General features: G+C 34.9%; 50 protein-coding genes and 1 other RNA gene (2 of these 51 cut by a window edge). 41 read left to right on the top strand and 10 right to left on the bottom strand.

Features of this window, described 5'->3' with window-relative positions:
* The 3 genes in view from HMPREF1495_RS00815 to HMPREF1495_RS00825 are tightly spaced (at most 21 nt apart) and all read left to right on the top strand, a layout consistent with a single transcriptional unit that may run on beyond the window.
* Positions 1-73 carry the final stretch of a carbohydrate ABC transporter permease gene (locus tag HMPREF1495_RS00815; RefSeq protein ID WP_007594962.1) on the top strand. Its footprint begins 782 nt before the window's first position, so 73 of the gene's 855 nt are visible here — the last part of the coding sequence; its start codon lies beyond the left edge, outside the window; its stop codon occupies positions 71-73.
* A 21-nt stretch (positions 74-94) separates the two neighbouring features.
* Positions 95-1,201, top strand: a complete 1,107-nt coding sequence (locus tag HMPREF1495_RS00820) for a glycoside hydrolase family 172 protein (protein WP_007594963.1) — start codon at positions 95-97, stop codon at positions 1,199-1,201.
* Positions 1,202-1,209: 8 nt separating this feature from the next.
* Positions 1,210-2,442 (top strand): extracellular solute-binding protein, encoded by a 1,233-nt coding sequence (locus HMPREF1495_RS00825; RefSeq protein WP_007594969.1) that lies wholly within the window; start codon positions 1,210-1,212, stop codon positions 2,440-2,442.
* A gap of 59 nt (positions 2,443-2,501) precedes the next feature.
* Here the strand turns inward: HMPREF1495_RS00825 and HMPREF1495_RS00830 are convergent, their stop codons facing one another.
* From HMPREF1495_RS00830 to HMPREF1495_RS00845, 4 genes are all read right to left on the bottom strand, one after another.
* The gene (locus tag HMPREF1495_RS00830) at positions 2,502-3,338 is read right to left on the bottom strand and encodes a cell wall-binding protein (RefSeq protein WP_034211244.1); all 837 of its coding nucleotides are present in this window, start codon (positions 3,336-3,338) and stop codon (positions 2,502-2,504) included.
* Positions 3,339-3,522: 184 nt separating this feature from the next.
* Positions 3,523-4,230 carry a PAQR family membrane homeostasis protein TrhA gene (trhA, locus tag HMPREF1495_RS00835; RefSeq protein WP_007594973.1) on the bottom strand — a complete coding sequence of 236 codons (708 nt, stop codon included), beginning with the start codon at positions 4,228-4,230 and terminating at the stop codon, positions 3,523-3,525.
* An 89-nt stretch (positions 4,231-4,319) separates the two neighbouring features.
* Complete coding sequence (locus HMPREF1495_RS00840; RefSeq protein ID WP_034211247.1) at positions 4,320-5,441, bottom strand: VanZ family protein; 1,122 nt, start codon at positions 5,439-5,441, stop codon at positions 4,320-4,322.
* Between the two features lie 165 nt (positions 5,442-5,606).
* Positions 5,607-6,341, bottom strand: coding sequence for a MerR family transcriptional regulator (locus HMPREF1495_RS00845; protein WP_034211249.1), 735 nt, complete (start codon positions 6,339-6,341; stop codon positions 5,607-5,609).
* A 353-nt stretch (positions 6,342-6,694) separates the two neighbouring features.
* Here HMPREF1495_RS00845 and HMPREF1495_RS00850 point away from each other — a divergent pair, with 353 nt between their 5' ends.
* The 17 genes from HMPREF1495_RS00850 to HMPREF1495_RS00940 all read left to right on the top strand — a co-directional run bounded on the left by HMPREF1495_RS00850 (position 6,695) and on the right by HMPREF1495_RS00940 (position 28,189).
* Complete coding sequence (locus HMPREF1495_RS00850; protein WP_034211251.1) at positions 6,695-8,065, top strand: sodium-dependent transporter; 1,371 nt, start codon at positions 6,695-6,697, stop codon at positions 8,063-8,065.
* A gap of 147 nt (positions 8,066-8,212) precedes the next feature.
* Entirely contained in the window at positions 8,213-8,497 is a 285-nt protein-coding gene (locus HMPREF1495_RS00855) for a co-chaperone GroES (protein ID WP_009220291.1), read from the top strand.
* A 30-nt stretch (positions 8,498-8,527) separates the two neighbouring features.
* Complete coding sequence (gene groL, locus HMPREF1495_RS00860) at positions 8,528-10,147, top strand: chaperonin GroEL (protein ID WP_034211258.1); 1,620 nt, start codon at positions 8,528-8,530, stop codon at positions 10,145-10,147.
* Positions 10,148-10,401: 254 nt separating this feature from the next.
* Complete coding sequence (locus HMPREF1495_RS00865; RefSeq protein WP_034211260.1) at positions 10,402-11,688, top strand: hypothetical protein; 1,287 nt, start codon at positions 10,402-10,404, stop codon at positions 11,686-11,688.
* A 94-nt stretch (positions 11,689-11,782) separates the two neighbouring features.
* Positions 11,783-13,519 (top strand): hypothetical protein, encoded by a 1,737-nt coding sequence (locus tag HMPREF1495_RS13415; RefSeq protein ID WP_242832823.1) that lies wholly within the window; start codon positions 11,783-11,785, stop codon positions 13,517-13,519.
* A gap of 113 nt (positions 13,520-13,632) precedes the next feature.
* Entirely contained in the window at positions 13,633-14,991 is a 1,359-nt protein-coding gene (locus HMPREF1495_RS00885) for a hypothetical protein (RefSeq protein ID WP_034211262.1), read from the top strand.
* A gap of 112 nt (positions 14,992-15,103) precedes the next feature.
* The gene (locus tag HMPREF1495_RS00890; RefSeq protein ID WP_034211264.1) at positions 15,104-15,790 is read left to right on the top strand and encodes a hypothetical protein; all 687 of its coding nucleotides are present in this window, start codon (positions 15,104-15,106) and stop codon (positions 15,788-15,790) included.
* A gap of 124 nt (positions 15,791-15,914) precedes the next feature.
* A complete protein-coding gene (locus HMPREF1495_RS00895; protein WP_034211266.1) occupies positions 15,915-16,550 on the top strand; it encodes a hypothetical protein in 636 nt (211 codons plus the stop codon).
* A gap of 12 nt (positions 16,551-16,562) precedes the next feature.
* Positions 16,563-17,723, top strand: coding sequence for an SseB family protein (locus HMPREF1495_RS00900; RefSeq protein ID WP_034211268.1), 1,161 nt, complete (start codon positions 16,563-16,565; stop codon positions 17,721-17,723).
* Positions 17,724-17,861: 138 nt separating this feature from the next.
* On the top strand, positions 17,862-18,590 hold the full coding sequence (locus tag HMPREF1495_RS00905; RefSeq protein ID WP_007595013.1) for a hypothetical protein: 729 nt from the start codon (positions 17,862-17,864) through the stop codon (positions 18,588-18,590).
* Between the two features lie 113 nt (positions 18,591-18,703).
* A complete protein-coding gene (locus tag HMPREF1495_RS00910; RefSeq protein ID WP_007595014.1) occupies positions 18,704-19,363 on the top strand; it encodes a YoaK family protein in 660 nt (219 codons plus the stop codon).
* Between the two features lie 18 nt (positions 19,364-19,381).
* Positions 19,382-20,380: an L-glyceraldehyde 3-phosphate reductase gene (gene mgrA, locus HMPREF1495_RS00915; protein ID WP_007595016.1), complete on the top strand. Its 999-nt coding sequence runs from the start codon at positions 19,382-19,384 to the stop codon at positions 20,378-20,380.
* Positions 20,373-20,933, top strand: a complete 561-nt coding sequence (locus HMPREF1495_RS00920; RefSeq protein ID WP_007595018.1) for a chromate transporter — start codon at positions 20,373-20,375, stop codon at positions 20,931-20,933. Before mgrA ends, HMPREF1495_RS00920 begins: the two co-directional genes overlap by 8 nt.
* Positions 20,930-21,487: a chromate transporter gene (locus HMPREF1495_RS00925; RefSeq protein ID WP_007595020.1), complete on the top strand. Its 558-nt coding sequence runs from the start codon at positions 20,930-20,932 to the stop codon at positions 21,485-21,487. The genes HMPREF1495_RS00920 and HMPREF1495_RS00925 overlap by 4 nt, the downstream gene beginning before the upstream one ends.
* Positions 21,488-21,662: 175 nt before the next feature.
* On the top strand, positions 21,663-23,150 hold the full coding sequence (locus HMPREF1495_RS00930) for a UDP-glucose--hexose-1-phosphate uridylyltransferase (protein ID WP_007595022.1): 1,488 nt from the start codon (positions 21,663-21,665) through the stop codon (positions 23,148-23,150).
* Positions 23,151-23,279: 129 nt separating this feature from the next.
* Positions 23,280-25,139: a hypothetical protein gene (locus tag HMPREF1495_RS00935; protein WP_034211271.1), complete on the top strand. Its 1,860-nt coding sequence runs from the start codon at positions 23,280-23,282 to the stop codon at positions 25,137-25,139.
* 2 nt (positions 25,140-25,141) lie between these two features.
* Positions 25,142-28,189: a toll/interleukin-1 receptor domain-containing protein gene (locus HMPREF1495_RS00940; RefSeq protein ID WP_034211273.1), complete on the top strand. Its 3,048-nt coding sequence runs from the start codon at positions 25,142-25,144 to the stop codon at positions 28,187-28,189.
* A gap of 46 nt (positions 28,190-28,235) precedes the next feature.
* Here the strand turns inward: HMPREF1495_RS00940 and HMPREF1495_RS00945 are convergent, their stop codons facing one another.
* Complete coding sequence (locus HMPREF1495_RS00945; RefSeq protein ID WP_007595028.1) at positions 28,236-28,682, bottom strand: hypothetical protein; 447 nt, start codon at positions 28,680-28,682, stop codon at positions 28,236-28,238.
* Positions 28,683-28,895: 213 nt separating this feature from the next.
* On the opposite strand from HMPREF1495_RS00945, the gene HMPREF1495_RS00950 reads away from it, so the two are divergent.
* The 6 genes from HMPREF1495_RS00950 to HMPREF1495_RS00975 all read left to right on the top strand — a co-directional run bounded on the left by HMPREF1495_RS00950 (position 28,896) and on the right by HMPREF1495_RS00975 (position 35,099).
* On the top strand, positions 28,896-29,417 hold the full coding sequence (locus tag HMPREF1495_RS00950; protein WP_034211275.1) for a cysteine hydrolase family protein: 522 nt from the start codon (positions 28,896-28,898) through the stop codon (positions 29,415-29,417).
* Between the two features lie 186 nt (positions 29,418-29,603).
* Positions 29,604-31,637 carry a carbohydrate-binding domain-containing protein gene (locus HMPREF1495_RS00955; protein ID WP_034211277.1) on the top strand — a complete coding sequence of 678 codons (2,034 nt, stop codon included), beginning with the start codon at positions 29,604-29,606 and terminating at the stop codon, positions 31,635-31,637.
* Positions 31,637-32,707: a bifunctional glycosyltransferase family 2/GtrA family protein gene (locus HMPREF1495_RS00960; protein WP_034211279.1), complete on the top strand. Its 1,071-nt coding sequence runs from the start codon at positions 31,637-31,639 to the stop codon at positions 32,705-32,707. The genes HMPREF1495_RS00955 and HMPREF1495_RS00960 overlap by 1 nt, the downstream gene beginning before the upstream one ends.
* A gap of 24 nt (positions 32,708-32,731) precedes the next feature.
* On the top strand, positions 32,732-33,781 hold the full coding sequence (locus tag HMPREF1495_RS00965; RefSeq protein WP_034211281.1) for a phosphodiester glycosidase family protein: 1,050 nt from the start codon (positions 32,732-32,734) through the stop codon (positions 33,779-33,781).
* Complete coding sequence (locus HMPREF1495_RS00970; protein ID WP_034211283.1) at positions 33,781-34,152, top strand: hypothetical protein; 372 nt, start codon at positions 33,781-33,783, stop codon at positions 34,150-34,152. The genes HMPREF1495_RS00965 and HMPREF1495_RS00970 overlap by 1 nt, the downstream gene beginning before the upstream one ends.
* A 134-nt stretch (positions 34,153-34,286) precedes the next feature.
* Complete coding sequence (locus HMPREF1495_RS00975) at positions 34,287-35,099, top strand: Rpn family recombination-promoting nuclease/putative transposase (RefSeq protein ID WP_034211285.1); 813 nt, start codon at positions 34,287-34,289, stop codon at positions 35,097-35,099.
* Between the two features lie 80 nt (positions 35,100-35,179).
* On the opposite strand, the gene HMPREF1495_RS00980 is transcribed toward HMPREF1495_RS00975, so the two are convergent.
* The 5 genes from HMPREF1495_RS00980 to HMPREF1495_RS01000 all read right to left on the bottom strand — a co-directional run bounded on the left by HMPREF1495_RS00980 (position 35,180) and on the right by HMPREF1495_RS01000 (position 41,685).
* Positions 35,180-36,445, bottom strand: a complete 1,266-nt coding sequence (locus tag HMPREF1495_RS00980) for a sensor histidine kinase (protein ID WP_034211287.1) — start codon at positions 36,443-36,445, stop codon at positions 35,180-35,182.
* Entirely contained in the window at positions 36,445-37,119 is a 675-nt protein-coding gene (locus tag HMPREF1495_RS00985; RefSeq protein ID WP_034211289.1) for a response regulator transcription factor, read from the bottom strand. The genes HMPREF1495_RS00980 and HMPREF1495_RS00985 overlap by 1 nt, the downstream gene beginning before the upstream one ends.
* Positions 37,120-37,224: 105 nt before the next feature.
* Entirely contained in the window at positions 37,225-38,556 is a 1,332-nt protein-coding gene (locus HMPREF1495_RS00990; protein ID WP_034211291.1) for an MATE family efflux transporter, read from the bottom strand.
* 1 nt (position 38,557) lies between these two features.
* Complete coding sequence (locus tag HMPREF1495_RS00995; RefSeq protein ID WP_034211293.1) at positions 38,558-41,020, bottom strand: PEP/pyruvate-binding domain-containing protein; 2,463 nt, start codon at positions 41,018-41,020, stop codon at positions 38,558-38,560.
* 68 nt (positions 41,021-41,088) lie between these two features.
* On the bottom strand, positions 41,089-41,685 hold the full coding sequence (locus HMPREF1495_RS01000; protein WP_034211294.1) for a TetR/AcrR family transcriptional regulator: 597 nt from the start codon (positions 41,683-41,685) through the stop codon (positions 41,089-41,091).
* Between the two features lie 252 nt (positions 41,686-41,937).
* Between HMPREF1495_RS01000 and HMPREF1495_RS01005 the strand changes: the two genes are divergently transcribed.
* From HMPREF1495_RS01005 to HMPREF1495_RS01070, 15 genes are all read left to right on the top strand, one after another.
* On the top strand, positions 41,938-43,056 hold the full coding sequence (locus HMPREF1495_RS01005) for a 5-bromo-4-chloroindolyl phosphate hydrolysis family protein (protein WP_034211295.1): 1,119 nt from the start codon (positions 41,938-41,940) through the stop codon (positions 43,054-43,056).
* Between the two features lie 4 nt (positions 43,057-43,060).
* Positions 43,061-44,254, top strand: a complete 1,194-nt coding sequence (locus HMPREF1495_RS01010) for a toxic anion resistance protein (protein ID WP_007595051.1) — start codon at positions 43,061-43,063, stop codon at positions 44,252-44,254.
* Between the two features lie 12 nt (positions 44,255-44,266).
* Entirely contained in the window at positions 44,267-45,598 is a 1,332-nt protein-coding gene (locus tag HMPREF1495_RS01015) for a glycoside hydrolase family 32 protein (RefSeq protein ID WP_034211296.1), read from the top strand.
* A 55-nt stretch (positions 45,599-45,653) separates the two neighbouring features.
* Positions 45,654-45,983: a hypothetical protein gene (locus HMPREF1495_RS01020; RefSeq protein WP_034211297.1), complete on the top strand. Its 330-nt coding sequence runs from the start codon at positions 45,654-45,656 to the stop codon at positions 45,981-45,983.
* 73 nt (positions 45,984-46,056) lie between these two features.
* Positions 46,057-46,692, top strand: coding sequence for an aminoacyl-tRNA hydrolase (pth, locus tag HMPREF1495_RS01025; RefSeq protein WP_034211298.1), 636 nt, complete (start codon positions 46,057-46,059; stop codon positions 46,690-46,692).
* Between the two features lie 8 nt (positions 46,693-46,700).
* Positions 46,701-50,039, top strand: a complete 3,339-nt coding sequence (gene mfd / locus HMPREF1495_RS01030) for a transcription-repair coupling factor (RefSeq protein ID WP_034211300.1) — start codon at positions 46,701-46,703, stop codon at positions 50,037-50,039.
* 50 nt (positions 50,040-50,089) lie between these two features.
* An RNA gene (gene ffs, locus HMPREF1495_RS13505) (signal recognition particle sRNA large type) lies at positions 50,090-50,352 on the top strand.
* Between the two features lie 220 nt (positions 50,353-50,572).
* Positions 50,573-51,541, top strand: a complete 969-nt coding sequence (pfkA, locus tag HMPREF1495_RS01035) for a 6-phosphofructokinase (RefSeq protein ID WP_007595061.1) — start codon at positions 50,573-50,575, stop codon at positions 51,539-51,541.
* A gap of 1 nt (position 51,542) precedes the next feature.
* Positions 51,543-51,911, top strand: coding sequence for a DUF6145 family protein (locus HMPREF1495_RS01040; protein WP_034211302.1), 369 nt, complete (start codon positions 51,543-51,545; stop codon positions 51,909-51,911).
* A gap of 2 nt (positions 51,912-51,913) precedes the next feature.
* Positions 51,914-52,336, top strand: a complete 423-nt coding sequence (locus HMPREF1495_RS01045; RefSeq protein WP_009662208.1) for a GtrA family protein — start codon at positions 51,914-51,916, stop codon at positions 52,334-52,336.
* Entirely contained in the window at positions 52,336-53,295 is a 960-nt protein-coding gene (gene dusB, locus HMPREF1495_RS01050; protein ID WP_034211308.1) for a tRNA dihydrouridine synthase DusB, read from the top strand. The genes HMPREF1495_RS01045 and dusB overlap by 1 nt, the downstream gene beginning before the upstream one ends.
* An 87-nt stretch (positions 53,296-53,382) precedes the next feature.
* Positions 53,383-54,747, top strand: a complete 1,365-nt coding sequence (locus HMPREF1495_RS01055; RefSeq protein WP_034211311.1) for an exopolysaccharide biosynthesis polyprenyl glycosylphosphotransferase — start codon at positions 53,383-53,385, stop codon at positions 54,745-54,747.
* A 213-nt stretch (positions 54,748-54,960) separates the two neighbouring features.
* Entirely contained in the window at positions 54,961-56,127 is a 1,167-nt protein-coding gene (recA, locus tag HMPREF1495_RS01060) for a recombinase RecA (RefSeq protein ID WP_009662148.1), read from the top strand.
* Complete coding sequence (locus tag HMPREF1495_RS01065; protein ID WP_034211313.1) at positions 56,124-56,726, top strand: regulatory protein RecX; 603 nt, start codon at positions 56,124-56,126, stop codon at positions 56,724-56,726. The genes recA and HMPREF1495_RS01065 overlap by 4 nt, the downstream gene beginning before the upstream one ends.
* A gap of 273 nt (positions 56,727-56,999) precedes the next feature.
* Positions 57,000-57,671 carry the 5' portion of an NAD(P)-binding protein gene (locus tag HMPREF1495_RS01070; RefSeq protein WP_034211315.1) on the top strand. Its footprint extends 1,161 nt past the window's final position, so 672 of the gene's 1,833 nt are visible here — the first part of the coding sequence; the start codon lies at positions 57,000-57,002; its stop codon lies off the right edge, out of view.

Here is a 57,671-nt window from a genome sequence, read left to right on the forward strand (position 1 = left end):
TATAATATTATTTGTTGCTGTTTTTGAAAAGCAGATAATGGATGGAATTATGGCAGGTGGTGTTAAATCTTAATTTAGATAGGGAGTTAAGTTTATGTATGATTTATACGGAAGTTTAGGAAATTTAGCAATTTTAAAAAACAGAAAAAGTAGAGCTGTAAATGCAGAAAATCCTACAGGAGAAAAAGGTAAAGGCGGGATGGCATCAAGCAATCTGGGGCCTTCAAGAAAAGGAAGTCCTTGTTTAAAAGATATACCGAGTGGAGAAAATGTAACACTTGCCGATATAGAGGGACCGGGTATAATAAATCACATATGGATTACGGTTACAAATAAAACAACAGAAGCAGATTGTTTTGTTTTAAGTGATCTGATTATAAGGATATATTGGGACGATGAGGAAACTCCTTCTGTAGAGAGTCCACTTGGAGATTTCTTTTGTTGTGGATTTGCAAGGGAATGTGTAGTGAATTCAATGCCGATTGTTGTAGTACCAAATAGAGGAATGAACAGTTATTTTCAAATGCCTTTTAATAAAAGAGCAAGAATAACTTTGGAAAACCAGCATCCAAATCCGATACCGGCATTTTTCTATCAGATTGATTATTGTGTTGTAGATAATCTTCCTAACGATATAGCTTATTTTCATGCTCAGTGGAGAAGAGAAAGAGTTACAACTTTAGGTAAAGATTATGTAATATTGGACAATGTAAAAGGAAAGGGACATTATATCGGGACATATATTGCATTGACCACATTGGAAAGGTACTGGTGGGGAGAAGGAGAAGTAAAATTTTACATAGACGGAGATATAGAATATCCTACAATTTGCGGTACAGGAACTGAAGATTATTTTGGAGGTTCATGGAGTTTTGCAAAACAGATAAATGGAAAAACAGTTGAGCAAAATTATAGTACATCATATTTGGGATATCCGTACTATTCATCACATGATGAATTGATTCATAATGATTATCACAATGATGATTGCTTACCGATGAGAGGGTTCTATAGGTGGCATATACAGGATCCTATATGCTTTGATGAAGATTTAAAGGTTACTATACAGCAAATCGGTGTTGGACATGGAGGTCTTTTTGAAAGACAGGATGATGTTGCAAGTGTAGCATATTGGTATCAGACAGAGCCTCATTCATCATTCTTACCTCTTGTAGGAAGAGAAGGTAGGCGTCCAAGATAGGAGCTGATTTGTATAAAAAAATTTTTTGTATTTTATTATGTATCGGTTTAATTCTATCTTCTTGTAATAATTATAAGAAGAATGAAGAAATAGAAATAAGCAACTATTATGAAGCTGAATTAAATATCATGCATATAGAAGCTGATAATCCTGATTTTAAAAATTATATTAACGATGTATCAAGAAAATTAAATATGAAAATAAATATAATTCCTTGTCCGGCTGATGCAAATAATAGACAGGCGGAAATTTCAACATTACTTTTATCAGGAAATTCAGATATTGATTTGATTTCAGTTAATGATGAGATGGTAAGTGAGTTTAAAGTAAAAGGATATATTGAAAACTTAGATGATATAATGAGTAAAAACATTGTGGAATCATATCCTAAAGATTATGTAGAATCGGTGGCTATGTATAAAAATCATTTTTATTCTGTTCCATACCTTATGGATATTATGATGTTTTGGGTAAATGAAAAATATATAAAATATTCAGAACTCGAAGGAGTTAAAAATTTGGATGATTTTTCATTATTTGTCGGTAATGATTATGGTACAAACATGTATGGATATGGAAGTGCATGGGATGAAACATATATATATAATGATTTATCACAATTTATAAATATGTTTGATGGAGACTATTATAATTGGAATAATGATAATACAAAGGAAGCTGTTAAGTTTTTGCATGATATGCTGAAACATGGTTATACACCTCAAAATCAAATGATAGACAGATACGAACAAATGGAACAAAAATTTATTGACGGCAAGTATGGATGTGTATTTATGTATAGCGGTGCTATAAATATCTTTTTGAATTCAGGAAAGTATGGAGAAGATGGAATACATGTGGCAGAACTTCCTATGTTCAAAAAAAATGCAACTAATATAGCAACGTGGCAGTATGTACTTAATAAAGCTTCAAAAAATAAAAATGCTGCAAAGAAATTTTTAAGTTATATTTCAAGTAGAGAAGGGAGCATTGAATATAGTAACGCAATGAAGCAGATACCTGCAAGAATTGATGTTATCTTAGAGGAAGATATAGATGTTCCTGATATTGATATTATAAGAAAGTATGTTGAGAATACAAACTTTAAAGTCAGGCCGCTGTCACCTAATCCAATGAATGATATCTCGGAAATGGGAAGAATATTTCAAAAGTATTTATTAGATGAGATTACATTGGATGATTTTTGTAAATTAGCTCAAGCAATAGCTGATAGAAAATAATTTCAGTATTTAGAGAAAAACGGTCGGCACTTTAAGTGCCGGCCGTTTTTAATACAGTCTTAATATACACCATTAGCAATATCTTTATTAACAGAACTCATATCTTCAGAAATATAAGGATGAATACCAAATCCGCAACCATATCCCATAGCATCGGCATATCCTGCCTGATTGTCCATATTTACGATACACCATTGATGAGTTTTTGTATTAGGATTGGCATGTTCCCAATCATACCCCATAAAATCAAGAACTCTTCCAAGTGCTCTGGTACCGCCTGCACTTGTACTTATTCCTGCTATAAAAACACCATAAGGACTTCTGTAGTACTTATTTTCATCATTTTTACGTGAACTTTCTATAATATACTCTTTGTAAATAATAGATGAAGCCTTCTTTATTTTTGCAAGATCTGTTATAAGCGAGGTGTCTGATAAAACTCTTGTAGCAATACTTCTTGCAACAGCATCCGCCTGTTCGGCCTGTTCCTTAGTACAGTATTTATAATAGGCATGTTTTTCAAGTGTAGAGGCTGCCCTTGCCTCATCAAGCACAACTTTTTCAGAAATTCTTTTACCGTCATTTCCGACTTTATAACCGTCAGGAGTAGTGGTATCGGTTAACATCATCCCGTTAGGACCGATATAATATTCACCAACCCATTGATTAGTCACCATTCTTCCCTCATTATCAAAGTAGAATCGATGATTTAAAATATCTTTCCATCCTGTAGAAATAATTCCTTCGGAATCAACATAACACCATGCATCATTATGAATCATCCAGGTATCTTTTAATGCATACCTTTGTTTTTTATATCCTTGACTTGCAAAAACAGTTGAAGTTAAATATAATGTAGCAAATATCATCATAGTACAAAAAAGCGGCTTTTTCATATATACCTCCTATAAAATACAGACATACATTAAAATACAAAATTAACTCTATATTAATTATATATAATAATACCGGTATATTCAATAGCATATGTAATGTTTGTGGCTTTATTTTTATAAATATAGTGAATAAATAAAATAAAAACAGTAATTTATAGACATATGCCTTTTATTGAAAGAATATTTAATAAAAGGACAATGTATTAAAAAGCAACATATAATGGCAAAATGTTCCAATCATAATAAAAACATGAAAAATCTCATGTGAACCGAAATAAATATGTTTTTCATTAAAAGCTTTCAATTTAAAGGCATAGATTACAGCTCCGAGTGTGTAGGAGACACCTCCAAACAAAAGCCATAAAAATCCGGTTAGAGGTAGTGCTTTGAATATAGGTTTTAATGCAAATACACAAAGCCATCCCATAATAAGATAAATTAAAGATGACAGCCACTTAGGACAGTGTACAAAGAAAATTTTCAGTATAATTCCGCCTATAGCGAGTGTCCATATGGTAGCCAGTAATATATATCCGACTTTTCCTTTAAGAGCGGTAAGGCATACAGGTGTATATGTTCCGGCAATCAAAACAGAAATCATTATATGGTCTATTTTACGAAAAATCATTGTCTTTTTAAGGTCTAAAACTACGGAATGATAGATTGTACTTGCCGCATACAATAATGTTGTTGATATAATAAATACAAGCATAGATAATGAAGTTAAAAAGCTTCCATGCTCTATAGTTCTTTGAATAAGCGGGCCTGCTCCTATCCATAAAAGAATAAGGCCACAAAAGTGAGTAAGTGCCGAACCGGGTTCCCTTATTTTTATGGATATAGTTCCCGGAAGTACACCGAATCTTGTCTTTTCTTTATATTTTGAGTTCATATGTATCCCTCCTTGATGTAGTTTTCAAAACTAGATGTTATATATTTAAATACTACATCAACATTTGGGAGATTTCAAGCATAAAATAATTATGATACTTTGACAGTGCTTTGAATTTTTGTCTTTGATAATTTTTCGTATAAAAGTCTGCGATGTCTTGCAGATTTTATAAGAGCTGTAAGTAATATCATAAAGTATAAAATAGCTGCTAATAGCTCAATAGTTGCATATGCCATATCTTTATAAGGATCTGTATTTGTAAGTATTAAACTTTCAAGAAGTCTTCTTATATTTAAAGGAATAAAAAAATAAAATCCGTAAAAAAGTATATACCTTAAAAAATAAGAATAGAATGCAGGAAGTTCTTCATTTAAAGATACAATGGCTGTACTCGTGATAAATTTTCCTAAAGTTCTTCCTTTAAATAATATCGGAAAAACAGAAAAATAAAATAAGATACTTGCTTCAAATGAGAATAATAAGGCAAATTCAGGTATTAAAATTTCACAAATAAAAGTCAAAAAAGCAATAAATGCCATATCAAAAAAGAATGATATAAAGCGTCTTGTTAATGATACTTCCATCCCTTTTTTATAGCTTATTTCATCCAGCTCATCTCTTGAAGGCAAAAATTTCATAAACGGTCCCATTAAAAGAAATCCGAGTACACCGCCTAAAGTATTTACTATAAGATCATCCACATCAAAGAGTCTGTAACTGCCGGAATATAGGAAGTACAGTCCTGTAAGTTGAGTTATTTCAAAAAATAAGGACAACAGAAATGATAAAACAATAGTTTCTATAAATGATCTTTTAAAATAGTAACGTAAATACATTCCAAAAGGTAGAGCTAAAAACAGGTTTAAAATATTTACAAGAAAGGCCTTGTTCAGTACTACACTTAACCATGTTTTTGGCTGATCTTTAATAATGTCGGACCTTTGTAAAATATCTTTTATAAATAAAAAAGGTTCAAGCTGCATTTTATGACTGTGCAATGTGGCAGCCTTTTCCGGAGACGGAAGAGGAAGTATCACCAGGCAGTACATACACAGAATATAAAAAATAAAAGAATAAACGATCACAACCTTCAGACTTATAACAGATCCGTATTTGTGGTAGTTATAAGCAATATAAGGCAATGTAAATATAGCGACCACAAAGGGAAACAGTATAACAGCCTGTAAAGATACTTCTATATATTGATTCATATTTGCTCCTAAAAAATATAACAGCTTAAAATTATATGGCGATGCATAAATTTTATATCAAAATTGATATAAAGACAAATTAAATAAAGCTAAATGCTTGATTTTCACCTCTAAGTACAATAAAACGATACTTAGAGGTGAAAATATATTAAAAAGATTTATCAATTAAATCTCTTTTACATACTGTTGAATCGCATCACACAGATACTGTGCCATACCTTCTCCGAATTTGTCCATATTATTTTTAAATTCCGGATTTTTAACATATCCATAGCCTATGCTTGAAAATACATTCGCACTACAGTCAAAAGAGTATTCACAAATATGTTTATGAAGCTTTTTTGCCAGTTCGGTATTTTCTTTTGATGTAGACTTAAGTCCCTTTGACATATTATCCGATATGGCAAAAAAGATATTATTAAAACCGTCGGCAATTTCCTGTTCTCTTCCTTTTTGTTTTTTAACGGCTTCCTCAATAACTTCCTTTCCATAAAGGTCTATTGCTTTTTGTTTATACTTTTCATTATCCTGATATGTAAAACCTTTGAATTTTTCTTTTATTGACATAGTAATTTTCCTTTCTCTTGATTCAATAGTCTTTTCCAATGTATCAATAAGTGTTAAGAGTTTTTGCTTTTCTTTCTGCATCAAAACGAGTTGTTTCTTTAGATGATTGAGTATTTCCGGATCTTCCTGTTTTAATAAATCCTTTATCTGTTTTAAAGGAAATCCCAGATATTTATAAAACAATATCATTTGCAAAAAAGACATATCATCCTCGGAATAATATCTGTACCCGTTTTCATTTTTTTTAGGTGAAAGCAAACCTATTTCATCATAATGGTGTAAAGTGCGCACCGATACACCGCTTATTTCACTAACCTTTTTAATTAAAAACATTTGAAAACCTCCTAACAAGGATAAGTATAAACTATGACGCAATGTAATAGTCAATACCTTAAGTTAAAGATTATTTATAAATTTAATATAAGATTAAATATCAAAATAGAAATAATTCTTGGGTTATGATTTGTCAAAATATGATTAATTAATTTTTGAATAATACAATAATATAAGGGATATACTTAAGGTATAAGATAGAAATTTTTAATTAATTGTGTTATAATGTTTTGCATTTGATTGACTACAGTTTATCAAGTCATTTAGGTAAAGTGTTTTACCTTTATGTCGGATTGCTTTACACAATGTTCTCGCAATCCTCAAAAATATCAAAGGTTTATTAGGAGGATATTTTGGAAAGAGAAAGGTTAAAGTCCAGGCTCGGGTTTATACTCATTTCAGCCGGATGTGCGATAGGTATCGGTAATGTATGGAAGTTTCCATATATGACAGGAAAAGGTGGTGGCGGTGCTTTTGTACTGTTGTACTTGTTATTTTTGGTTATGCTGGGATTGCCTATAATGACTATGGAGTTTTCAATAGGGAGAGCTGCAAGAAAGAGTCCGGTGCTTGCATACCAAAAGTTGGAACCTGCCGGAAGTAAATGGCATATACACGGAATAGTGGCATTTATAGGTAATTATCTTTTGATGATGTTTTATACCACTGTAACAGGATGGATGCTTCATTATTTTTACCTGACTATAACAGGCAGATTTGAAGGTCTGGATTCGGACGGAGTTTTAAATGTATTTAATACAATGCTTTCACAGCCTTCCATCATGATCTTTTGGATGGTGGTGGTAGTAGTTGCAGGTATGTTTATAGTATCAAGAGGACTTGAAGCCGGACTTGAGAATATTACAAAAATAGTTATGGTTACACTGCTTGTGGTAATGATTATACTTGCAGTAAATTCATTTTTCTTAAAAGGTGCTGTAGAAGGACTTAAATATTATCTTGTACCGAACATAAGCAGAATAGAAGAAACAGGTATAGGTAATGTTATAACCGGTGCTATGAATCAGGCATTCTTTACATTAAGCCTTGGAATAGGTGCAATGCTTATATTCGGAAGTTATATAAGTAATGACAGAAGTATGCTTGGAGAGTCTGTGACAATAGTTATACTGGATACTTTTGTAGCTATAGTTTCAGGACTTATTATTTTCCCGGCTACATTTACATATGGTGTGGATCAGACATCAGGTCCTGCACTTATATTTATCACCTTGCCTAATATCTTTAATAAGATGCCTCTTGGAAGACTATGGGGAAGTTTCTTCTTTATATTTATGTCATTTGCCGCATTCTCTACAGTACTTGCGGTGTTTGAAAATATAGTTTCATGCGGTATGGACCTTACAAAGAAGTCAAGAAAACAGGTAAGTCTTTTTAATTTGATAGTTATAATAGTACTTTCATTACCATGTGTATTAGGTTTTGGTGCATGGGCATTTGATTGGCTAAAGCCTTTTGGAGGAACAATACTTGATCTTGAGGATTTCCTTGTAAGTAATATTATTTTGCCGCTCGGTTCCTTGGTATATCTACTGTTTTGTGTAAGCAGATACGGATGGGGATGGGATAATTATCTCAAGGAATGTAATAAGGGTGAAGGTCTTAAGATGAAGAACTGGATGAGATTCTACCTTACATTTATATTGCCGATAATAGTATTATTTATATTCGTATTTGGAATATATGATAAGTTTTTTAAATAAGAAATAAAAGAAATCAGCCATAAACTGTTAAAGTTGAGGCTGATTTTTAATTTATTAAGAATATTAGCACTCAAACCTTGACACTGCTAATAAAAAGTGGTATAAAACTTCATAGTTAAGTTTATAAACATTTAGGAGGAATACAAAATGAAGTTAGTACCTTTATTCGATAGAGTAGTTTTAAAGCAATTGGTTGCTGAAGAGACAACAGCATCAGGTATTGTACTTCCGGGACAGGCAAAGGAGAAGCCTTCACAGGCAGAGGTTGTTGCAGTAGGTCCGGGCGGAGTTGTAGACGGAAAAGAAATAAAGATGCAGGTCAAGGTTGGCGACAAGGTTATTTATTCCAAGTATGCAGGTACAGAGGTGGAGCTTGACAAGGTTGAATATATCGTTGTAAAGCAGAATGATATTTTGGCAGTAATTGAATAATAATTTTATATAGATTAGACGGAGGTAAATATGGCTAAGGATATTAAATATGGCGTTGAAGCAAGAAAAGCATTGGAAGCCGGTGTAAATAAGCTGGCTGATACAGTTAGAGTTACATTGGGACCTAAGGGAAGAAATGTTGTACTTGATAAATCATTCGGTACACCTCTTATCACAAATGACGGTGTAACTATTGCAAAGGAAGTAGAGCTTGAAGATGCTTTTGAGAACATGGGTGCACAGCTTGTAAAGGAAGTTGCTACAAAGACAAATGATGTGGCAGGTGACGGTACAACAACAGCTACAGTTCTTGCACAGGCAATGATAAATGAAGGAATGAAAAACCTTGCGGCAGGTGCAAATCCTATAATTTTACGTAAGGGAATGAAGAAGGCTACAGATGTGGCAGTAGAGGCTATTGCAAAGATGAGTGAGCCTATAAAGGGAAAAGACCAGATTGCAAGAGTTGCAGCTATCTCTGCAAGTGATGATGAGGTTGGAAGCCTTGTAGCCGATGCTATGGAGAAGGTAACAAACGAGGGTGTTATCACTATTGAAGAGTCAAAGACTATGAAGACAGAGCTTGACTTGGTAGAGGGTATGCAGTTTGACAGAGGTTATGTTTCTGCATATATGTGTACAGATATGGAGAAGATGGAAGCAAATCTTGATGATCCATATATACTTATTACAGATAAGAAGATTTCAAATATTCAGGACATCTTACCTGTACTTGAGGAGCTTGTTAAATCGGGACAGAAGCTTCTTATTATAGCTGAGGATGTAGAGGGTGAGGCTCTTACAACTCTTATAGTAAATAAGCTTAGAGGTACATTCAATGTTGTAGCTGTAAAGGCTCCGGGATATGGTGACAGAAGAAAAGATATGTTAAAGGATATCGCTGTTCTTACAGGCGGTACAGTAATCAGTGAGGAACTTGGACTTGATCTTAAGGATGCTACACTTGCAAGCCTTGGACGTGCAAAGAGTGTTAAGGTTCAAAAAGAGAATACCGTTATCGTTGACGGACAGGGTTCAAAGGCTGATATTGAAAAGAGAGTTGCTCAAATTAAAGCACAACTGTCAGAAACTACATCCGAGTTTGATAAAGAGAAATTACAGGAAAGACTTGCTAAGCTTTCAGGTGGTGTAGCGGTTATCAGAGTCGGTGCGGCTACAGAGACTGAGATGAAGGAAGCAAAGCTTCGTATGGAAGATGCACTCAACGCTACAAGAGCGGCTGTTGAGGAAGGTATCATTGCAGGAGGCGGTTCAGCTTATATCCATGCAAGCAAGGAAGTTGAGAAGCTTGTAGCTACCCTTGAAGGTGATGAGAGAACAGGTGCAAAGATTATACTTAAAGCACTTGAGGCACCGCTTTTCAGAATAGTAGAGAACGCAGGACTTGAGGGAAGCGTTGTTGTAAACAAGGTAAGAGAGTCAAGTGAAGGTGTAGGATTTGATGCTTTCAGAGAAGAGTATGTTGATATGGTTAAGGCAGGTATCTTGGACCCTGCAAAGGTTACAAGATCTGCACTTCAGAATGCAAACTCGGTTGCATCTACACTTCTTACAACAGAGTCGGCAGTAGCCAATATAAAAGAAGACGCACCTGCAATGCCTGCAGGCGGCGGAATGGGAATGATGTAATTAAAACTTTATAAAAAAGTTTATAGGGCATACCTTGGAAACAGGGTGTGCTCTTTTTGTGTTTAAAGTTTTAAAAATTATGCAATAAGCTGTACTTAGAAATTGTTAAAGTAATATTGTATAAAATAAAGGACATAATTTCGTTATTGTGCATAATATATTTTTGGCTGAATGAAGAATATAATTTTATTAAAATGTATTTGAGCAATAGAGAACTTTTGTTGGAGTTTGTATTTTGCACATGAGGAGGAAAAATGAAGAGAATATTTAAAATTTCTGTTATTGGTTTGATGGCTGTATCTATGTTATCTATGAATGCCTGCGGTAAGAAAAACAGTGAAGATTTTGAACAAAAAGTGGAAACTACAAAAAAAGTTGAATCAAATTATGTGGTAGATTCAGATACTTATAAAGATTTTTCAGTTGGAAAGATAGAAAATGGTGTATACACCAATAAGATGTTTAATATAAAGGTTAACGGAATAGAAAACAATTATAATTTTGAGAGTGATGATTCAATTAAAAAGCAGTTCGGATATAATGATTCGGACAGAACAAATATTGATTCAATAAAAGCAGTTTTAGATAAAGGTGATACATTTGTAGATATGTATGCAACTACAAGAAAAAATAAAAGAGCTGTTGCAATGATGCTTTTTAAGTCTGATTCCGACCTTGATACTTTTTTGGAGAAACAGTTGACAAAATTGGATTCTGATTTGGGTGCAAGTAAAACAACCATAAATGTGCTTGGAAAAGAAGTTAAAGGTATAAGATACACAATAAATGGAAAAGATTCAAAAGTATATCAGAAACTGGCTTTTATAAGAAGGGGAGAATATATAATGGTTATTCTTTCAGGCGGGACTTATGCAGCTGCTCCACAAACAGGTTTTGATTCAATTGAAATATTGGACGATAAGGAAGAAATAGAAAGTGCAGAGACAAAGGCTAATTCAAATGAAACAAAAAGCACCGCTGAAAGTGTGGAAACTTCCGGTGAAGATGTTGAACTCCAAATAGGTGAGATAGACAGTGATGTATATACAAATAAGATGTTCGGATTAAAGTTTGACGCAAAGTCAAATAATATGACATTTGTAAGTAAAGAAGAGGCAAATAAAAACTTTTATGATACAGGAAAAGAAGAATCGGATATTAAAGCAGTAAAAGAATATCTTGATACGGGTAAAAAATTTTCTGATATGTATGCTAAAGGTGAAAAAGGATCTGTAAGTGTAATGATAAAAAAGGAAGAAAATATAAAAGATACCGACACTTACGCAAACAGAGCTGTAGTAGGAATAAAAGAAGGTATTGAGAGAATGGGTATGGAAGTTGAAACACAAAAAGGCAGTGGTGAGTTCATAGGTGAAACTATGCCTTATGTAACTGTAAGAGCAACCGATAATGGAAATACAGCATATCAAAAAATAGTATTTCTTAAAGTAGGAAATTATGTTGCGGAGATAACATCATATGCGGACAGTGAAGAAGGTGCAAGTAAATATATAGATATGTTTACAAAACTTGAAAAATAATATTTAATAAACTAAATTATCTTAAATAAAAATTAATACAAATCCTAAAGCTTTTATATGTTCCGGTTTGTATTTTGCACATGAGGTGGAGTCTATGAAACGAACCTTAAAATTAGTAATTATATGGTTTATTGCAGTAATTATATTACTGATTTCAGGTTGTAGAAATAATTTAAAAAATGTAGAAAATTTGGATTCAGAATATCAGGATTTAAAATACTCAGATACGGAATATTCAGATGATTATATTGGAGAAGTCCGTAAAGATGTATATATAAATGAAATGTTTCAGTTAAAACTTAATGGTAAAATACATAATATGTATGTGCTCGGCAGAGAAGAATTAGAAGGTATGAAAGAATACTCGGATACTGACTCTACAAAGGCCGGTAAAGACAAAAGAAATTATATAAATGATATGGAAGCCTTGGATAGGTCAGGTGCATCCAGATATGTCAGCATAAAGATATATAGAGAAACCGAAGAAAAAGGCATGGAAAAACATATTGAAGCTGAGCTCCAAAAACAAAAAAAAGAATATGAAGGAGAATATGATAATGCTGATGTGAAATTGTCAACCGGAATACTATTAGATAAAGAAGTACAGAGCATAGATATTCGCTTAAACGGAGAAAGAATAGAATATGCTGAAAGTATTTTATATATGAAAGTTGATGATTATTTTATTGAGATAAAAGTTGAGGGCAAAGACAGCAAGGATATTCAGGAAGTTTTGAGTATGTTTGTAGCTCCGGATTATGAAGAGCATGTAGAACCAAAATATATTTTTGATGTAGATGCAAATGTAAAATTATCTGTCGGTGAAGTAGAAAACGGCATATATACAAATAAGATGCTTAACTTAAAAGTTGATGGTAAAGCTAATGATTTAAGGTTTAGAAATGATGAGGAAATTAAAGATAAGTTCGGATATAATGATTCGAACAGAGCAGATATAGAGTCTGTAAAAGAAGTTTTAAATAAAGGTGATTATTTTGTAGATATGCATGCGACTACACCTGATAATAAATTAGCTATTGCGATATTTGTCTATAAGTCCGAGTATGATTTGAATACATTTCTTGAAAAAGAACTTAATAAACTAAAAAAGGACTTCAATGCAAGTAAAAAAACAATAGAGTTATTTGGAGAAGAGATTCCGGGTATAGAATTTGAAAAAATTTATTATTACGAAACATCAACCATAGAGTTGGCATTTATAAAAAGAGGAGAATATATAACAGTTATTTCTTCAGGTGGAGAATATTCATCGGCACCAAAAGACGGATTTAAATTATTTGAAGTATTGGATAATCAAGTTGAGTTTGATAGTGATGAAACAACAGATTCTTCAGAGAGTATAAATGAGTGGGAGGAAGTTGATAATAATTTTGAGTTTTCTATCGGTGAGATAAATAACGGTATCTATACAAACAAGATGTTCGGAATCAGATTTGATGAAAAATCACTTGGCATGAAGATAAAAAGTAGGGAAGAAGAAAATAATAGATTTTATAGTACCGATGAAAAAAAGTGGGATATTGATGAGGTATTGGAACTTCTCGAAAGTGGTGATAGATTTGTAGATATGCGTGCAGATATTGAAAATGGAGGTATATTAGTTGTTATGATAAAAAAGGAGGATATGCTAAAGGATCTTGACAGCTATATAAACAGGCAAGTGGTTGTATTAAAAGATAAATACAATATGGATGGCATATACGCGGAGGCAAAAAAAGGTGAAGCTGAATTTTTGGGAGAAACCGGACCATACATAATTATACACATAAAAAATATGGGCAGGACTTATATAAAAGAGTTGTATATTTAAAAGTTGGAAATTATATTGCTGAGATAAATGCATTTGCCGGTGATGAATTATCAGCAAAACAAATGATTGATACAATCAGTAAAATTGAGGAATAAATATATTTGGAGGAGACTATGAAGAGAGTTTTAAAATTAGGTATGATAGCGATTGCTTTATCACTTTGTTTTTCAGGATGTACTTCAAAATCCGATAAGAAATCCGATGAGACTGTAAGTGAGTTCAAAGATGACGACATTGTATTGGGTGAAGTGGTTGACGGAGTATATACAAGCAAAATGCTTGACTTAAAGTTTGACGGAAATGCAAATGATATGGATGTAATTGCGGAAGAGGAATTTACAAACAGGCTTGACGGCAAGGTGGTAAAAAGGTCGGATATGGAAGCCGTACATGACAGACTGGATAAGGGCTATTATATAAGTGATATGGAGGCTTATGATAATAAGAACAAGGGAAATTATGTGGAGGTGGAGATATATAAGGATATACACCATGAAATGAAAAAAGGCTTGGAAAATTATATTGATAAAGAGGTAAAAAAGCAAAGAAGTGAGCAAAAAGAGAGATTTAAAAACCCTAAAGTAGAAAAGACAACAAGAGATTTTCTGGGAGACAAGTTACTTAGTGTAGATGTTATCATAGATGAGGACGGTATAGAATCTGCCGACACCACATTATATAAGAAACTGGGTGAATACTTTATGGAAATTCGTGTAAGAGGTGATAATGCCGAGGATATTGACAGGTATTTGGGAATGTTTGAAAAGTATTCGGACTCAGGTAACAATGCAAAAAGCAGTAAATCGGATAAGTCAGATAATGCAGATACAAAATCCGATACAGATACAAAGGCCGATACAGATACAAAAGCCGATACGGATACAGAATCCGTTGAGGATACCACTGAGGTTAACGACTCTGAAGGTACTCTTGTGCTTGGAAGCATAAGTGATAAAGTTTATTCAAATAAGATGCTCAATATAAAGTTTGATATAAGCAAAACAGGTCTTGATTTTGTAAGCGATGAAGGACTTAAAAATATGGGAAATGACGGCATAGAAAGATCGGATGTAGCTGCCGTAAAGAAGCATATCGAAGACGGCAAATCATTTATAGATATGTTTGCAGTTGACAATGCTGATACTACAAAGAGAATCAGTGTTTCATTGGCAAAAAATGATATATTAATGCCTATGGATGAATATTTGGATGCACAAAAAGAGATAATGGAAAGCCAACTTAGTAAAGTCCCTAAAGATCAGCTAAAAAGTTCAGAGGTAAAGAAATCGGATGCATATTTTCTCGGTAAGGAATTATCATGTTTGGATATTTATGTGGATACAACAGTTGCAAAACAGTGTCAGAAATATCTCTTTGTAGTAAAGGATGATTACATGATGATTATAGTATCAAGTGGAAAGGATGAAAAAGAGGCACAGGCCGGACTTGATTTATTTCAGAAATACGAATAAATCATATTAAACCTAAATTATCTTAAATAAAAATTAATACAAATCCTAAAGCTTTTATATGTTCTGTCTTGTATAATCAGTACGAAAAAAGTTATATAAAACGGAGGACATTATGAGAAGAAGTTTTAAATTGGCGGTATTGGCTATAGCATCGGTATTGGCTGTAACCGCATGTGGAGGTAACAAAAAGGCTGAAGCAACAGTGGGAAGTGAAAGTGTTTCTGAAGCACAAAGTAAAGAAACAAGCGCAGAAGCAGCTACTGAAGAAAAGAAAGAAGAAAGCAGCGCAGAAGCTTCAAGTGAAGCCGATATCCCTGCAGAGGATTTTGCAGGAGTTACTGCAGATAATGTTTATACAAATAAGGCTTTGAATTTGAAGTTTGATGCCACAGCCAATGATATGAGAATAGCAGATCAAGCTGAGCTTGAAGCTATGGGAATCCAGTCTGAAGGAAAATTGGAACTTTATGCTTACAACAATAATTATACTAAAATAGCTATGATAGGCATATTGGATGAAGGTACAGATTTAAAGACCTATATGGATGAGTATATTGAGACAACAAAGAAAAATAATGAGTCCTTAGGAGAGGATGCTTTAAAGATTGAAAGCATAACAACAAAATTAATGGACAAGGATGTACCTGCTATAGTTGCAGATTTAACTATGGGTGGAGTAACTCAGTATACAACTCAGGCTTTTGTTGAGGTTGGAGGAAGAATATATACAATTGCGACAATAACAACAAATGCTGAAGAAAGCTCTAAAGGACTTGATATGTTTACAAAGGCAGAGTAAACATTATTTATAATAAAAGGCATACCTTGATAAAAAAGGTGTGCTTTTTTGGTTGAACAATTTATTTTTATTTTAATAGGTGATATACTCAAATAAAAAGTATATTTTGTACTATGGAGGAAAAATGAAGAAGAATATTAAACTTATAATGGCGGGTATTGTAGTTTTGTCTGCTCTTTCCATAACTGCTTGTGGAGGTAACAAGGCCGATAACAAAGCTGAAAGTAAGACAGAGAGTCCTGTTGCAAGTACTGTAGAAAGCACTGCTGAGCGCGCAAACAATGAAGATATGAACGGTACATATGACGGCAGTATATATACCAATAAAGTGTTTAATATAAAGTTTGATGCTAAGTCTGTAAATATGGAGATGGTAAGTACCGAGGATCTTAGTGATATGCAAAAAAAGACACATGATGATACATTAAAAATGTATGCACATGACACTGCAAACAGCAGCTCTGTATTATTCGGACTTGTAAATATAACCTCGGATTTAAAGGCATATATAGACGGAAATATAGCGAAAATCAATAAGGATAATGAGGGTGCGGGAGATATTAAGGCGGAAAGTACAACTATAAAATTTTTGGGTCAGGATGCTCCTTGTATAAATGCAAAGTTAACCGCAAACGGTGTTACACAGTATCATACACAGGTGTTTTTAGAGTCGGGAAAGGATGTATCAGTTATAGTTATAAATGCTAAAGACGAAAAGGTTGTTAAAGACTGTTTGAACGCCTTTACAAAAGCGCAGTAACTTGGAGTATATATGTTTTGGGATAAGATAAAAGATGCTTTTTCACCTAAAAAAAGTGTTGATAATAAAGAAAATAAATCGGTTGAAACAGTTAAAAACAGATTTACCATGTTGGTAAAGAGCTGTAAAGATACGGGAAGTATAGTACTTGAAGGATATGTGCAAGGTACGGTAAGTAAAGAGGAAGTAACCGTACTTTTTAAAAGCGGTAAAGTATCTCATCTTAAAATTGCAAAGATTACAGACGGTGTAGGAAATGATTTGGAAGTAATAAAAGATTCATATGCAAATATATGGTTTGAACATATAGACGAGTCGGATGATTTTAAATACGCTTTACTTACAAATATAGAATTTCAGATAGAATCCGATGTGAATAAGGCGGTGGAAAATCCATATATACTAGGACTTCTATATGAATATGATAATTACTATAAGGATGAAGATTTTGTAAATCTATTTTTCCGTGAAATGGTAAGTGCACATTATCTGTTGCCCATACATATGTCGGGAGATTTTAAGGGCAGCGGAGAGACTGTTTTAAAAAAAGGTACAAAAATAAATATTTACGGTACAAATCTTGAAGGTGGAGTAACTGCACTTCCTGTATTTACAGACTGGACTGCTTTGAAAAATTGGGCGGATAAAGGACCTGCAAATTGGAAACAGGAAACAATCATTGTAAGATTCCCGGATATTTTGGGATGTTTAAAGAATGACGGTGGATTTATTATTAATCCTTACGGTCCTAAGTCTTTTTATATGAATCAGGAAAATATCAACAGTATAGTTAATTCACCCGGATACCAAAGCCAATTTGGAGAGGCAGTTATAGAAAAAAAGGTTACAAAAGGCGGTGAGGAAAATCTCTTGGTATATCCTTCAGATAATGAAGAAGTATCAGCTATAAAAAAGAGATTGATTGCCTTTGGAAATGCTCATAGTGAGATAAAATTAATAGACATGATGCTTAGGGTGGATGAGACAGGTACAAAATCATATCTTATAATAATGGATATAGATGATGAAGATGTCAGAAAATACTATAAGAGTGTTTATGAGAGCTGCAGAGATCTTCTTAGAGAAGTGGTATATCTGGATTTTGCCACTTTAAAACAGGCAGATTTTGCAAGTAATATGATGAAACAAGAGCCTTTATATAAAAAGAATTAGGCTAATTATTAATGATTACAGAAGAGAGTTTAAAAAAATATTTACATTTTAATCACATTGTTGTAATATCTTATCAGAATTTAGTCACAGATGGATTCTAGAATACTCGGGAATTATTTATTACACGGAGTGATGACAATGAAGAAAAATATTTTTATACCTATATTGTTTTTATCGGTTGTGATGACTGCATGTAGCGGCAAAACTAATGCCGAGACAACTGCCTCTCAGGCGGAAACAACTGTAGCCAATACTACTACCGAAGTACCTACTACAGAGGAAACCACAACACAGGCCGAAGTTATACAGGAAGAGACACATGCCGAAGATGATATACAATATTACAGAGGCAGAAAAGAAGATTCAGTATATACAAATGAAGTTTTTAATATCAGGTTTGATGCGCCTGCAAATAATTACAAGATGGAAAGCAGAGATAATATCGCTCAGATGAGAGATATTTTTATAAAGCAAGCCGGTATGACACAGGAAGAAGCGGATGAAAGTATATATATGGATTTATACGCTACCAGTGAGAACGGTACAGGGGTCAGCAATGTAAATGTTGTCATAGAAAAGATGGGTACACCTTTTGAGACTGAAACCGAATTGGAAAATGTTGTAGCCAAACTCCAGGAGCAGTACAAAGCTTCAGGTATGGTAAATGTCAGTGTGGAGAGTGCCAAGGCAATGTTTAACGGTAGAGAAACCATAGCAATGAGTGCTACGGATACAAGCGGTGATTATACCGTGTACAGAAAGCAGATCTATATAAAGTCCGGAAACTTCATGGCAATTATTACAGCGAGCAGTACTTCTGAAGAAAAAGCACAAAAGGCTTTGGATGCATTTACATCATTGAAGTAAATTTTAAGAGTATAGTTTATATAAAAATATAGGCTATACTTTTTTTATTGCTTTAATTTATCGATGTAATGGTTTAAAATAAAAAGGTATTCTTTTAGATTAAGAGGGATAAAATGAAAAGATGGCAGACTTCAGAGTCCATAACGGTCGGGTTGTTCTTGGCACTTTCCGGAGGATTTATGGATGCTTATTCATATATAAACCGTGGAAAGGTTTTTGCCAATGCCGAGACAGGTAATATTATACTGATGACATTAAAGATATGTGAAGGAAAGTTTTTAGAATCGGTAAATTATATTATACCTATAACATCCTTTGCCATAGGAGTGGCTATATCTGAAATAATAAAGCGTAGAAAAGAAAAAATTGATATGATACATTGGAGGCAGATTCCTTTACTGCTTGAAATAGCAGCATTTATAGTTGTGGCATTTTTGCCGCAGGATATGAACCAAATTGCCAATTCCATAATATCTTTGGTATCGGGAGTGCAGTTTGCCACATTCCCTAAAATAAGAGATGTTGTAATAGCAACTACAATGTGTACCGGAAATTTAAAGAGCGGAACGCAGAATCTTTATCGTGGAATCAGTACCGGTGACAAATTGTCTTTAGAGAAGGGTTTATATTATTATATATGTATATTGATATTTATAGCCGGTACCGCTTTAGGATATTTTGCAGTAGGGCTTTTTAATGAAAAGGCTATTTTGATTGCGGCAGGAATGCTTACAATGATTTTTTTAATGATGTTCAAGGAATTTGAAAATTGATATTTGAAAGGGGTTTTTATGTATTTTGCAAAGGAAGACAGATATGAGAAAATGAAATATGCTTATTGTGGGAACAGCGGATTAAAATTGCCGTTGGTATCTCTTGGACTCTGGCATAATTTTGGAGACCATTCCAATCTTGAAAGTATGAAGGATATTTTGTTTACAGCTTTTGACAACGGTATCACTCATTTTGATCTTGCAAACAACTATGGTCCGGCACCCGGAAGTGCCGAAAAGAATTTCGGAATTATATTAAAAGAGGATTTTGGAAAGTACAGAGACGAGATGATAATCAGTACAAAGGCCGGATATACAATGTGGGACGGTCCTTACGGAGATTTCGGCAGCAGAAAGTATCTGATAGCAAGTATTGATCAGAGTTTAAAGAGAATGGGACTTGAATATGTGGATATATTCTATCACCACAGAATGGATAAGAATACACCGCTTGAGGAGACCTGTGGTGCTTTGGCGCAGATAGTAAACAGCGGTAAGGCATTATATGTAGGAATTTCAAACTATGACGGAGAGACTTTGGAGCAGGCTGCAAAGATTTTGGATGAGCTTAAAGTTCCTTTTATAATAAATCAAAACAGATATTCAATCTTTGACAGAACTGTTGAAAATAACGGTTTAAAGGATATGGCAGGCAAATTAAAGAAGGGTATTATATCTTTCAGTCCTTTGGCACAGGGACTTTTGAGTGACAGATATCTTAACGGTATACCAAGTGACAGCAGAGTAGCAAACGACGGAAGATTTTTAAATGAGAATAATCTTACGGAGAAGAAACTGGAAGCTATAAGAAAATTAAATGATATCGCAAAAGAGAGAAATCAAAGTCTTGCACAGATGGCACTTTCATGGGTGCTTAAGGATGATGTTATGACATCGGTACTTATAGGTGCATCCAAACCTTCACAGGTACTTGATAATATTGCAGCTATAGAAAATACTTCATTCAGTGAAGAAGAATTAAAAAAGATTGATGAAATCGTAAAAGCATATGAATAGGAAAATTCTTATTAAGCTTTTTATTTCAACGCTTTATTTGAGTGCATTCACCTTTGGTGGCGGCTATGTCATAGTTACTTTGATGAAGAAAAAGTTTGTGGATGAGTATCATTGGATAGAAAATGATGAGATGCTTGATTTGGTAGCTATTGCACAGTCGGCACCGGGAGCAATTGCAGTAAACGGAGCCATAGTGGTCGGATATAAGATTGCAGGAATTTTAGGAGTTATTGTGGCAATAGTCGCCACTGTCATTCCTCCTTTTTTAATAATTTCTATTATATCAATGTTTTATATTTTGTTTAGAGAAAACAGATATATTGCTTTTATGCTTGAAGGTATGCAATCGGGAGTGGGTGCGGTAATTGCTTCTGTAAGTTTTCAGATGGGGGTAGGTGTAGTAAAGAAAGGCTTTTTTAATATCCTTATAATGTTGGCTGCCTTTGTTTTGAATTTTTATTTTAAAGTTAATGTGATATATATTATATTAATTTGCATTTTGGTTGGAATTATAAAGACCTTTATATCAAAAAATGTGGAGAAAAGTAAATGATTTACCTAAAATTGTTTATAAGTTTTTTAAAAATAGGCGCCTTCAGTTTTGGTGGAGGTTATGCGGCAATGCCTATCATTCAAAGTGAAGTGGTAGATGCATACCATTGGCTTACACCTGAGGAGTTTACAGATCTCATTACCATATCTCAGATGACACCGGGTCCTATTGCAGTGAATTCGGCTACCTTTGTAGGTATCAGAATAGGCGGTATACCGGGTGCAATAGTTGCCACTTTCGGTTGTATACTTCCGTCAAGCGTACTACTTATTTTTCTTTCATGGATGTATATGAAATATAAAAAGCTCACAATACTGCAAACAATACTTTCCGTATTAAGACCGGCTGTGGTAGTTTTGATTGCAATATCGGGAATAAAGATATTACAGTCAGCATTCGGATTTAACGGATTAAAAATAGATGATATCAGGCTACATATGGTTTTTATATTCGGTATATCTTTAGTACTTTTGGTAAAGTATAATAAGAATCCTATATCGGTAATGCTTCTCTCGGGAGTATTGAATCTGTTCTACAATATAATATTTCAATAAAGATAGGGGCTGCTGCAAACATAAATGTTTGTCAACAGCTCTTTTATTTTAAAAAGAATAAATTTTCGTTAGTATTGAAATTTTTATCTATTGCAATTGTGGATTTCTTGATTGATAATTAACTTGCAGAGTGTTATATGTGAAAAAACAAAGAATTGGTTTAGGGAGCAAAAAAATGATTAACAGGCTTATCAATGAACTTATGGCTTACGGTATGCGAGAGTATCTTGTGGATGAAGATGACAGAGTATATGTTACAAACCGATTGCTGGATCTTTTCGGTCAGATAGAGTTTGAAGAAGAAGAGGTGACTGAGGAAAGAGCGCTTGTGGATATACTCTCCGATATGTGTAAGTTTGCCTATGAAAAGGGTATTATTGAGGATGATACCGTAACAATGACAGATCTTTTTGATACAAAAATTATGGGACAGCTTACTCCTATGCCTTCAACCGTAAGAAGAATGTTTAAAGAGATATATCATATAAGCAGTAAACTGGCTACTGATTATTATTATAAATTCAGCAAGAGAACGAATTATATACGTACAGACAGAATTGCAAAGGATGAAAAGTGGGTTACCGAAACGGAGTACGGACCTATAGATATTACTATTAATCTTTCAAAGCCTGAAAAGGATCCGAGAGATATAGCCAAAGCAGGACAGGCAAAGAAATCAGGATATCCAAGCTGTTTGCTTTGTATGGAAAATGAGGGATATGCAGGACATTTCTCGCATCCGGCAAGACAGAATCTTATATTAATTCCTATCTCTCTTGACGGAGAGGATTATTTTTTACAGTACTCACCATATGTGTATTACAATGAGCATTGCATAATATTTAATAAACAGCACAAGCCTATGAAGATAGATAAGGCGGTATTTAAAAAGCTTTTGGAGTTTGTAAAGCTGTTTCCGCATTATACTGCAGGATCAAATGCGGATCTTCCTATAGTAGGAGGTTCTATTTTAAGCCATGATCATTTCCAGGGCGGCGGCTATGTGTTTGCCATGGCAAAGGCGGGGTATGACAGAAACTTTGTAATTCCCGGATATGAGGATATTAGAGCCGGTATTGTAAAATGGCCTATGTCCGTTATCAGACTTCAAGGTAAGGATATAGACAGGATTGTGGAGGCTTCCGATCATATTTTATCAAGCTGGAGGGCTTATACCGATAAGGATGCATTTGTATTTGCAGAAACTGACGGAACTCCTCATAATACAATTACACCGATTGCAAGAATGAATGGAGATTTGTATGAGATAGATCTTGTACTTAGAAATAATATCACAACTGATGAAAGCCCATGGGGGGTGTATCACCCAAGTGCGGATCTTCATCATATCAAGAAGGAGAATATAGGTCTCATTGAAGTAATGGGACTTGCGGTACTTCCTGCAAGACTTAAAAAAGAAATGGCACTACTTGAGGAGTATATTCTTTCAAAAAAGGATTTAAGAAGCAGTGAAGAATTGGAAAAGCATGCGGACTGGGTAGACGGATGGATTGATAAATACAATATCAATTCCGAAAATATTCACGGTATTGTACAGGATGAAATCAGCAAAGTTTTTGTAAAGGTTTTGGAATGTGCGGGTGTTTATAAGAGAACGAGTGAAGGTCAGGAAGCATTTGACAGATTTGTAAAAACTTTATAATCCGGAATACTTTATAAATCATTAAGTTTGTTGTTATAAACTATAGTTGTAAGGCATTGCACTGATAAGATATAATTAGTGCGATGCCTTACATTTTTATAAGGTTTAACAACTAAAAAAGGTGGTAGTATGAGAGAAAATAAAACCTATTACAAAAAGAAAATATATCTTGTCATACTTGTTATGACAATTCTTTTCGGATTTCAAGGGATGTATGAATATTACAGTTCAAAGATAGACGATCCTTTCCAACTGATCTCTGCCGTATTATACGGTATCATAAAACTGTTTTTATTTGCACCTCCGATTTCACCGAGTGATAAAACAAATATTTTTTATGAGATTGCAAAATGGACTGCACCTATACTTACATCCACTTTTGTATTTACCAAAATTTCAAATACTCTTTTACATATGAAAAACATAGTTGTAAATAAGATAAGCAGAAATCATATTTTAGTATTTGAGAACTCTCTTATGGGTGAAACATTGATAAATAATCTTATAGATGAAAAAAGTTCATATAAGATATCACTTATTTCAAAGAATTTCATAGATGACAATATGAAAAACAAGTATGAGAAAAAGGGAATTGCCGTTTATCAGACGGATTTTGAAAACAGTGACAGAAATGAGATAAGAGAGCTTTTTGCCGCACTTAATATAAATAAGGCAAAGTATATGTTTTTTTGTGCCGATGCGGATCTTGAAAATTATGCCCTGTACACAAATGTTATAAAGAGAATAAAACCTCAAAGACATATTACCTGCTATGTAAAATGTGAGTCAAAAACAGTGTCCTCATATATAGAGGATATGATAGCTCAGGAAAGAAAAAAAGAAGAGAGTCTTAAAAATATAGATACAGTACATTTTGATGAGAGAGATCTGACTGTAAGAATGCTTATATCGGATAAATGTGTAAGCAAAAGTATATCAAGTAATGTAGAGGCCCTCTCCGGTATAGGTGATGCAGTGACTCCTGAGCTTATTGATGAAAATATCAAAAGGATGCATATTTTAATAATAGGTATAAATGAGCTGACTTCTACATTATTAAAGTTTATTTCAAACGATATGACCATGTCATTAAAGGAAAATACAAGGGTAAGCATCATAGACAGGGATGCGGACAGGAAGATGAAAGAGCTCCTGGTGGATAATGAGGGATTAAATAATTCCTTGGATATACAGATAATGAGTCTCAGCTCTGAAAGAAATATGATGTATGATTATCTTAAAAGTATAAAAAATGAAACGGATCTGTCTCTTGTTTTTTTTATGAACGAAGATATCGTTAAGAGTCTTAAAAACTTGAAGCTTTTAAACAGGTATTTTGAAGGTGTTCCGAAGATAATAAGAAATGTATCAAATATAGATTTAAGTTATGTATTACCTAAAAATAATGATAATATAAAAATTTTCGGAGATGTTTCGCAGATTATGACAGAAGATGTTATGATAAGGGCGGCACTTGATAAGAGAGCAAAGCAGTTTAATGACAGCTATAACATATCCTCAGCGGCAGCAGGTATGGGAGATGGACAGAAATGGAATGAGCTCTCATATGTGAAGAAGAAATCTTCAAGATTATCTGCAGCACATGACAGGGTAAAGGAAGAGATAGTAAGAAAGATATTTTCGGATAAATCTGAGGATGAGATAAAAGCTTATATGAATTTAAAGTTTGAAGAATTCAGTGCACTGCAGGAAATCAGAAAAGTTGATAATGAAGAGTTCAAGAAAAAGTTTTGTGAATATCTAAAGAATGCTCCTGTACTTGATTTCTTATCAAGGCTTGAACATAAGAGATGGTGTAACAGCTATTATGCTATGAACTTTAAGTATGGTGAAAAGAAGGATGAGAACCTAAAGACACATCCATGTTTGATAGATGATTGGAAAATAATAATAGGTGAAAAGTTTGACACCTGCCATCCGGAATATGATTTATTATCGGTATTTACTTTATTTCAGAGAGAGGATTGAGAATGGAAAAAGAACAAAATCACAGGCAAAATGTAGATGAAATGCAAAAGGCGGCAAATGAATATAAAGAGAAAAGTTATAAGTATGACGCCTTTATAAGCTATAGGCATGTGGAGCCTGATCAAAGTATAGCTAAACAGGTTCACCAATTAATAGAGACATTTAAAGCACCTAAGGAATTTTATCAAAACGGTAAAAGGCCTACATTCAGAGTGTTTCGTGACAGAGAGGAGCTTGCCGCAAGGGATTTAAGTGCTTCAATAGAAGAAGCGCTTGCAACAAGCAGATACTTAATTGTTATATGTTCAAAGAGAACGCCGCTTTCAGAGTGGTGTCAAAGAGAAATAGAGACATTTAAGAGTTTGCACGGGGAGGAGAGGATAATACCTGTACTTATAGAGGGTGAACCTGATGAAGCATTTCCTTTACCTCTTAAAGAAATGAAAAAAGATGACGGGCATGAGATACTGGCTGCAGATATAAGACCTGATGATATATTTAAAACGGATTTTTTAGGGTATGAAAATCTGCAACAGAGTGATAAGCCAAAGTTAAAAGAGCTTACAAAGAAATCTTTAGACATATTAAAAACTGAAAAATACAGGATAATGGCCACTGTTCTCGGCTGCAGCTTCGGGGATTTAAAGCAAAGAGATAAGGAGAGAAAAAACAAGAGAATCCTGACTGTTTCCACCTTATCGGGAGCGGTATTTTTGATATTCGGTCTGTTTATGGCAAATGCTTATCAAAAGGCGGAACTTGCCAGGCAGGAGGCGGTACAGTCAAATGCAAGCATACTTATGAAAAGGTCTAAGGACTTTACAAAAGAGGGAGATTTTATCAAGGCTGTTTTAGTGGCAAAGGAAGCCATGAAGTCTATAAAACCTGATATGAAGTATTATGATACTTTGAAGGCTGAAGAGGATACAATATTCAACAGTATGATATATCACAGCGGAGCTTCAACATTGACTTCCATATCTACTAAAAATATCTTTACATATATGGATGTAAGTAAGGATGAAAAATATGTAGCTTACGGATTTGATAACAATTATACGGCAATTGCAAGTGTAGATAACGGAGAAGTATTAAAAATCTTGCCGGGACATACTCAGCAGGTGAAGGTGGTGAGATTTTCTAATGACAATCGATATCTGGCATCATTTTCATTTGATAATACATGTATTATATATGATGTTGAAACAGGTGAAGAAATGGCCAAGATAGAAACCGAGGGTGTACCTATGCTTGTCAGATTTTCAGAAGATGATTCAAAACTGACACTTATTACATTTAATAATAATACCTCTACCAATTTCTATTTATATGACACTGCTAACTGGCAGCAGACAGGAGGATTTGTAATTGACTCTCTTATAAAAAATGCCGATATAAAGAGTGACGCAAGTGAGGCAATTATAATTACAAATCCGGACAGTGACGATCAGATAACAAGAAGAAGTCTTACAGACGGAAGTATAATTGAAGTTATTCCAAGTCTTACAGTTAATACGGTAGAACCCGGAGTAATAAAAAATAAACAGTACAAAACGGCAGCCTATTCAGCTGACGGTGAGAGTATTTTATTGAATACCCAGAATGATTTAATAAAAATTACGTATGATAACAGGGAATTATTTCATCAGGAGATATCTATTAACTTTAATGATCCAAAGGTAATATATGAAAGTGAGAATGGCGATAAAATTGCAATAAAATCAAATAATACTGTATATATTCTGGATGGAAAAACCGGAGAGACAATTAATAAAATATATATTCAGGACTTAAAGTATTATACTTACAACAGCAATACAAATACTGTAGTCGGATTTTCGGAAAACGGAAATTATTCTGTATGGAAGGATGGAGCTATAACTGACAGTAACTTAAATTATGGCGGAATATTGCCGATAGAATATATATTTTTAAAAGACGGAAGCAAAGTATTGGCAAGTTCACATGACAGTCAGACAATAAAGATAATAGATTTAAAGTCAAGAATCTCTTCGGATTCCATATATGCAAGAATAGTATCAAATTCAAATGATTCTTCAAAAATGCTTTTGTTTGACGGAAATGATGTATTTATATCGGATGATGACGGTAAAACAAGTAAAAAAATACCTTTTAACAATAATATTACATATGGTATAGCCGCAACTTTCAAAGATCAAAAGATATCAAATGACGGAAGATATTATACTGTTGTGGGAATAGATAAGGATACGCCGGATAAAAAGCCTACATTAAGTATTTATGATATTGAAAATGATACAATCAACAATATATATATAAATGCAATAGATTCAATACTGTCATTTAGCAATGATTCAAAGCAGATATTTGTACTTGACGCTGTAGAAGGCCTGAATGTATATAGCACAGACTCTTTTGAGAAAGTAAAAAATTACAGTGATATAAAGGAAAGCTCAGGAAATATAAAATTGTCGGAGGATTCAAAGATATTTGTTATAAACAAATATTCGGGAATTTCCTCGATATATAATCTTGAGACCGGTGAACATATAGAAGATATACCGGGAGAAGTATTATATGTGGAAAACGGTGCAGGTGAAATAAGAGCAAAGGGAATACAAAATAATACGGCATTTACTTGGAGCAGTAAAACAGGACTGAAATCATGGGAAATGGATGAGGCCTGCAGTCAAACACCTCTGAGTCTTAAAGATGTCAATCTGTATAATGCAAATGCCGATATATTGCTTATGATCAGAAATAATGATACTGAAAGAAAATGCTATGTAGTGGATTTTTCAACAGGAAGACTCAAGATGGCTCTTAATTCCACATTGAAAGAATATGCTGTAAATGGACATATTTCTTCCGACGGTAAGATGATAGCTGTAGATCAAAATTATTATGCCGATTATGATTTCAATGCCGGAAAAAACAAGCAATATATCGAGTCAACAGTGTACAAGATACTTAATGAAGAAGAGGTAGCTAATGAGATAGACAGTATTCTTTCAGGGAGAATACTTACTGAGGATGAAAAGATACAAATCGGTTTGACTACCAAATAAAAAATGTCCCCCTAATCTTAGGATTAGCGGGGACATCTGCATTTTATTATTTTTTGAAAAGTTTTGCAAAAAAGCCTTTTTTCTTAGGCTCGGCTTTTACGATTTTACCGCCCTTTACACTCTTTATATCTGAGATGTAAATACCGCTTACTACCGCTTTTACTTCAGTCTTTAGCGGTATAGATGCAAATACCTTTTCATCTGCCATCAATGTCATGATCTTCGGACCTACCTTTGCTTTTACAATAGGCACTTTAGACCATTTGAGGTACCATGGGGTTTGCTCATAAACGATTTTCGGCAAACCTGATTCTTTTATCTTCAGTTTCTTTTTATCTATAATAAGCATAGAAACAGTTTGTTTGGCAGCTTCCATAGCGGCCTGGGATTCTACTTGTTTTGTCTCCATTTTTCTTCCGAAGAAGTATAGTGCAACTAAGGCGACAAGTAATATAACGAGTATGACAATAAGTATTGTCAAAAATGTTCTCACTTTTCGTTCCTCCAAAAAATAAAAATTGTGAAGTATCACTGACGACAATTATATCAAAATCTTAACAATTTATCAACAATTTATCAAGATACTCATAGTACAATGGTTATTACAGGTTTGTATTTTTAGGTTTAATGTCAATAAAGACATGTGTTATAATACAAAAGATAAAAAGAGCTGTGTTAGGAATTTAAATAAAATATCGGAGGTTATATGAGAAAGATATTGATTGTTATAGATATGCAAAATGATTTTATTGACGGGAGCCTTGGAACAAAGGAAGCGGAGGCTATTGTAAAAGGTGTAACAGATAAAATCAAGGAGTACAAAAAAGAAGATGTATTTGCGACTATGGATACTCATAAGGACAGTTATCTTAAAAGTCAGGAAGGTAAAAATCTTCCGGTAGAGCACTGTATAGAAGATACTAATGGTTGGGAGTTGCATCCGGATATATCAAAGCTTATTGATCCGGAAAATATCTTTAAAAAACCGAGTTTCGGAAGTGTGGATCTGGCAAATAAGATGCTTGAGATATCAAAAAAGGAAGATATTGAAATAGAGTTGGTAGGACTTTGCACCGATATATGTGTTGTATCAAATGCACTTTTAATTAAAGCATTTCTGCCGGAGGTGAAAATTTCAGTTGATTCAAATTGCTGTGCCGGAGTTACTGTTGAAAAGCATAATGCCGCGCTGGAAACATTGAGAAGTTGTCAAGTGGAGATAAAATAAAATATTTGAGTAAATATAAAAAGCCTTACATTCAAGTTAAACTTGTTTGTAAGGCTTTTTTTCACATATTCTTCACAAATTAGCCTGTTTTTTTCAGCTTCATTTCAGTTTACTCGTGTATTCTTAGGGCATGAAAGGAAAACAATCCTTTAAAAATAATTTGAATATAAGAGAAATGAGGAGCTTATGAAAAGAGAGATAACAGATAAGAATAAGAAGATTAATAAAAATATTGCATTTTCATTGATGGGAATGGGACTGATGCTTAGCTTAGGAGCATGCAATGCATCACAGGATGCAAGTGCAGCAACTGTAAGTGCAAATGTAAACAGTAATAAAACTCAAAAAACTCAGGGAAATGAAACAAGTATAAGTATTGATAATAATACAGTTTCAATAAACGGAGACGGAGCAAGCAGTGAGGTAAAGGTCATTACAATAAGTAAGGCCGGAACATATCGATTAAGCGGGAAGCTTGATGAAGGACAGATAGTTGTAGATGCAGACGGAGATGTAAACTTAAATCTTGATAATTTTACAATATCAAATTCAACAGATGCTCCGATAGTCGGAAAGAGCGGAAATATAAATATCAACCTTGTTGACGGTAGTGATAATAGGATAAGTGATACCAGAGCTGCAAACACTCAGGATGAGAACAGTTCAAATGAGACTAAAGCATATGATGCTGCAATTTATTCTGAGGCGGATATAAACCTCACAGGAAGTGGAAAGCTTACAGTGGAAGGTGGATATGAGGATGCAATTCATTCAAAATCCAATTTAAATATTGAAAGTGGAAACTACTCCATTACAGCTTCACATCATGGTTTAAACGGAAAGGAAACTCTTGTTGTAAAGAACGGAAGTTTTGATATTACAACAGTGGAGGATGCACTTCATTCAAAGGGTGATGTTACTTTTGAAAACGGTGAATTAAATATAAATGCAGGTGATGATGCATTGCATGCCGATAATGCATTGACTGTTAAAGACGGAAAGATAAATATAAATTCTTCAAATGAAGGTCTGGAAGGAGTGACGGTAAATATTGAAGGTGGAAATATTCTTGTAAATTCTACTGATGACGGTATCAATGCAGCAGGAGATTCTGAAGACGGATCACAGCTTAGTTATGCTATCAATATCTCAGGAGGAGATATAAAGATAATTCCGGGTGGTGACGGTATAGACTCTAACGGAGATCTTAATGTTTCAGGAGGAAATATAGTTGTAGACGGACCTTCAAATGGTGGAAATGCACCTGTTGACTATGACGGAACAGGTACTATTACAGGAGGAAGCATACTTGCAACAGGCAATTCCGGAATGTTCCAGGGATTTAACGGAAATAATCAGGGTCAGTCAAGCATTATCTACTATTTGGATAATAATGCGGCTACAGGAGCTACTATAAAGATCAGTGATGAATCAGGAAAGGAAATCTTCTCATCAGCAGATCAGACTCAGAGCTATAATGCAGTTTTATACAGCAGTGCTGAGATTGAAAGCGGAAAAACTTATAAGGTAAGTGTAGGAGACAGTGAGGGTTCTGTTACTGCAGGAGACTCACAGGGAGGAAACTTCGGTCATCCACCAATGGGTGGAATGGGAGGAAATAATCAGGGCCAACCACCACAGATGAACGACAACTTCCAGGGAAGAGGTCAGGGAAATAACCAGGGCCAACCACCGATGGGACAGCCACCTGAGATGAACGGCAACTTCCAGGGAAGAGGAGGAAATAACCAGGGACAACCGCCGATGGGTCAACCACCACAGGGAGGACCAAATGGAAACTTCCAGGGAAGAGGTCAGGGAAATAACCAGGGCCAACCACCGATGGGACAGCCACCTGAGATGAACGGCAACTTCCAGGGAAGAGGAGGAAATAACCAAGGAGAACCGCCGATGGGACAGCCACCGCAGGGAGGACCAAATGGCAACTTCCAGGGAAGAGGTCAGGGAAATAACCAAGGACAACCGCCAATGGGACAGCCACCGGAGATGAATGGCAACTTCCAGGGAAGAGGTCAGGGAAATAACCAGGGTCAACCACCACAGGGACAGCCACCGGAGGGTGGAAATCAGCCACAAATTGGTCAGCCGCCACAGAATGAAAACAATCAGAGCAGTAAAAATAAAACTGATTCTAAGAAGAAAAAGAACAAGCAAAAAAGTAATCAAAAGACAGGAGATACATCCGGAAAGGAGAAGTAATGAAAAGAAAATTTGCCCTAATACCGGCATATAAGCCAAATGAAAATTTGATATATTTTGTGCAGTCCATTGAAGCAAGAGGGATAGAGGTAGTAGTGGTGAATGACGGTTCAGGGGAAGAATATCTTCCCCTCTTTTCCCAACTTGAAAAGAACAGCAGAGCAAAGGTCATTCACTTTTATGTAAATCAGGGAAAGGGGGCTGCGTTAAAGGAAGGATTGTCCTATTTAAATAAAATAGATGATGATTTTACAGTAATAACCTTAGATGCAGACGGTCAGCATTCACTAAAGGATGCATTATACCTGCTTGATAAATCCATGGAAAGTGAAGACAGCTTGATACTTGGATCAAGAGAGCAATCAAAGGATTCACCTCTCAGATCAAGAATAGGAAACTATATTACAAAGAAGGTATTTTATTTTTCAACAGGAGTAAATATCGAAGATACTCAAACCGGAATGAGAGCATTTCACAAAAGCCTGATACCGGAACTTCTCAAAATAAAGGGAGAGAGGTATGAGTATGAGATGAATATGTTACTTGATTTTGCAAGAAAAGGTATAAGGATGAAGGGATATACCATTGAAACAATATATATCAATGACAATGAGGAAAGCCACTTTGATACTATAAAGGATTCTGCAAGAATATACAGCCAAATCATTAAGTTTTGTGGAAGCTCTATCCTATCATTTATTATAGATTTTTTACTTTACACTGTATGCTTCTTCTTATCAGGAAGCATAATACTCTCAAATGCGATTGCCCGCATTATATCACTGCACTTCAACTTTTTAGTAAATAAAAAGTTCGTTTTCAAAAATAATAAAAATAATGAGAAGAATCTTGCCAAAGAATATGTTTCATATTTGGGGCTTGCGGCATTTATATTTTTAATGAATACATTGATTCTTCGAGGAATGGTAGAAGCATTAAATATTAATGCATATTTGGCTAAGATAATAACAGAAGCAGTTTTGTTTACAGTATCATATTTTGTGCAAAGACATTTGGTATTTGCAAAGAAAACTGTAAGAGAGAACGATTATGCAGCTTCTTTAAAATAGATGTTTAAATAATGAGGTAATTATATGAAGAAATTAAACAAGAAGAGATTAGGCGTATTGTATGGTGTACTTTTATTTTCATTCAGTACATATGCGCTTTTAGATACATTTGTAATACCGCATCCGATGCAAAGTGTAATGGCTTCAAATGTAGTTGCACAAACTACAAGCAGCAGTATAAAGGAAAGCGTGGAGGCTGCCATACAAGAAAAGCTTACCGGAAATTCAACCGGGAATACATCCACAGCAGATAATAACTTGACATCAGGCAGCACTACAGATGAAAATACGGGTACAACAAGCAGTACTTCATTGACTAGTGCAGAGACTGTTGAAGGTGGAACTGTTATAGGAGAGTATTCAGACAGCAATACAAGTATTACATTAAAACAATACAGAGCATATGACAGTGATATATATGTGGCTGATGTAACGGTAAGTGATGTTTCCGTTTTAAAGACAGCACTTGCAAATAATACTTACGGAAGAAATATTACCGATACAACTTCAAATATGGCAGAAGAGAATAATGCCGTTCTGGCTATCAATGGAGATTACTATGGTGCAAGACAGGCAGGATATGTTATAAGAAACGGAAATCTTTACAGAAATACTTCCGGAGACAGAGATGCCTTGGTTATAACTAAAACCGGTGAGTTTGAGTTTGTTTCAGAGAATAAGACAAGTGCAGAAGAACTTTTACAAAGCGGAGCATATCAGGTATTGTCATTTGGTCCCGTACTTTTAGATGACGGAGAAATATCTGTAGGTGAAAATGATGAAGTAGGAATGGCAATGGCAAGCAATCCAAGAACAGCTATAGGTTACCTTGGAAATAATCATTATGTATTTGTGGTTTCAGACGGAAGAACAAGCGAGAGTGCAGGATTAAGTCTTTATGAACTTGCAACATTTATGAAAGAACTGGGTGTAGTTGATGCATATAATCTTGACGGAGGAGGTTCATCTACAATGGTTTTTAAGGGCGAGATCATAAACAATCCTACTACAAACGGTCACTCAAATCAGGAAAGAGCTGTCAGTGATATAGTATATATAGGAGGTGAAAACTGATGAAGAAGTCATTGATCTATCTTGGAATCTCAATATTTGTATTTATATTCGGACAGATATATGAGTACTTTTCACATGGTGTATATTCAAGCTATATGATGTTTGCATTCTTGATACCTTTTATAGGACTTTTTATTCCAAGTCTTTTAAACAATCTTATTTTAAAAAGAAAGATTACTGATAATGTTACACTGCCATGGAAATGCGGTATAGCAACACTTACAGTAGGTTCAATATACAAGGGTATATTGGAAATCTACGGTACAAGCGGAACTTTTGAACAGGTTTATTTGATAATAGGAAGTTTACTTTGTATTATAGCTACTATTGTATTGATAACTGCAAGAGTTAATAAAGATCAAAATTGCTAAGTGTTTAGTAAAAAAGTGTCACCCCGGAAAGTTCGGAGTGGCACTACTATTGAAAAAAAAGTATATTTATAATAATATATAGTAATAAACATGACTTTCTTTTATATCTATTTATATTCTTTATAAGGAGCATTATGAAAAAATCTATAATATCTATGGAAAGAGTAAAAAGAGTTATTTCCGAATTAAACCCTATTGATGATTTGATATTTAGAAAATTGGCAGAGAGCAGAGCATTTTGTGAGGAAATCTTAAGAGAATTTATGCAGGATCCCGAATTGGAGGTTATAGAAAATTATTCACAATATTCAATAACTAATTTAGAAAGAAAATCTGTTATATTGGATGCTTACTGTATATTAAAAGATGGAAAAAGAGTTGATATTGAAGTACAAAATCTGAATGATATAAATCATCAAAAGAGAGTGCGCTACTATAGCAGTGTGCTGACTACAAATTTAGTGGAAAAGGGATCGGATTTTAACAGTGTACCGGATATTTGTATGATATATATTTGTAATTTTGATTTATTTAAAGCAAATAAAAGCCTATATACTGTGAAAAGGAGTATTGACGGGATAAATATAAAATTAGATAATGGACTTGAAGAAAAATATATAAGTGCAAATATAAATGATGGAAGTTCTCTATCAGAGTTGATGGAAGTTTTCACTAAAAGTGAATTCTATAGTTCCAAGTTTCCGGTTATTTCAGAGATGAAATATCGTCTTAAGTATGGAGAGAAAGGAGAAGGTATGACAGAAGCATTAAAGGAATTATATGAGGATTTAAGAAAAGAAGTAGATGTAGTGGAGCTTGATAGAGCCAGAGAAAGTGGAATTGTAAGTACTCTGGTATCACTTGTAAAGGATGGTATATTGAGTATTGATGAAGCTGCTAAGCGGGCAAAAATGAGTGTAGACAAATTTGAGAAGTATGTTAAGTAGAAGAGACAAAAATACACAGTTTGATGAAATATATAGGAGGATATAATATTTGCTATATCCTCCTAATTGCTTAGTTAAAATTATATATGAAAATATATATCAAAACATATTTTTTTATTTTTACTTGATACCTTTATTTCTCCCCTATGCATAAGTACGATTTCCTTTGCTATAGGAAGCCCCAGTCCATAACCGGTACCTGAGTGAGATTCATCAAGTCTATAGAAACGCTTGAATATATTGACCGTATCTTCCTTTGAGAGTTCTTTTTCCACATCATTTTCCACTGATAAAACAATATTGTTTTTTTTATTAGTAAGAGTAAGAGCGGTATGTGATACGGAGTACTTCATGGCATTTTCCAAAAGGATTGAGATAAGATCCTTTATTTTATTTGTATCTCCCAAAACAGAAATATTATTCTCTATATCATAATTCAGTTCTTTGGAATTTTCAAAAAATAAAGGTTCAAAAAACAGACATTCTTTAGTAACTATATCTGATAAATTTATTTTTCCCATTTGCTCTTTTCTATCCTGCCAGTTTTCCAGTCTGCTAAGATCAAGCAAATCCTGTGTCAAATGCTTCATTCTTTCACTCATCTCATCAATACCGTCAATATTCTTCTTAAGTAAATCCATATTTTCCGCTTGGAAAGAATGTTTTGATATAGCTTTTTGAATATTTCCCACATTATTTATGATAACTGTGAGAGGTGTTTTAAGCTCATGTGATGCATCTGAAATAAACTGTCGCTGTGAAGCAATAGCATCACTTACCGGTCGAATACTCTTTTTTACAAAGTATTTGGAGAAAAGTATTATCACTGTAGACAGTATAAAAAAAAGCAGTACAAGCAAAACCGAAAGATTATTTAAGTTTTTTATTTCTTTACTGAAATCTGTAACGGCAACACGGTAAAAAGTAGGTGGTCTGTTATTATGGTGCTTTTCTTCACCTAAGTGATCGGGAGGAGAATTGACCTCACAAATATATTGTAAAGTGCCGGATTTTATAGATGAATAAAACTTATCGGTATTGTCATCTATCTTGCTTAGAGCATCTGATATTATTTTTTCCTTTGTATCACTATCAAGAAAAAAATCGGCACCATTTGTATTAATAATAGTTCCCTCAGAGTCAAACATCATTTGAAAAACAGCATATGAAGTTGATACGGAATCCTGATACATGGGTGTATTTATTGCGGAAGAAAGAGTAGACCTCAGACCGCTGTAAATACTGTTTCTGTTAAAGAGAAATGGGAAGATGAGCATAAATAACAGTAAAAAGATACTTACTGATGATAAAAGCAATGTAAGCTTTTTTTGTAATTTCTCAATCATTATTCACCTCTTACTTCCAAATGATATCCAAGTCCTCTGCTGGCTACTATGGATATATCTGAAGACAGTGTTTTAAGCTTCTTTCTTAAAAATCCGATATATACCTCCACATTGTTTTCTGTAGCATCACTGTCATATCCCCAAACTTTTTCAAGTAAAAAATTTTTAGAAATATTATTCTTGCCTTCTTTTAAGAGAAGCCTCATCATTTGAAATTCTTTTGATGAAAGGCGAATGGAATTATCACCGGATATAAGCTCTGATGAGTCTATATCAAGAGTGGTGTTTCCAAAACTTATCTGGTTTACCTCTTTACCCTGTCTGCGAAGCAGAGCATTTACACAGGCTAAAAGTTCCCTTCTGTCAAAAGGCTTTGTAAGATAATAGTCCGCACCGGAATCCAGTCCTTCCACTCTGTCAAGGATGTCCGATTTTGCAGTAAGTATCAAAATAGGAAGCCCGTTTTTTTCTTTCCGAAGAGTTCTGGCAACCTGAAAGCCGTTTAATTTTGGGAGCATAAGGTCCAGTACCAATAAATCAAAATGCGAAAATCTGGCAAGTTCAAGACCATCCATTCCGTCATAGGCACATATTACATCATGCCCATATTCTTCTAAAATTTCTTTAAGAGATGAGGCAAGTAATACCTCATCTTCAACAACTAAAATATTCATATACACTCCATTTTATGTGGTGTTTTACAACTTAAAGTATAGAATATTATTTTCTCATATAATCAGATTTTATTCAATTATATAGTATTTTCTTTGTACAGCATTTTAGCAAAAGAATTTTTTAATACGGTTTACCATAAAAACAGCTAAAGCAAATGAGAGTATATCTGCAAAAGGCTGTAGAAGATATATGCCGAATTGCCCAAATGACTTTGATAGAATATATAATAGAGGTATAAAAAAGAGTCCCTGGCGTGAAACAGAAAGTAGTGAGGACATTAGGTAGTTTCCTGTATTTTGTAAAAGCATACAGCTTACTGCAAAGAATCCTAAAATAGGTAGTGTTAAACATTGCATATGTAAAAGCTTTACAGCGGATAAAATAACCTCGCTGTCAGAGGTCATGGTTTTAATAAGATCTTTTGCAAAAATATATAAAATGATTGAGGATAAAAATAAAAAGATACTGCCTATAATTACTGTAAGCCAAAAAGCCTTTCTCACTCTAATATACTGCTTTGCTCCATAATTCATGGCACATATGGGTTGAAAACTTTGAGACCAGCCTATCATTATCATAAATGAAAGTGCTGATATTTTTGAGCTTACAGTCAAAGCCGCTATAAGAGAATCACTGTATTTTGCAGCAGCTATATTCAATAATATCATTGAAATACTTGTAATGGACTGCCTTGAAAAATTTGGCATACCTCCTGCTAAAATATGATATATACTGTCTTTATTAAAGTTTAAATTAAAAGCTATATTTCCTGATTTTAAGGAGAAATATGTCAGCACAAAACAACCTGTTATTTGTCCTATAAGAGTGGCATAGCCTGCTCCTGTAAATCCGAATTTTAAATAAAACATCATTACAGGATCCAGAATCATATTTGTGATCATACCAAAGAGCAGACCTGTCATTCCCTCTTTTACATTTCCACAAAGTCTAAGCTGATTATATAAAGTAAGCGAATAAAGTCCGAATGGAATACTTAAAATAATTATTTTTAAATATTTCACGGTAAACTCAAGCAAATCATCTGAAGCATTGCCTGATAAAAATTTCGAGAGCGGAATAATAAAAATCCATGATAAACAAGCTATAATTATGCCGATTGATATTGCAAAGAATATGCCGATGGAAGCCAAGCTTTTAGCTTCTTTTTCATTTTGCTCACCAATCTTTTTTGACATTATATTTCCGCTTCCATAGCCGAACCAAAATCCAATTGCCTGTATAAAACTCATAAAGCTGAATACTATACCTATTGCGGCTGTCATAGATTTATTATTTAAGATACCGACAAAGAAGGTATCCGTAAGATTGTAGATTACCATAACAAGCATGCCGACAATAGTTGGAATAGAGGTTCTTATCAGTAATGGCAGCAGAGCATCATTTAAAATAGCCCTTCTTCTCATTTCATTATCCATATCACAATCCTCTGACAATTCCGGTATCACCGTCTACCTGTATCATATCGCCGTCTTTAAATTTTGTTGTTGCAAAACCCACACCAAGTACTGCCGGAATATTATATTCTCTTGCAACTATTGCGGCATGACTCAGTGCTGCACCGGTATCCGCCACAACAGCACTTGCCAGCTTAAAAAGAGGAGTCCATTCAGGATCTGTAAGATGACAAACCAAAATATCACCTTTTTTCATTTTATAAAACTCTTTAGGACTTTGAATAATGCAAACTCTTCCGACTGCTTTACCCACACTACCGCTTACACCTTTTAAAATATCACCTTTCGCATCAAAGATAAGCAACTTTGAGGCTTGCCATACTTTTATTGAGAGTGGAAATTTTTCATTCCTGTTTTTGATATTTTCAATGTCTTTCTTATTCAGATATCCTCTCTTCATAGCTTCTATCAGTTCATTAAAGAAAAGATTGGATATACCGGTTTTATAATTTTCATTTTCAAGTAGAAGCATATTTACTTTAGTCACACATTTTCTGACATAGTAAAATAAGCTTTCCCATAAATACTGACTTTCTTCTCTAACCACATGGAAATATCGAAGGCTGTTAATATCGGTTTCCATGTGCTTATATTTACTGCCATAAACTGACTTTAGCTTCAGCATTAAATCATCAAAACGTTCTGTTTTTTCATTTTTGGTAAAAGTAGAAGCCAATATAGGCTTTAAAATATCAATGAGTCTGTCAGGATCTTCTATAAATGTTTTCGCCTCCAGACAGTAGCAGTTATAGTCTGATTTGAAACCGTTTTTTTGCAAAAAGTCATCAGTCACAGATTTAAAATCATCAAACTCATTATATAAGTTTTTGTAGCTTTCGCCGAGAAGAACAGCTTCCTTTAATTTATTGTTTTTTGATATTTCTCCTGCCATTTTGGAGATATCATTATTTATTGTTGAAGTCTTATTATCCAAGTTTTTATAAAGGTCAAAGGCAGTATAATCAGGATTTATTTTTTTTAGGATTTTACTGTATTTATCAAATACAAGCATTGTAGGAAAGAGAGCATATTTAAATCTGTCATAGGAAAGATCCTTAGTCAGTTTATAACTGTACTCTAAAAACTCTCTGCACTCTGTCAGGCTCATATTTTCAAAATCTTTGGATTTTAGTATTGAAATATCTTTCCCATATATATCCATAAACTTCTCACAGATTTTGGTACAACTATTAAAGTCTCTGATTTGTTTTAGGACTTTAAATATATGAAAAATATTTTTGGTGATTCCCTTTTTACCTTTTGGAAGAGTCTGTATGCCGTCATTATCTATCTGTGGATCGGTATCAAAGATTATGCCTCCTTCTGCAAATATTTTGGACTTTTGATTATTGATTGCCATTATAAAATCATAATCCAAAGCTCTGTAGGCAAATGGCATTTTTTCAAGTTGAAATGCCATTTTTTTACGCATACTCTTATTTGGCTTTGTTTTTTTCAAGTAACTGTCTATAAGGGCTTTTTCATTATCATTTTTTAATGTGGTGATAGCCCTTGCCTGTAAAATATATACTTTGTTATCTTTGACAGCCCATTCGATATCCATAGGCATATGGTAATGCTTTTCTATTTTTAGACCGCAGTTTACAAGTTCTGATAGTTCATTATCATTTAGAACTCTTGCTTTTCTTTTATCTTCATCTACAGCTATTTCTACAGTGTCCTTGCTTCCATACACTATCTTTGTTTTTTTAGAACCTATGGTGCTTTCAAGAAGTTTGCCGTCTTTTTGGACAATATAGCTGTCAGGAGTTACTCTGCCGCTTACAACACTTTCTCCCAAACCATAGCTTGCATTTATTTGCATTTCATCTGTGTTTTGACTTAGCGGATTTATTGTAAAGAGTACTCCGGACTTTTCACTTTCCACCATTTCCTGCACAATTACTGCAATAGATACACAAGTCTGATCATAGCCTTGGTGAAGCCTGTAGCTTACAGCTCTGTTACCCCAAAGTGAGGCATAGCATTTAAGTATTTTAGAGAGAACATCATCTATACCCTGTACATTTAAATAGCTTTCCTGTTGTCCTGCAAAACTGGCATCGGGCAGATCCTCAGCGGTGGCAGATGAGCGGATTGCAACTCTTACATTTTCGCCAAGGCTTTTGTATTTATCTGTTATAAGTTGTTGTATCTCTTTTGAAAACCTTCCTGATATTATAAGCTTACGAAAGTATCCGGCAGCTTTTAATAAAGTACTCTCATCCAATGATGCTTCTCTCAAATTTTTTTCTATAATTTTATCTATACTGTTTTCTTTTAGAAAAGCTTTATAGGCATCTGCTGTAATTACAAAGCCCTTTGGAACATTTATTTTAGCAGAAGTCAGCTCTCCAAGATTTGCCCCCTTTCCACCGGCAAGTGATATATCTTCTTTTTTAATATCAATAAAATCAAGTATCATATTCCCCCCTGTTTCATTAAAAAATTGTGGTATGCAAAAAGCATGTAAAAATTTATAAACTTAAAATATCAAACCTTTATATACTTGGTTGCTATTGCGGATATATAAGTTTTAAGTATATCTTCAAAATATTTCTCATCAAAAAGATAGTAATCTGTACATAGTAGGAAGCTTCCTATAAAGGCATTGGCAAGACCACGTTCATCGGCAGTCTTTACTACAGAGTTATCCTTCCAGTAATTTACAAGCTTTTTTAAAAACTCCCCATACAGTTTTTCTATTTGATTCATCTCATCAGATTTCTTTGTTTTCAGGATTTTAAATGCTTCTTCATATACAGGTTGTGCTTTTATCTTTTGCATCAAATCCAAAGAATATTTGTATATGACATCAGTTAAAAATGCCACAGGATCTTTAACTGAGTTTGAAAAATTTTCTTCTAGAGCTTTTAATTTCTGACCGGATCTATATGCCGCCAGATCAATAATAAGTGAATCCTTATCCTTCCAAAAATTATAAAAGCTGCCCTGTGCAATACCGACTCTTTTGGTCAATTCCGAAATGCTTAAAGATTTTGTCCCGTTATTATGAAACAGCTCAATGGCGGTATTCATAATATTTTCTTTTATCATTTCCTTTTCTTTTTCACTGAATGCTTTTCCCATACTCCTCCTTCAAATTCGGCACTCTATGAATATATTCATACTTATTCATAGATATTATACTCCTAATAAAGATGGATATCAATGAATATAATTAATATTAACAGGTTCAAAAAGAATTAAGCAAAAAATATATTATATAAAAGAAAGCCTGTATGGATGAATATGTTACTATAGAGTAAAATGTGTTTAATATTGATATGCAAGTAAAGATGTGGGATAATAAAAATATCAGGAATTATTAACGAGGTGAGTATGCAGGAAAAAAAGGATTGGAACGGTATCAGAGGTTATATAGATCATATTTTTGATGAAACGGATATAGGAAACAGTGCAAAGAAATTTGCAGACAATGTTGTTGACAGCCTGAGGGAAGTTAACAATCTTACAAAGGAAAATTATAATAAGAATGCAGTGAGTGTAAAGGTAAATAAAAGCAATAGGACAAGTATTTATTTAAGGACCAACAGATCGGATCTGTTTATAAGGATATTTGTCGGAGTACCTATGATGATATTTTTCGGTATTCCGATACTTGTACTTACACTGACCGTACTTCCTATTTCATTTACCGGATGGGTTGTGCCGATGATTGCGCTTATACCTTTTTTCGGAATAGGAGCATTTCTTGCAATTCCGGCAATCGGTAATCTTAGTCTGGTTGAAAAGGCGGACAGATATTATCGTATAATGAATAATAGGACTTATATGAACATAGAAGATATTGCTGTGATTTCAAATGAAAGTCCTGAAATTGTGGTAAAAAACTTAAAGAAAATGATAGACAAAAAGATTTTCACACAGGGTCATCTGGATAAAGAAAATAAATGCTTTATGTTAAGTCATGATGTATATAAGGGCTATTTGGCGCTGGAGGAGCAAAGAAAATCGGAACAAAGAAAGAATGATATCATTGAGAAAAAGGTTGATATTAAAGACGGAAGTCTTATATCCGAGGGCAGGGAGTATATTATATCCATTAAAGAGTTGCATCTTGGAATAATAAAGGAGCCTATGTCATCCAAGCTTACAAAGCTTGAGACTATACTTACTGCAATATTTGACAGGGTGGAAAAGGAGCCTAAGGAAACAGAGAAGCTTTATAAGCTTATGAAGTATTATTTGCCTACAACTGTAAAGCTCATAAAGACATATTCCGATTTTGATAATGTTATTTCACCGGACAGTGATATTTTGAATACTAAAAAAGAGATTGAATTGACAATAGATTCTATAAATGAAGCTTGTGGAGAATTCCAAAACCGTCTTTTTAAGGATACCGCATTTGATGCGGACACCGATGCGGCATTATTAAAAGTTATGCTTGCAAAGGAAGGATTAATAGGTGGCGGAATGGAAGAAGATGAGAGGTGAGACTATGAATGATAATGAATTAAAGAACAATGAAATAAATATGGATTCACTGGATGATATGTTAAAGGAAGGTCCAAGTCTGACATTTGATATTGAGGAGAAGGCACCTGAAACCGCTGTAGTGGAGACTGCAAAGCCTGAGAGTGCACCTCAGATAAAACTCTCCCCTGAAGAAGAAAGACTTGTAGAGGAGTTTTCTTCCAAAATAGATATAAGCAATTCTCAGGCTGTACTTACATATGGTGTCGGAAGTCAAAAAAAGATTGCGGAGTTTTCAGAGAATGCACTTGAGAGAGTTAAGACTAAAGATCTCGGTGAGATAGGCGATATGCTTGCCGGAGTGGTAGGTGAGATTCGTTCTTTGGAGATTGATGAAGAGGACAAGGGGTTCTTCGGACTGTTTAAAAAGAGCGGAAATAAGCTTGCAAATATGAAGGCTAAGTATGACAAGGTAGAGGTAAATGTCAATAATATTTCAAAAGCTTTAGAGGATCATCAAGTAACTTTGATGAAAGATGTTTTGATGCTTGATAAGATGTATGAGCTCAATATGAACTACTACAAAGAACTGTCAATGTATATTATGGCAGGTAAAAAAAGACTTGAGAGAGCAAACAATATAGAATTGCCGGAACTTATCAAAAAAGCTGATGAAAGCGGACTGCCTGAGGACACACAAAAAGCTAAAGATTTTTCACAGATGATAAATCGTTTTGAAAAGAAGATACATGATTTGGAGCTTACAAAGACAGTATCATTACAGATGGCACCTCAGATAAGACTTATTCAAAACAATGATTCCATGATGTCTGATAAGATACAGTCAACTATTGTAAACACAATTCCTCTTTGGAAAAATCAGATGGTAATTGCTATAGGATTAAAGCATTCCACCGATGCCGCAAAGGCACAAAAGGCGGTGTCGGATATGACCAATGAGCTTTTAAAGAAGAATGCCGAAAGCTTAAAGGCCGCTACCATAGAAACAGCCAAAGAATCGGAGCGTGGAATAATAGATATCGAGACATTAAAGAGCACAAATAAAACTCTTATATCCACATTTGACGAAGTGATAAAGATACAGGATGAGGGTAGAAAAAAGAGAAAAGAAGCGGAAGCCGAGCTAAGGAATATAGAAAATGAAATGAGAACCAAGCTTCTTGAAATCAGTAACAGACAGGTAAGTGATAATCAATAGATAGGAAATAAAATGAATAATTGGAGACAAAAATATCATATAGAGCCAAAGAGCGGTTGGCTGAACGATCCTAACGGACTTTGTTTTTTTAAAGGATATTACCATGTGTTTTATCAGTATGCTTATGAGCCGAATGGTGGAAATAAATACTGGGCACATCTAAAGTCAAAGGATTTGCTACACTGGGAGGAAGCACCGATATTCCTTTCGCCGGAACATGAGTATGATAAAAGCGGTGCATATTCAGGCTCTGCTCTTATAAAGGATGATACCATGCATATTTTCTACACCGGAAATGTGAAAAAAGCCGGAGATTTTGACTATATATATGCAGGTAGAGAGAGTAATACAGTTCATGTGACAAGTGAAGACGGAATAAATGTAGAATCCGGGAAGGTTGTTATGTACAATAAGGATTATCCGGAAGGACTGTCTTTGCATGTAAGAGATCCTAAGGTATTTGAATACGAGGGCAAATACTATATGGTAATCGGTGCCAGAACTATGGAAGATAAGGGAGAGGTGTTGGTTTTTGAATCGGAGGATCTCGATAACTGGAAGCATATCCGTACCTTTGAAACTATGGCAAAAATAGGATATATGTGGGAGTGTCCGGATCTTTTTGAGATAAACGGACAGTGGATCCTTATGGCATGTCCACAGGGACTTGAGGGAGGAAAATATGAATTCCAAAATATTTACTCCTGCGGATACTTTATTATAGAGGGTGATTTCAGAACAAACGGATTTATAACGGAGTATAAGGAAGCCGACTTCGGATTTGACTTTTACGCACCACAGACATTTGTACATGAGGGTAGAAGACTTTTACTTGGATGGATGGGTATGCCTGATGCAAAGTATACAAATCCTACTGTTGAATACGGATATCAACATTGTATGAGTGTATTCAGAGAATTGGATTTTGCCGGTAATACATTGTATATGAAGCCTGTTAAGGAGCTGGAGACTCTAAGAAAGTTTGAGTATGACGAAGAAAATACTTCTTATAAGGTTTCTGATGAGAAAAGAGCATTTGATCTGGAACTTCAAAATTTCGGTGATAAGTTTGAGATAGAAATATTTGATACTCTAAAGCTTGATTTTGATGCAAATAGAGGAGACTTGGAGCTTTCATTTATTGCAAACGGATTTGGCAGAGATAAAAGATTTTTAAGAACCAAGAGTATAGAAAATATACGACTTATGATTGATGCAAGCTCTGTGGAAGTGTTTGTAAATGACGGCAAACAGGTGATGTCTACAAGAATGTATCCGTCAAATTACAGTGATATAAAAGTATCCGGCAATATCAGGGGAAAGCTTTATAGTTTGGATATATAATACTTGTATTACGCAAATTGTATTTTGATGAATGTCAAAATGGAGGAAAAATATAATGAAAAGGCTTATTATATGTTTACTTAGTTTGATTTTATTATTAAATATTGCAGGCTGTGCAAAGAAAGAAGAAAATAAGGCGGAGGAAAGCGGCCTAAAAAACTATTCTGAATTAAGCAACGGAACATATAGTTGTGATGAGCATATTTATAAATACAGGTTTGAAATAAGCGGAAGAATGCCTAATGCCGCACAAAACAGTACTTTTGTATATCTTAGCAATCTTCCTGAGATATCATTTGAGCAAGCATGGAAAGCCTCAGGATTAAGCAGTTCATTAGAGGATTATTTTTCTGAGGAAGATGCAATACTTGTAGATAGAAAGTAAAATAAAAAAGGAATTAATGCGGAAATGATTTAACAGGAATTTTCTCCGCATTTATAAGAAAAGTGATTTGTTAATGATATTATTTGACAGATTAAAAAATATATTCGGTTTTAATAAAGATAGAAAAGAAAGTAAAATGAAGTTAATAGTTGGTTTGGGAAATCCCGGAAGAGAGTATGTAAATACCAGACATAATGCGGGTTTTTATGTTGTGGAAAAACTTGCATATGAGCTTGGCGAGGATATATCCGAAAGAAAATATAAGGGACTTTTTGCAAAGGTCAGAATAGGGAATGAAAAGGCAATTATTTTAGAGCCGCAGACTTATATGAACAATAGCGGAGAATCTGTGAGAGCTTTTATGGATTATTTTAAGATAGAGGCGGCAGATATCATAGCGGTTTATGATGATATAAACTTGGAGCCCGGAAATTTGCGTATCAGATTAAAGGGTAGTGCAGGCGGTCACAACGGTATCAAGTCATTGATTGCACATATGGGAACATCCGATTTTCCGAGAGTCAAGGTGGGAGTGGGTGAAAAGCCTGCGAGGATGGATCTGGCTGATCATGTACTTGGAAGATTCAGTGATACAGACAAGAAACTGCTTGATGAGGCGGCGTCCGATGCTATAGAAGCGATAAAGCTTATGGTGGACGGTCAGTACGATACTGCAATGAACAGATACAATACCAAAAAGACAAAGTAAGGAAGAATATGAGTTTATTTGAAAATCCCTTAAAAAGATTAGCGGATTTTGAATCTTTAGAAGAAAGTATAAAAAAAGAAAAATTCCCGGTACAGGTCAGTGATATGTCCGAGCCGGGAAAAGCACATCTTATTTCCGAGCTGATGAAAGAAGAAAAGGCTTGGAAACTTGTTATATCATATGATGAGGACAATGCGAGCAGGCTATATGAAGATATAGGCTGCTTTTTGGACGAGGTTTATCTATATCCTGCAAGGGATCTTTTGTTTTTTACGGCAGATATAAGATCCTCACAGATAACAGCCAAAAGAGTGGAAGTATGGAAACATTTAAGAGAGGATAAGAGCGGTGTCATAGTAACAACGGTGGATGCTCTTATGGATAAACTTGAAGATTATCATAAGTTTTGTGAAGCCACTTTGGAGATTAAAAAAGAAGATATTATCGATATAGAAAAGATATCAAAAAAGCTGACGGATATAGGTTATGAGAGAAGTTTTGAAACAAGTAATCCCGGACAGTTTTCAATAAGAGGAGGAATAATAGATATTTTTCCGCTTACTGAAGAATATCCTGTAAGAATAGAACTTTGGGATGATGAAATAGATGCTATGAAAAGTTTTGATCCGGCAAGTCAAAGATCGATTGATGAGCTGGATTATGTAAATATTTATCCGGCAAGAGAAAAGGTACTTGGCGGTGAGCAGTCATTTTTAAGATATTTTGATTATAATAATACCCTTATATATATTGATGAGCCTGCAAGAACCATGGACAAGGCAAGAAAAACGGAAGATGAATATAATCAAAGTGCAGCCGGAAGAATAGAATCCGGACAGTACAAAAAAGAAGATATTCCCGATATATTCGGAGCCGATGAGGTGTTTCACAGCTTGAATAAAGCACCGAGTATTGCACTTACAGGACTTGATAACAGAATAAAGGAATTGGAAATTAAAGCAATGTACTCCGTGTTTTCAAGAATGAGCGGAGTATACCATGAAGATTTTACAAATCTTGTGGACGATTTGAAAAAATACAGAGCTGACAAAACCAGAGTTGCTCTTGTTTGTGCATCAAAGACCAGAGCAAAGAGACTTGCGGACAGCTTTAGAAATGATTATTCCTTGGATGCTTTCTTTTCTGAAGGTGAAAAAGATATAAGTATCGCTCCGGGGCAGATTGCAATATTTGTAGGAAATATTCACTCGGGATTTGAATATCCTGCAATCAATTTTGCGCTGATTTCGGAAACCGATATTTTTAAAACTCCGAAGAAGAAAAAGAGAAGAGAAAAAGAATATGAGGGTGACAGAGTAACCTCATTAAGCGAACTGCATATAGGCGATTATATCGTACATGAAGACCATGGTCTTGGAATCTATAAGGGTATAGAAAAGATAGAAAGAGACGATGTAATTAAGGACTATGTAAAGATTGAATATCAGGGCGGTGACAATTGTTTTGTACCGGTTTCAAAGCTGAACAGAATACAAAAATACGGCGGCGGAGAAATAAAAAAACCCAAACTCAATAAGCTTGGCGGAGTAGAGTGGAGTAAGACCAAATCAAGAGTAAAGACGGAAGTCGAAGAGATGGCCAAGGAGCTTGTGGAACTCTATGCAAGCAGACTTAAAGGACAGGGGGTATTCTATGGAGAGGATACTCTTTGGCAAAGAGAGTTTGAAGAAATGTTTGAGTATGAGGAGACGTATGATCAGATAAAAGCCATAGAGGATGCCAAGAGAGATCTGGAGACCGGAAAGATAATGGATCGTCTGATATGCGGAGATGTGGGATATGGTAAGACTGAGATTGCCTTAAGAATTGCTTTTAAGGTAATACAGGAAGGATATCAGGTACTTTACCTTGTTCCGACAACCATTCTTGCAAGACAGCATTACAATACATTTGTTCAGAGAATGAAAGACTTTCCTGTAAAAATAGGTTTACTTTCCAGATTTAACACAAAGAAGGAGCAGAATCAGACTGTCAGTGATCTGGAAAAAGGTCTTGTGGATATAGTGATAGGAACACACAGACTTTTATCAAAGGATGTAGCACCTAAAAAACTCGGACTTGTGATAGTGGATGAGGAGCAAAGATTCGGTGTAAGACATAAGGAGAAATTAAAGCAGCTTTGTGAAAATGTAAATGTGCTTACACTTACCGCAACACCGATACCGAGAACTCTTCATATGTCACTTTCAGGTATTAGAGATCTGTCGGTATTGGAAGAGCCGCCTGTTGACAGAAAGCCGATACAGACCTATGTAATGGAGTATCATGATGAGACGGTTAAAGAGGCTATCAGAAGAGAGGTTGCCAGAGGCGGTCAGGTTTATTATCTTTACAACAGAGTCAACAATATAGAAGAAGTTGCCGCACATGTCAGAGCACTATTACCTGATATAAATGTGGAATATGTGCATGGAAGAATGGATGAGAGACATTTGGAAGAAAGAATGGTAGATTTTATCAATGGTGATGTGGATGTATTGGTAACCACAACCATAGTGGAGACAGGTCTTGATGTTCCGAATGCCAATACCATAATTGTTCATGATGCGGACAGGCTCGGACTCTCACAGCTTTATCAGCTCAGAGGTAGAGTCGGAAGAAGCAAAAGAAGTGCCTATGCCTTCCTTATGTATACGAGAAATAAACTTTTGTCCGAGGAAGCTTCAAAGAGACTTAAGGCAATAAGAGAATTTACGGAACTCGGTTCCGGAATAAAGATTGCAATGAGAGATCTTGAGATAAGAGGAGCCGGAAATGTACTGGGTGTAACTCAGCATGGTCATATGGAAGAAGTCGGATACGATCTGTATGTGAAACTTTTAAACACTGCGGTCAGAGCTTTAAAGACAGGAAAGCCTGTGGAAGAAGAAGTGGAGGCAAGTGTTGAGATAGACAGCAGTGCCTATATTCCAAGCAGCTATATTTCCAATGAAGAGACAAAACTTGAGATATATAAAAAGATTGCATTGGTGAAGACCGAGGAGGATTTCCTTGATATGCAGGATGAGCTTATAGACAGATTCGGTGAGATGCCGAAGTCTGTTGCCAATCTTTTGTATGTTGCAAGAATAAAGGCTTTGGCAAGCAGTATGTTTATTAACGATATTATTGTGAATAAGTTGCAGATAAAGTGGACAATGAGAGAAAATAAAGAGATAAAAACGGATAACCTCGATGCTTTCTTAAAGTCCTTCGGAAAGAATTTAACTGTAAAATATGACAAGGTATTGAACTGGGAATACAGGGATAAGGAGAAAATCTCAACCGAGGACAGGATGGAATTTACTATAAGTTTGCTTGAGAAAATGAAAGAGCAATTGTTTTAGCACATCAAAAATCATTTGACAAATATAGATCATTGCAAGTATACTTGTTAATGCACAGCCGGGAAGATAGCGGTGTCCTGTACCTACAATCCGCTTTAGTAGGGGTGATGTCTTGCCTAGGGTGTTCATTTGCTTGGCAGTCTGGAGTAAGTGGTGTTGAAGCGGGGGTCCCCACGCAATGGAAACTTTCGAACCGTGTCAGGACAGGAATGTAGCAGCACTAAGGAAGACCTTTCATGTGCCGTGAGATAGCCGCCGCAGAGCTAACTGCTTTTGTAACGCTTGTGAATGGCATTCGAAGCAAGACGTGCATATAAAAGGGCATTATTAAGAAATCTGTTTTAGATTTTTTGATAATGCTCTTTGCATTTTAAAATTAGAATTTGTTAATTCCATGACAAGACTATTGAAAAATGTTTTTCATTAATATAAAATGATGTAGATATTTATATATGTATATTCGTACCGAGATATCCTATATAAATTACATATAGAAAAAGAGTAGATCCGTTTTTTAAAATAGGAGGAAATATATGGCAATAAAAACTATAGGTGTTTTGACAAGTGGTGGCGATGCACCGGGAATGAATGCGGCTATAAGAGCGGTAGTTAGAACAGCAATACATAACGGAATAAATGTAAAGGGAATCATGAGAGGTTATGCAGGACTTTTACAGGAAGAGATAGTAGATATGGACAGTACCAGCGTGTCTGAAATCATTCACAGAGGCGGTACAATTCTTTATACTGCAAGATGTCAGGAGTTTACTACAGCAGAGGGACAAAAAAAAGGTGCTGAAATCTGTAGGAAGCATGGTATAGACGGAGTTGTCGTTATAGGTGGTGACGGATCGTTCCAAGGTGCAGGAAAGCTTTCCGCACTGGGAATCAATACTATAGGAATACCCGGAACTATCGACCTTGATATAGCATGTACAGACTATACTATAGGATTTGATACTGCGGTAAATACTGCGATGGAAGCTATTGATAAGGTAAGAGATACTTCCACATCACATGAGAGATGCTCAATAATTGAGGTAATGGGTAGAAATGCAGGATATATTGCACTTTGGTGCGGATTTGCAAACGGTGCAGAGGATGTGCTTTTACCTGAGAGATATGACGGAAACGAGCAGGTGTTGATAGACAGAATCATTGAAAACAGAAAGCGCGGAAAAAAGCATCATATCATAATCAATGCCGAGGGAATCGGACATTCAACTTCCATGGCAAAGAGAATAGAAGCTGCTACAGGAATCGAGACAAGAGCTACAATCTTAGGTTACATGCAAAGAGGTGGTGCGCCTACATGTAAGGACAGAGTTTATGCTTCAATTATGGGAGCAAAGGCTGTAGAGCTTTTGTTGGCAGGTCATTCAAACAGACTTGTTGCATACAAAAACGGTGAGTATGTTGACTTTGATATTCAGGAAGCACTGGCAATGACTAAGGATATACCGGAAGATCAATTCAGAATAAGCAAGCTTTTGGTAAGATAATATGCCTGAAATGATAGACGGATATAATTACGATTGGACAAACAGTGAAAACATGGTGCTATGTGGTGCCAGCTCGTATGTTCAGAAGTATTATTTCAATGAAAAGTTCAAGCTTTTGCCGGATGAGATAAAAAACGAGCTTAAAATAATGTGTGTGTCTTTTGCTGAAGAGGCGGGAGGCATACTTACCATGGAGTTTGATAGGTTCGGTAATTTGAGCTTTTGTGTAAGAGTTGATGATGCCGATTTTTATTTTGACGAGATAGAGAGCGGCTTGAAGATAAGCTTATACCAAAGAAAAAAAGAAGAGCTTTTGTCACAGCTGGAATTGTTTTATAAAGTGGTGATATTGGAAGAGAGTGCAGAATAATTATGCTTGAAAAAATATCATATTATATAAAAAAATATGAGAGTGTATTACTGTATCTTATTTTCGGTGTACTGACCACTCTTGTAAATTTTGCGGCATACCATGTTTGCTATACAAAGCTCCAATTTCCGAACTTGGTATCCAATACGATTGCATGGATATTATCCGTTCTTTTTGCCTTTATAACAAATAAAATATGGGTATTTAAAAGTAAAAGCTTTGAGTTTTCAAAACTGGCAGTTGAACTGTCAGGCTTTATTACGGCAAGATTGTTTACAGGTTTTTTGGATACGGCGATTATGTTTGTTGGAGTAGACTTATTAAAGAGAAACTGGATAATTGCAAAAATAGTCTCAAGTGTGGTCGTAGTTATACTTAATTATATTTTTTCAAAGCTGTTTATTTTTAGAAAGAATAAGGAATAATGCTAAAAGATTTTAAAATCGGAAATATAAATATAGAAGGCGGTTTGTGCCTAGGACCAATGGCAGGTGTAAGTGACTTGCCATTTCGTCATTTATGCAAAGAAATGGGAGCTTCACTTCTTGTTACAGAGATGGTGAGTGCAAAGGCTATCTATTTTAAAAACAAAAATACGGAACCGCTTATGAAAATAGATAAAGGGGAACATCCGATTGCGTTGCAGCTTTTCGGCTCGGACCCTGATATAATTGCACAAATGGCCGCAAGTATAGAAGAAAGAGATTTTGATATATTTGATTTTAATATGGGTTGTCCCGTACCGAAGATAGTAAATAACGGTGAAGGCTCGGCGCTTATGAAGAATCCGAAACTTGTAGAGGAGATACTTACAAAGCTTGTAAAGAGTGTAAAAAAGCCTGTTACATTAAAGATAAGAAAAGGGTTCAATGACGACAATATCAATGCGGTGGAAATTGCAAAAATAGCTGAAGCTTCAGGTGTAAGTGCTGTTGCCGTACATGCCAGAACCAGAGAACAGTACTATTCGGGTAAGGCGGATTGGAGCATTATAAAGGATGTAAAGTCAAATCTCGGCATTCCGGTAATTGGAAACGGAGATGTGGTGGACGGCAAAAGTGCAAAAGAAATGTATGAGTATACGGGATGTGACGGGATAATGATTGCAAGAGCGGCAAGAGGAAATCCGTGGATATTCAAAGAAATCAGAGGGTATTTGAATGGGGAAATCATAGAAAAACCCGAGAAAGATGAAATCGTGGATATGATACTCAAACATTGTAAACTGCAAATGCAATATGATGATGAAATTATGGCTATAAGAAAGATGAGAAAACATGTTGCATGGTACACACATGGTATGAAGGGCTCATCGGCACTTAGGGATAGGGTGAATCATGTTGAAAGATATGATGAACTTGAAAGACTGTTAAGGTCTGTATAAAAGATTTTATCTCTTAATACAAAATTATAAATACATATATTAAAAATATGCTACAATAGTATCGGAGTGAGAGGTATTGGAGGAGATATGAATACAAAGGAACAGTATAAACGAATTGTAAAATTCGGTTCGGCAGCTATCATATTGCTAATAGAAATAGGGCTTTATTGGGCGCTATGGTATTTTCATCTGAATACTATTATAGAGGTAAGATTCTGGAGAAGAGGAATCTGGCTGTTGGCTGCAATGTACGGAATGTTGCTGTTTTTCTTTCTGCAGACATACGGCGGTTTAAAAATAGGTTATTTAAAAAGAGGAAATATAATCTATTCTCATATTTTATCGCTTTTGATAGCCAATGTAATAGGATATATTATACTTGCATTGGTGGATAAAAGATTTCATGCACCGACACCGTTTATAATTTTAACTGTTATAGATGCCGCATTGGTATGTGCCTGGGTTTTTTTATTTCAGTGGATATACAGTGTGCTCTTTCCGCCGAGAAGACTTTTGGTAGTCTATGGAAACAGACCGGTATTTTCCATAATGGAAAAAATAGGTGCCAGAGATGACAAGTATATAATAGGCGGAGTAATAAGTACCAAAGTCGGTATTGATGAAATAATGAAAAGAGCGGAGGAGTTTGAAGGTATGGTTGTAGGAGATATACCTTCACATGAAAGAAATCTGCTTTTAAAGAAATGTTATGATGCAGGTATCAGAGTATATATGATACCCAAGATAAGCGATATATTGATAAGAACTTCCACAAATCTGAATCTGTTTGATACACCTATTCTTCTTTCAAGAAATGAGGGACTTCAGGCCGATCAGATGCTGGTAAAGAGAATCATAGACGTTGTAGTCAGCGTAATAGGTATAATAATTACTCTGCCTCTGTTTGTCATGTTCGGTGCGGCAATACATCTTACAGATAAAGGTCCGGTATTTTATAAGCAGACCAGACTTACATTTGACGGAAAGCTGTTTGAAATATATAAATTCAGAACTATGAGAGAAGATGCGGAAAAGGACGGTATAGCAAGGCTTGCCGGAGAAGATGATGACAGAATCACAGCAGTCGGAAAGCTCTTAAGAGCTACCAGATTGGATGAACTTCCACAGCTTTTTAATATAATAAAGGGTGAAATGAGTCTTGTAGGTCCAAGACCTGAGAGACCGGAGATTGCCGCAGAGTATATGGAAGAGCTTCCGGAGTTTTCTATGAGACTTAAAATGAAGGCGGGACTTACAGGATATGCACAGGTTCATGGTAAGTACAATACAACACCATATGATAAATTAAAGCTTGATCTGCATTACATAAGAAATTACAGTATATGGATGGACCTTATCTTGATAGTTTTGACACCTAAAGTTTTGTTTATGAAGGAGTCGACAGAAGGCGTCGGAGAAGGTGAAATTACCGCAAATACCAAGGATAAATAATATATTAAAGCAGGATGCATAAATTGATGCAATCCTGCATTTTTTATGTTACAATCATATTACATGGCAGATATTATATTTTTCAAAAATTTCAGTAATTATTTTATATTCTTAGTTTTAATGTCTTAATTTTAATTCCCTTTATATCATTGTTGACAAATAAAAGAGAAGCATATACAATAAAACAAGAACATACATTCGATGGAGGTTGTTATGAAGAAGGAAAAAAGTTCCAAAGCAGCACAACAGGTTAAAAGAGTAATGGAAAAAAGTGAGAAACAGGCGGCACTTGAGTCTGCCTTGACACAGATAGAGAAGGCATACGGTAAGGGTTCGGTGATGAAGCTGGGAGACGGAAATACAAATATGTTTGTAGAGACCATTCCTACAGGTTCACTGGGGCTTGATATAGCATTAGGTGTAGGCGGCATTCCGAAGGGAAGAATTATAGAGGTATACGGACCGGAGTCATCAGGTAAGACAACCGTAGCCCTTCATATGGTAGCTGAAGCTCAGAAGCTTGGAGGTATTGCGGCATTTATAGATGCGGAGCATGCGCTTGATCCTGTTTATGCGGATAAGATAGGTGTAAATATAGACGAGCTGTATGTATCACAGCCTGATAACGGTGAGCAGGCGCTTGAGATTACGGAGACTATGGTAAGATCCGGTGCTATCGATATTATAATAGTCGACTCTGTAGCGGCACTTGTACCCAAAGGCGAGATAGAAGGAGATATGGGAGATTCCCATATGGGCTTGCAGGCAAGACTTATGAGCCAGGGACTCAGAAAGCTTACAGGTATAGTAAGTAAGAGCAATTGTATAGTTATCTTTATCAACCAGCTAAGAGATAAGATAGGTGTAATGTTTGGAAGCCCGGAGACCACCACCGGAGGTAGAGCCTTAAAATTCTATGCATCTGTAAGACTTGATGTAAGAAAAGTTGAGCAGATCAAGCAGGGCGGTGAAATCATAGGAACCAAGACCAGAATAAAGGTTGTTAAAAACAAAGTGGCACCTCCTTTCAAAGAGGCTGAGTTTGATATAATGTACGGACTGGGTATATCAAAGTCCGGAGAGATACTTGATCTGGCGGTTGCAAGTGATGTTGTGGAAAAAGGCGGTGCATGGTACTCTTATGAAGGAAACAAGATCGGTCAAGGAAGAGAAAATGCAAAGACTTTCCTCATGGAAAATCCTGAGATTTGTGAGAAAATAGAAGAGCAAATCAGAGAAAAGTTTGTACTTGAAGCTGAAAAGAACGGAAAAACTTTAGAGTATGACTCTGTAGATGATGATGACGAAGAGTTTGACGGTTCACCTATAGAGGATGATATGGATGAAGCCGGCGGCATAGAGCTTGAGGAAGAAGATTGATTGTAAGTGAAGTTATTTCTCTGAATACCAAAAAAAGCAAAGTTATATTTCAGGATGGAGAAAGTCTTGCCCTATATAACGGCGAAATCAGACGACTGGATATTGCTGTTGGAAAAGAGATAGATGAAGAGGAATATTATACAACCATCTATCCGGTTTTAAAAAAGAGAGCTTTTGCAAGGCTGATGCATATACTTGAGAAATCCTTCAAGTCGGAAAACGATATAGTAAAAAAGCTGAAGCTCTCGTTTTATCCTGATGAGGCCATCAAAGAGGCTATAGAAAAGGCAAAAAAATTCGGCTACATAGATGATGACAGATATGCCGAGCGATATATCAATACATATAAAGATAAGTACAGCAAAATGAAATTAAAATACAAGCTGCTGGAAAAGGGAATAAAAAAAGAGATTATAGATAATGCCTTGGAATCATTTACAGTAGATGAAGAGCCTATGATAAAAAAGCTTCTTAATAAAAAACATTATTTTGAAACTGAGGAACCTGATAAAAAACAAAAGATAATTGCCTCTGTAATGAGACAGGGATTCAAATATCAAAAAATAAAAGATGTTATAAAAGACACTTCTATGAGTTAGAGACACTCAAGGAAGTGTCTTTTTTGTGAGATTATTAGCATGTAACGCTAGTTAAATAACAAACATATTTGTTAAATAAAATACTTTTCAGAAAAGTATTACAATATTTATAAAAAAAGTATATAATGAATCCATAAAGTTCGTATCAAATAAATATAAAGATATGTGCTCTTATTATTTCATGAAATAGACAATTTAAAATCTATATATGTAGTTCATTTACATATATTAATCTACCGGTAAAACGGTGAAATAATTCTAGGAGTAAGAGGTATGAGTAGATTAGAAATAGTCTCCCCAAGTAGAGCCAGAATTGTTATGGAGGAGCTATACAAAAATTTGGAAAGAAGAATCGAGGCATCTCCTCCGGGGCTTTGCCCGGTTGATATGTCCAGAGCTTTTCTGGAGTTGGCTCACGCTCAGACTTGTGGTAAATGTGTTCCATGCAGAATCGGTTTAGGACAGCTTGAAAAGCTGATCGAAAACGTGCTTGACGGTAAGGGTAGTATGGCTTCTTTGAAATTAATGGAGAAGACAGCCCTCAGTATTATGGAATCGGCAGATTGTGCCATAGGCTATGAAGCGGCAAATATGGTTTACAAAGGTATTATAGGATATAGAGATGACTATATCGAACATATAGCACATGGCAGATGTACATGCTCATACAATCAGCCTGTACCTTGTGTAAACTTATGTCCTGCACAGGTGGATATACCGGGATATATTGCACTTATAAAGGAAGGCAGATATGCGGATTCTGTAAGACTTATAAGGAAAGATAATCCTTTCCCTACTACTTGCGGATTTATTTGCGAGCATCCTTGTGAGGCAAGATGTAGAAGAAATATGGTGGATGACTCTATAAATATTCGTGGTTTAAAGAGAGTTGCGGCAGATTTTGCGGGAGAAGTCGATCCTCCAAAATGTGCTCCGTCTACAGGT

It is taken from the genome of Lachnoanaerobaculum sp. MSX33, assembly GCF_000512995.1.
In the GTDB taxonomy this organism is placed as follows: domain Bacteria; phylum Bacillota; class Clostridia; order Lachnospirales; family Lachnospiraceae; genus Lachnoanaerobaculum.

Excerpts from the sequence above, each read along its gene's own strand:
- HMPREF1495_RS00960 (WP_034211279.1), top strand. The coding sequence starts at position 31,637 with ATGAAAAGAAAATTTGCCCTAATACCGGCATATAAGCCAAATGAAAAT.
- HMPREF1495_RS00955 (WP_034211277.1), top strand. The coding sequence starts at position 29,604 with ATGAAAAGAGAGATAACAGATAAGAATAAGAAGATTAATAAAAATATT.
- HMPREF1495_RS13415 (WP_242832823.1), top strand. The coding sequence starts at position 11,783 with ATGAAACGAACCTTAAAATTAGTAATTATATGGTTTATTGCAGTAATT.
- HMPREF1495_RS00910 (WP_007595014.1), top strand. The coding sequence starts at position 18,704 with ATGAAAAGATGGCAGACTTCAGAGTCCATAACGGTCGGGTTGTTCTTG.
- HMPREF1495_RS00940 (WP_034211273.1), top strand. The coding sequence starts at position 25,142 with ATGGAAAAAGAACAAAATCACAGGCAAAATGTAGATGAAATGCAAAAG.
- HMPREF1495_RS00900 (WP_034211268.1), top strand. The coding sequence starts at position 16,563 with ATGTTTTGGGATAAGATAAAAGATGCTTTTTCACCTAAAAAAAGTGTT.
- HMPREF1495_RS00930 (WP_007595022.1), top strand. The coding sequence starts at position 21,663 with ATGATTAACAGGCTTATCAATGAACTTATGGCTTACGGTATGCGAGAG.
- HMPREF1495_RS00890 (WP_034211264.1), top strand. The coding sequence starts at position 15,104 with ATGAGAAGAAGTTTTAAATTGGCGGTATTGGCTATAGCATCGGTATTG.
- HMPREF1495_RS00840 (WP_034211247.1), bottom strand. The coding sequence starts at position 5,441 with ATGAATCAATATATAGAAGTATCTTTACAGGCTGTTATACTGTTTCCC.
- HMPREF1495_RS00905 (WP_007595013.1), top strand. The coding sequence starts at position 17,862 with ATGAAGAAAAATATTTTTATACCTATATTGTTTTTATCGGTTGTGATG.
- mfd (WP_034211300.1), top strand. The coding sequence starts at position 46,701 with ATGAGTTTATTTGAAAATCCCTTAAAAAGATTAGCGGATTTTGAATCT.
- HMPREF1495_RS01005 (WP_034211295.1), top strand. The coding sequence starts at position 41,938 with ATGCAGGAAAAAAAGGATTGGAACGGTATCAGAGGTTATATAGATCAT.
- HMPREF1495_RS00935 (WP_034211271.1), top strand. The coding sequence starts at position 23,280 with ATGAGAGAAAATAAAACCTATTACAAAAAGAAAATATATCTTGTCATA.
- HMPREF1495_RS01020 (WP_034211297.1), top strand. The coding sequence starts at position 45,654 with ATGAAAAGGCTTATTATATGTTTACTTAGTTTGATTTTATTATTAAAT.
- HMPREF1495_RS00965 (WP_034211281.1), top strand. The coding sequence starts at position 32,732 with ATGAAGAAATTAAACAAGAAGAGATTAGGCGTATTGTATGGTGTACTT.
- HMPREF1495_RS00895 (WP_034211266.1), top strand. The coding sequence starts at position 15,915 with ATGAAGAAGAATATTAAACTTATAATGGCGGGTATTGTAGTTTTGTCT.
- HMPREF1495_RS01045 (WP_009662208.1), top strand. The coding sequence starts at position 51,914 with ATGCTTGAAAAAATATCATATTATATAAAAAAATATGAGAGTGTATTA.
- pfkA (WP_007595061.1), top strand. The coding sequence starts at position 50,573 with ATGGCAATAAAAACTATAGGTGTTTTGACAAGTGGTGGCGATGCACCG.
- HMPREF1495_RS00995 (WP_034211293.1), bottom strand. The coding sequence starts at position 41,020 with ATGATACTTGATTTTATTGATATTAAAAAAGAAGATATATCACTTGCC.
- HMPREF1495_RS01010 (WP_007595051.1), top strand. The coding sequence starts at position 43,061 with ATGAATGATAATGAATTAAAGAACAATGAAATAAATATGGATTCACTG.
- HMPREF1495_RS01040 (WP_034211302.1), top strand. The coding sequence starts at position 51,543 with ATGCCTGAAATGATAGACGGATATAATTACGATTGGACAAACAGTGAA.
- HMPREF1495_RS00830 (WP_034211244.1), bottom strand. The coding sequence starts at position 3,338 with ATGAAAAAGCCGCTTTTTTGTACTATGATGATATTTGCTACATTATAT.
- recA (WP_009662148.1), top strand. The coding sequence starts at position 54,961 with ATGAAGAAGGAAAAAAGTTCCAAAGCAGCACAACAGGTTAAAAGAGTA.
- dusB (WP_034211308.1), top strand. The coding sequence starts at position 52,336 with ATGCTAAAAGATTTTAAAATCGGAAATATAAATATAGAAGGCGGTTTG.
- HMPREF1495_RS01000 (WP_034211294.1), bottom strand. The coding sequence starts at position 41,685 with ATGGGAAAAGCATTCAGTGAAAAAGAAAAGGAAATGATAAAAGAAAAT.
- HMPREF1495_RS00970 (WP_034211283.1), top strand. The coding sequence starts at position 33,781 with ATGAAGAAGTCATTGATCTATCTTGGAATCTCAATATTTGTATTTATA.
- HMPREF1495_RS00985 (WP_034211289.1), bottom strand. The coding sequence starts at position 37,119 with ATGAATATTTTAGTTGTTGAAGATGAGGTATTACTTGCCTCATCTCTT.
- HMPREF1495_RS00980 (WP_034211287.1), bottom strand. The coding sequence starts at position 36,445 with ATGATTGAGAAATTACAAAAAAAGCTTACATTGCTTTTATCATCAGTA.
- HMPREF1495_RS01055 (WP_034211311.1), top strand. The coding sequence starts at position 53,383 with ATGAATACAAAGGAACAGTATAAACGAATTGTAAAATTCGGTTCGGCA.
- mgrA (WP_007595016.1), top strand. The coding sequence starts at position 19,382 with ATGTATTTTGCAAAGGAAGACAGATATGAGAAAATGAAATATGCTTAT.
- HMPREF1495_RS00855 (WP_009220291.1), top strand. The coding sequence starts at position 8,213 with ATGAAGTTAGTACCTTTATTCGATAGAGTAGTTTTAAAGCAATTGGTT.
- HMPREF1495_RS00925 (WP_007595020.1), top strand. The coding sequence starts at position 20,930 with ATGATTTACCTAAAATTGTTTATAAGTTTTTTAAAAATAGGCGCCTTC.
- HMPREF1495_RS01015 (WP_034211296.1), top strand. The coding sequence starts at position 44,267 with ATGAATAATTGGAGACAAAAATATCATATAGAGCCAAAGAGCGGTTGG.
- groL (WP_034211258.1), top strand. The coding sequence starts at position 8,528 with ATGGCTAAGGATATTAAATATGGCGTTGAAGCAAGAAAAGCATTGGAA.
- pth (WP_034211298.1), top strand. The coding sequence starts at position 46,057 with ATGATATTATTTGACAGATTAAAAAATATATTCGGTTTTAATAAAGAT.
- HMPREF1495_RS00885 (WP_034211262.1), top strand. The coding sequence starts at position 13,633 with ATGAAGAGAGTTTTAAAATTAGGTATGATAGCGATTGCTTTATCACTT.
- HMPREF1495_RS00950 (WP_034211275.1), top strand. The coding sequence starts at position 28,896 with ATGAGAAAGATATTGATTGTTATAGATATGCAAAATGATTTTATTGAC.
- HMPREF1495_RS00865 (WP_034211260.1), top strand. The coding sequence starts at position 10,402 with ATGAAGAGAATATTTAAAATTTCTGTTATTGGTTTGATGGCTGTATCT.
- HMPREF1495_RS00845 (WP_034211249.1), bottom strand. The coding sequence starts at position 6,341 with ATGTTTTTAATTAAAAAGGTTAGTGAAATAAGCGGTGTATCGGTGCGC.
- HMPREF1495_RS00975 (WP_034211285.1), top strand. The coding sequence starts at position 34,287 with ATGAAAAAATCTATAATATCTATGGAAAGAGTAAAAAGAGTTATTTCC.
- HMPREF1495_RS00990 (WP_034211291.1), bottom strand. The coding sequence starts at position 38,556 with ATGGATAATGAAATGAGAAGAAGGGCTATTTTAAATGATGCTCTGCTG.
- HMPREF1495_RS00920 (WP_007595018.1), top strand. The coding sequence starts at position 20,373 with ATGAATAGGAAAATTCTTATTAAGCTTTTTATTTCAACGCTTTATTTG.
- trhA (WP_007594973.1), bottom strand. The coding sequence starts at position 4,230 with ATGAACTCAAAATATAAAGAAAAGACAAGATTCGGTGTACTTCCGGGA.
- HMPREF1495_RS00820 (WP_007594963.1), top strand. The coding sequence starts at position 95 with ATGTATGATTTATACGGAAGTTTAGGAAATTTAGCAATTTTAAAAAAC.